The organism is Roseicella frigidaeris (assembly GCF_003258945.1).
GTDB classification, from domain to species: domain Bacteria; phylum Pseudomonadota; class Alphaproteobacteria; order Acetobacterales; family Acetobacteraceae; genus Paracraurococcus; species Paracraurococcus frigidaeris.
The window spans coordinates 279153-334982 of the sequence record NZ_QLIX01000004.1 but is presented as its reverse complement, the minus strand read 5'-3'; the positions used below and the strand labels follow the sequence as shown (position 1 = coordinate 334982).

The 55830-nt window shown below is 71.2% G+C and carries 51 protein-coding genes (1 of these 51 cut by a window edge); 21 read left to right on the top strand and 30 right to left on the bottom strand.

All coding sequences use genetic code 11. The features are described from left to right. Positions 1–545, bottom strand: the 5' portion of a protein-coding gene (locus DOO78_RS08790; protein ID WP_111469361.1) for a thioredoxin domain-containing protein. 454 nt of this gene lie to the left of the window's left edge; 545 of the gene's 999 nt are visible here — the first part of the coding sequence; the start codon lies at positions 543–545; the stop codon falls past the left edge of the window. 95 nt (positions 546–640) lie between these two features. Here DOO78_RS08790 and DOO78_RS08785 point away from each other — a divergent pair, with 95 nt between their 5' ends. The 7 genes from DOO78_RS08785 to DOO78_RS08755 all read left to right on the top strand — a co-directional run bounded on the left by DOO78_RS08785 (position 641) and on the right by DOO78_RS08755 (position 7207). Continuing rightward, positions 641–1003, top strand: a complete 363-nt coding sequence (locus tag DOO78_RS08785; RefSeq protein WP_111469360.1) for a (2Fe-2S) ferredoxin domain-containing protein — start codon at positions 641–643, stop codon at positions 1001–1003. A 91-nt stretch (positions 1004–1094) separates the two neighbouring features. Continuing rightward, entirely contained in the window at positions 1095–2411 is a 1317-nt protein-coding gene (mnmE, locus tag DOO78_RS08780; RefSeq protein WP_111469359.1) for a tRNA uridine-5-carboxymethylaminomethyl(34) synthesis GTPase MnmE, read from the top strand. A 4-nt stretch (positions 2412–2415) separates the two neighbouring features. Further along, on the top strand, positions 2416–3039 hold the full coding sequence (locus DOO78_RS08775) for a hypothetical protein (protein WP_111469358.1): 624 nt from the start codon (positions 2416–2418) through the stop codon (positions 3037–3039). A 38-nt stretch (positions 3040–3077) separates the two neighbouring features. After that, positions 3078–4949: a tRNA uridine-5-carboxymethylaminomethyl(34) synthesis enzyme MnmG gene (gene mnmG / locus DOO78_RS08770; protein WP_111469357.1), complete on the top strand. Its 1872-nt coding sequence runs from the start codon at positions 3078–3080 to the stop codon at positions 4947–4949. After that, positions 4946–5554, top strand: coding sequence for a 16S rRNA (guanine(527)-N(7))-methyltransferase RsmG (rsmG, locus tag DOO78_RS08765; RefSeq protein WP_111469356.1), 609 nt, complete (start codon positions 4946–4948; stop codon positions 5552–5554). Before mnmG ends, rsmG begins: the two co-directional genes overlap by 4 nt. Beyond that, positions 5535–6338: a ParA family protein gene (locus tag DOO78_RS08760; protein WP_111469355.1), complete on the top strand. Its 804-nt coding sequence runs from the start codon at positions 5535–5537 to the stop codon at positions 6336–6338. Before rsmG ends, DOO78_RS08760 begins: the two co-directional genes overlap by 20 nt. Next, complete coding sequence (locus DOO78_RS08755) at positions 6335–7207, top strand: ParB/RepB/Spo0J family partition protein (RefSeq protein WP_111469354.1); 873 nt, start codon at positions 6335–6337, stop codon at positions 7205–7207. The genes DOO78_RS08760 and DOO78_RS08755 overlap by 4 nt, the downstream gene beginning before the upstream one ends. 4 nt (positions 7208–7211) lie before the next feature. Here DOO78_RS08755 and holA read toward each other — a convergent pair whose 3' ends face one another. The 4 genes from holA to DOO78_RS08735 form a co-directional block, all read right to left on the bottom strand. After that, the gene (gene holA, locus DOO78_RS08750) at positions 7212–8231 is read right to left on the bottom strand and encodes a DNA polymerase III subunit delta (protein ID WP_111469353.1); all 1020 of its coding nucleotides are present in this window, start codon (positions 8229–8231) and stop codon (positions 7212–7214) included. Between the two features lie 2 nt (positions 8232–8233). Then, positions 8234–8794, bottom strand: coding sequence for an LPS assembly lipoprotein LptE (lptE, locus tag DOO78_RS08745; protein WP_165838797.1), 561 nt, complete (start codon positions 8792–8794; stop codon positions 8234–8236). Further along, positions 8787–11435 carry a leucine--tRNA ligase gene (gene leuS, locus DOO78_RS08740; RefSeq protein ID WP_111469351.1) on the bottom strand — a complete coding sequence of 883 codons (2649 nt, stop codon included), beginning with the start codon at positions 11433–11435 and terminating at the stop codon, positions 8787–8789. Before leuS ends, lptE begins: the two co-directional genes overlap by 8 nt. Before the next feature lie 98 nt (positions 11436–11533). After that, the gene (locus DOO78_RS08735) at positions 11534–12283 is read right to left on the bottom strand and encodes a carbonic anhydrase (RefSeq protein WP_111469350.1); all 750 of its coding nucleotides are present in this window, start codon (positions 12281–12283) and stop codon (positions 11534–11536) included. A 306-nt stretch (positions 12284–12589) separates the two neighbouring features. Here DOO78_RS08735 and DOO78_RS08730 point away from each other — a divergent pair, with 306 nt between their 5' ends. The 4 genes from DOO78_RS08730 to DOO78_RS08715 all read left to right on the top strand — a co-directional run bounded on the left by DOO78_RS08730 (position 12590) and on the right by DOO78_RS08715 (position 15533). Further along, positions 12590–13165: a hypothetical protein gene (locus DOO78_RS08730; protein WP_111469349.1), complete on the top strand. Its 576-nt coding sequence runs from the start codon at positions 12590–12592 to the stop codon at positions 13163–13165. Further along, positions 13158–14267: an AAA family ATPase gene (locus DOO78_RS08725; RefSeq protein ID WP_243634464.1), complete on the top strand. Its 1110-nt coding sequence runs from the start codon at positions 13158–13160 to the stop codon at positions 14265–14267. Before DOO78_RS08730 ends, DOO78_RS08725 begins: the two co-directional genes overlap by 8 nt. After that, positions 14264–14977 (top strand): hypothetical protein, encoded by a 714-nt coding sequence (locus DOO78_RS08720; protein WP_111469348.1) that lies wholly within the window; start codon positions 14264–14266, stop codon positions 14975–14977. Before DOO78_RS08725 ends, DOO78_RS08720 begins: the two co-directional genes overlap by 4 nt. Positions 14978–15110: 133 nt before the next feature. Beyond that, positions 15111–15533, top strand: coding sequence for a DUF1489 family protein (locus DOO78_RS08715; RefSeq protein WP_111469347.1), 423 nt, complete (start codon positions 15111–15113; stop codon positions 15531–15533). 152 nt (positions 15534–15685) lie between these two features. Here the strand turns inward: DOO78_RS08715 and DOO78_RS08710 are convergent, their stop codons facing one another. Together DOO78_RS08710 and DOO78_RS08705 are read right to left on the bottom strand one after the other, a co-directional pair. Next, positions 15686–16021 carry an AzlD domain-containing protein gene (locus DOO78_RS08710; RefSeq protein WP_128080025.1) on the bottom strand — a complete coding sequence of 112 codons (336 nt, stop codon included), beginning with the start codon at positions 16019–16021 and terminating at the stop codon, positions 15686–15688. Between the two features lie 10 nt (positions 16022–16031). Further along, positions 16032–16736 (bottom strand): AzlC family ABC transporter permease, encoded by a 705-nt coding sequence (locus tag DOO78_RS08705; protein WP_111469345.1) that lies wholly within the window; start codon positions 16734–16736, stop codon positions 16032–16034. A gap of 254 nt (positions 16737–16990) precedes the next feature. Between DOO78_RS08705 and DOO78_RS08700 the strand changes: the two genes are divergently transcribed. Further along, on the top strand, positions 16991–20137 hold the full coding sequence (locus DOO78_RS08700) for an efflux RND transporter permease subunit (protein ID WP_111469344.1): 3147 nt from the start codon (positions 16991–16993) through the stop codon (positions 20135–20137). A 342-nt stretch (positions 20138–20479) separates the two neighbouring features. On the opposite strand, the gene DOO78_RS08695 is transcribed toward DOO78_RS08700, so the two are convergent. From DOO78_RS08695 to DOO78_RS08685, 3 genes are all read right to left on the bottom strand, one after another. Beyond that, positions 20480–21010: a DUF3576 domain-containing protein gene (locus DOO78_RS08695; RefSeq protein ID WP_111469343.1), complete on the bottom strand. Its 531-nt coding sequence runs from the start codon at positions 21008–21010 to the stop codon at positions 20480–20482. 129 nt (positions 21011–21139) lie between these two features. Then, entirely contained in the window at positions 21140–22579 is a 1440-nt protein-coding gene (locus DOO78_RS08690) for a porin family protein (RefSeq protein ID WP_111469342.1), read from the bottom strand. A 227-nt stretch (positions 22580–22806) separates the two neighbouring features. Beyond that, positions 22807–23445 (bottom strand): thiamine phosphate synthase, encoded by a 639-nt coding sequence (locus tag DOO78_RS08685; RefSeq protein WP_243634463.1) that lies wholly within the window; start codon positions 23443–23445, stop codon positions 22807–22809. Between the two features lie 3 nt (positions 23446–23448). Between DOO78_RS08685 and DOO78_RS08680 the strand changes: the two genes are divergently transcribed. Beyond that, complete coding sequence (locus DOO78_RS08680; RefSeq protein ID WP_111469341.1) at positions 23449–24123, top strand: YggS family pyridoxal phosphate-dependent enzyme; 675 nt, start codon at positions 23449–23451, stop codon at positions 24121–24123. A gap of 41 nt (positions 24124–24164) precedes the next feature. Here the strand turns inward: DOO78_RS08680 and DOO78_RS08675 are convergent, their stop codons facing one another. From DOO78_RS08675 to ribA, 3 genes are all read right to left on the bottom strand, one after another. Further along, positions 24165–24344: a hypothetical protein gene (locus tag DOO78_RS08675; protein WP_111469340.1), complete on the bottom strand. Its 180-nt coding sequence runs from the start codon at positions 24342–24344 to the stop codon at positions 24165–24167. 176 nt (positions 24345–24520) lie between these two features. Next, on the bottom strand, positions 24521–25006 hold the full coding sequence (locus tag DOO78_RS08670) for a L,D-transpeptidase family protein (protein WP_243634471.1): 486 nt from the start codon (positions 25004–25006) through the stop codon (positions 24521–24523). A gap of 76 nt (positions 25007–25082) precedes the next feature. Beyond that, entirely contained in the window at positions 25083–26234 is a 1152-nt protein-coding gene (gene ribA, locus DOO78_RS08665) for a GTP cyclohydrolase II (protein ID WP_207802839.1), read from the bottom strand. A gap of 248 nt (positions 26235–26482) precedes the next feature. Between ribA and DOO78_RS08660 the strand changes: the two genes are divergently transcribed. Together DOO78_RS08660 and DOO78_RS08655 are read left to right on the top strand one after the other, a co-directional pair. Further along, positions 26483–27199 (top strand): response regulator transcription factor, encoded by a 717-nt coding sequence (locus DOO78_RS08660; RefSeq protein ID WP_111469338.1) that lies wholly within the window; start codon positions 26483–26485, stop codon positions 27197–27199. A gap of 371 nt (positions 27200–27570) precedes the next feature. Further along, complete coding sequence (locus tag DOO78_RS08655; protein ID WP_128080024.1) at positions 27571–28305, top strand: response regulator transcription factor; 735 nt, start codon at positions 27571–27573, stop codon at positions 28303–28305. A gap of 27 nt (positions 28306–28332) precedes the next feature. Here DOO78_RS08655 and DOO78_RS08650 read toward each other — a convergent pair whose 3' ends face one another. The 4 genes from DOO78_RS08650 to DOO78_RS08635 all read right to left on the bottom strand — a co-directional run bounded on the left by DOO78_RS08650 (position 28333) and on the right by DOO78_RS08635 (position 32905). Further along, entirely contained in the window at positions 28333–28932 is a 600-nt protein-coding gene (locus DOO78_RS08650) for a malonic semialdehyde reductase (protein WP_207802838.1), read from the bottom strand. A gap of 169 nt (positions 28933–29101) precedes the next feature. Further along, positions 29102–29950 carry a glycosyltransferase gene (locus DOO78_RS08645; RefSeq protein ID WP_111469336.1) on the bottom strand — a complete coding sequence of 283 codons (849 nt, stop codon included), beginning with the start codon at positions 29948–29950 and terminating at the stop codon, positions 29102–29104. Beyond that, positions 29947–32274, bottom strand: coding sequence for a GumC family protein (locus tag DOO78_RS08640; RefSeq protein ID WP_165838796.1), 2328 nt, complete (start codon positions 32272–32274; stop codon positions 29947–29949). The genes DOO78_RS08645 and DOO78_RS08640 overlap by 4 nt, the downstream gene beginning before the upstream one ends. Before the next feature lie 13 nt (positions 32275–32287). Then, complete coding sequence (locus tag DOO78_RS08635; protein WP_243634461.1) at positions 32288–32905, bottom strand: sugar transferase; 618 nt, start codon at positions 32903–32905, stop codon at positions 32288–32290. Between the two features lie 648 nt (positions 32906–33553). On the opposite strand from DOO78_RS08635, the gene DOO78_RS08630 reads away from it, so the two are divergent. Continuing rightward, positions 33554–35728, top strand: a complete 2175-nt coding sequence (locus tag DOO78_RS08630) for a GNAT family N-acetyltransferase (protein ID WP_111469333.1) — start codon at positions 33554–33556, stop codon at positions 35726–35728. 103 nt (positions 35729–35831) lie between these two features. Here DOO78_RS08630 and DOO78_RS08625 read toward each other — a convergent pair whose 3' ends face one another. From DOO78_RS08625 to hpnI, 5 genes are read right to left on the bottom strand one after another with little or no spacing between them, the layout of a single operon-like run. Continuing rightward, entirely contained in the window at positions 35832–36806 is a 975-nt protein-coding gene (locus DOO78_RS08625) for a lysylphosphatidylglycerol synthase domain-containing protein (RefSeq protein WP_111469332.1), read from the bottom strand. Next, positions 36803–37621: a hopanoid biosynthesis-associated protein HpnK gene (hpnK, locus tag DOO78_RS08620; protein WP_111469331.1), complete on the bottom strand. Its 819-nt coding sequence runs from the start codon at positions 37619–37621 to the stop codon at positions 36803–36805. The genes DOO78_RS08625 and hpnK overlap by 4 nt, the downstream gene beginning before the upstream one ends. Before the next feature lie 40 nt (positions 37622–37661). Next, positions 37662–38210 (bottom strand): pyridoxamine 5'-phosphate oxidase family protein, encoded by a 549-nt coding sequence (locus DOO78_RS08615; RefSeq protein WP_111469330.1) that lies wholly within the window; start codon positions 38208–38210, stop codon positions 37662–37664. Positions 38211–38220: 10 nt separating this feature from the next. Beyond that, positions 38221–39675, bottom strand: coding sequence for a hopanoid biosynthesis associated radical SAM protein HpnJ (gene hpnJ / locus DOO78_RS08610; RefSeq protein ID WP_111469329.1), 1455 nt, complete (start codon positions 39673–39675; stop codon positions 38221–38223). 2 nt (positions 39676–39677) lie between these two features. Further along, a complete protein-coding gene (gene hpnI, locus DOO78_RS08605; protein WP_111469328.1) occupies positions 39678–40883 on the bottom strand; it encodes a bacteriohopanetetrol glucosamine biosynthesis glycosyltransferase HpnI in 1206 nt (401 codons plus the stop codon). Between the two features lie 81 nt (positions 40884–40964). Between hpnI and DOO78_RS08600 the strand changes: the two genes are divergently transcribed. Beyond that, a complete protein-coding gene (locus tag DOO78_RS08600; RefSeq protein WP_111469327.1) occupies positions 40965–41966 on the top strand; it encodes an MlaA family lipoprotein in 1002 nt (333 codons plus the stop codon). A gap of 79 nt (positions 41967–42045) precedes the next feature. Here DOO78_RS08600 and DOO78_RS08595 read toward each other — a convergent pair whose 3' ends face one another. Beyond that, entirely contained in the window at positions 42046–42306 is a 261-nt protein-coding gene (locus DOO78_RS08595) for a hypothetical protein (protein WP_111469326.1), read from the bottom strand. Positions 42307–42490: 184 nt separating this feature from the next. Then, complete coding sequence (locus DOO78_RS08590; protein WP_243634460.1) at positions 42491–43405, bottom strand: hypothetical protein; 915 nt, start codon at positions 43403–43405, stop codon at positions 42491–42493. 202 nt (positions 43406–43607) lie between these two features. Here DOO78_RS08590 and DOO78_RS08585 point away from each other — a divergent pair, with 202 nt between their 5' ends. From DOO78_RS08585 to DOO78_RS08570, 4 genes are all read left to right on the top strand, one after another. Further along, positions 43608–44516, top strand: a complete 909-nt coding sequence (locus DOO78_RS08585; protein WP_111469325.1) for a sulfite exporter TauE/SafE family protein — start codon at positions 43608–43610, stop codon at positions 44514–44516. Then, positions 44513–45259, top strand: coding sequence for a TIGR02186 family protein (locus tag DOO78_RS08580; RefSeq protein WP_165838795.1), 747 nt, complete (start codon positions 44513–44515; stop codon positions 45257–45259). The genes DOO78_RS08585 and DOO78_RS08580 overlap by 4 nt, the downstream gene beginning before the upstream one ends. Further along, positions 45259–45759 (top strand): universal stress protein, encoded by a 501-nt coding sequence (locus DOO78_RS08575; RefSeq protein ID WP_111469324.1) that lies wholly within the window; start codon positions 45259–45261, stop codon positions 45757–45759. Before DOO78_RS08580 ends, DOO78_RS08575 begins: the two co-directional genes overlap by 1 nt. A 125-nt stretch (positions 45760–45884) precedes the next feature. Next, positions 45885–46445, top strand: coding sequence for a NifU family protein (locus DOO78_RS08570; RefSeq protein WP_111469323.1), 561 nt, complete (start codon positions 45885–45887; stop codon positions 46443–46445). A 46-nt stretch (positions 46446–46491) separates the two neighbouring features. Here DOO78_RS08570 and DOO78_RS08565 read toward each other — a convergent pair whose 3' ends face one another. The 6 genes from DOO78_RS08565 to DOO78_RS08540 form a co-directional block, all read right to left on the bottom strand. Next, the gene (locus DOO78_RS08565; RefSeq protein WP_111469322.1) at positions 46492–48069 is read right to left on the bottom strand and encodes a glucosamine inositolphosphorylceramide transferase family protein; all 1578 of its coding nucleotides are present in this window, start codon (positions 48067–48069) and stop codon (positions 46492–46494) included. Between the two features lie 130 nt (positions 48070–48199). After that, positions 48200–48937, bottom strand: coding sequence for a glycosyltransferase family 32 protein (locus DOO78_RS08560; RefSeq protein WP_111469321.1), 738 nt, complete (start codon positions 48935–48937; stop codon positions 48200–48202). 398 nt (positions 48938–49335) lie between these two features. Next, on the bottom strand, positions 49336–50064 hold the full coding sequence (locus DOO78_RS08555; protein WP_111469320.1) for a glycosyltransferase family 32 protein: 729 nt from the start codon (positions 50062–50064) through the stop codon (positions 49336–49338). An 89-nt stretch (positions 50065–50153) separates the two neighbouring features. Beyond that, positions 50154–51617: an oligosaccharide flippase family protein gene (locus DOO78_RS08550; RefSeq protein WP_111469319.1), complete on the bottom strand. Its 1464-nt coding sequence runs from the start codon at positions 51615–51617 to the stop codon at positions 50154–50156. Between the two features lie 445 nt (positions 51618–52062). Next, positions 52063–53202, bottom strand: a complete 1140-nt coding sequence (locus tag DOO78_RS08545) for a glycosyltransferase (RefSeq protein ID WP_165838794.1) — start codon at positions 53200–53202, stop codon at positions 52063–52065. A 1047-nt stretch (positions 53203–54249) separates the two neighbouring features. Beyond that, entirely contained in the window at positions 54250–55686 is a 1437-nt protein-coding gene (locus tag DOO78_RS08540; protein ID WP_165838793.1) for an O-antigen ligase family protein, read from the bottom strand. Between the last annotated feature and the right edge of the window lie 144 nt (positions 55687–55830).

The window sequence follows — 55830 nt, the reverse complement described above, 5'->3', positions numbered from 1 at the left end:
CCCGAGGGCAGCGGGCCCGGCCTCGCCGCCGCCAGGCGGCCCAGCGCCTGCCGCAGCGCGGCGACGTTCTGCCGCACCTTGTCGCCCTCGGTCCGATAGGCCTCGGCGACGCCCCGCAGCACCTGGCGGAAGGAGGGGCGGCCCTGGCGCGGCTCGGGCGGGAAATAGGTGCCGCCCCAGAAGGGCTCGCCCGCGGGCGTGAGCATCATGGTGAGCGGCCAGCCGCCCGGCTCGCCCATGAGCTGCAAGGCGTTCATGTAGAGCGCATCGATCTCCGGCCGCTCCTCCCGGTCCACCTTGATGCAGACATAGAGCGCGTTCATCAGCGCCGCGGTCTCGGGGTCCTCGAAGGATTCACGGGCCATGACATGGCACCAGTGGCAGGCGGCATAGCCGATGCTGAGCAGGATCGGCCGGTCGGTCGCCGCCGCCTCCTCCAGCGCCGGCCGGCCCCAGGGGCGCCAGTGCACGGGGTTGCCGGCGTGCTGCAGCAGATAGGGCGAGAGGGCGTCGCGCAGCAGGTTTTCGGGCGGGAGGATCGGCATCTGGGGCACCCTGGCCGCAGCGGGAGGGGATGGCTACATGAAGAGGGCGGCGCCGGCTTCCAGCAGCCTCGCACCGGCCCCTGCGGAGAGACGCCTTGCCCGACAGTCCCGTTCCCCCCGATCCGCCGCCCTATTTCCGCGCCCATGTCTTCGTCTGCTGCAACCGGCGGCCCGATGGGCACCGGCGCGGCTCCTGCGCCGCGCGGGGCTCGGAGAAGCTGCGTGACTACATGAAGGTGCGGGCGAAGGAGCTCGGCCTGGCCGGGGTGCGGATCAACCAGGCGGGCTGCCTGGACCGCTGCGAGTTCGGCCCGGCCCTGGTGATCTATCCCGAGGGCATCTGGTACCGGCCGGAGACGCCAGCCGATATCGACGAGATCCTGGAGACGCATCTGCGCGGTGGCGGCCGGGTGCGGCGGCTGATGCTGACCGAGACGGATGTCGTGCCGAAGGGCTAGGCCATGCGCATGCTCTATCGTGTCGTGGTGTGGGCATCGTCACGCGTTCGGATGATCCCGTCTGACCGCGATCGGCTTTAGGGCAGGCGTCATGACCGGCGGGACCATCTTCGCCCTTGCCTCCGGGGCCGGGCGGGCGGCGGTCGCCGTGCTGCGCCTTTCCGGGCCAGGCACGGCGGCGGCGGTGACGGCCCTGGCGGGCCGGCTGCCGGCGCCGCGCCTGGCCTCGCTGCGCCGCCTGCGGCATCCGGAAACCGGCGAGGTGCTGGACCGGGCGCTGGTGCTCTGGTTCCCGGGGCCGGCCAGCTATACCGGCGAGGACAGCGCCGAGCTGCATCTGCATGGCGGGCCAGCCGTCATCGCCGGGGTGGCGGAGGCGCTCGTCGCCGCCGGGGCCCGCCCGGCCGAGCCCGGCGAGTTCACCCGCCGCGCCTTCGTGCACGGCAAGCTGGACCTCACCGCTGCCGAGGGCATCGCCGACCTCATCGCCGCCGAGACGGCGGGCCAGCGGCGCCAGGCGCTGCGCCAGGCCGAGGGCGCCCTGGCCGGGTTGTATGACGGCTGGACGCGACGCCTGACGGGGCTGCTCGCCCGGCAGGAGGCCTTCATCGAGTTCGAGGAGGAGGACCTGCCGGCGGGGCTGGACGATGCCGTGGCCGGCGCGGCGGCGGCGTTGCGGGGCGAGATCCTGGCGCATCTGGCGGATGCCCGGCGCGGCGAGCGGCTGCGGGAGGGGGTGCTGGTTGCCATCCTCGGCGCGCCGAATGCCGGGAAATCCTCGCTGCTGAACGCGCTCGCCGGGCGGGAGGCGGCCATCGTCTCGGCCCGCGCCGGCACGACGCGCGACGTGGTGGAGGTGCGGCTCGACCTCGGTGGGGTGCCGGTGACCCTGGCCGATACGGCCGGGCTGCGGGAGGCGGTGGACGAGATCGAGGCCGAGGGCATCCGTCGCGCCCGCCGCCGGGCCGAGGAGGCCGATCTGGTGCTCGTTCTATTCGCCGCCGATGAGAGGCCGGATGCTGGGACCCTGGGCTGGCTGGGGCCGGATGCGCTGGTGGTGGCGAACAAGGTCGATCTGGCACCGGCCCCCGCGGTGATCGGGGATCGCGCGCCGCTCCCCCTCTCGCTCCGCACGGGCGAGGGATTGGAGGCGCTGCGCAGCCGCCTCATTGAGGAGGCCGTCGCCCGGGCCGGGCTTGCCGCCGAGACCAGCCTCACCCGGCCGCGGCATCGCGCCGCCCTGACGGAGGCGGTGGACTGGCTGGCCGAGCTGGAGGCCGCGCCGCTGCCGGAGCTGCGGGCCGAGGCGCTGCGGGCGGCGCTGCGGGCCATCGGCCGCATCACGGGCCGGGTTGGCGTCGAGGCCGTGCTCGACGTGGTCTTCGGCGAATTCTGCATCGGGAAATGACGTCATGGCGATGACCGGCGACGAGATCCGCGATTTCTATGCCCGCTGCGCCGCGGCGCGGCAGCGCTTCCAGGACATGGCCCTGCAATCCCTGCCGAGGCAGAAGGTGCTGGACCAGATGGAGCGGCTGGGCCTCGCCCTGGATCCCGAGATGAGCCAGGTCTCGGACGCCGAACTGGCCTATGCCTTCGACCTCGCCATCTATACCGCGCCGCCGGGGCGCTCGCGCGCCATCGATCGGGTGGTCCGCCGCCATGCCGGCTTGCCGGGCGAGGCAGCGCTGGTCCTGAATGCGCTCAGCCAGGCTTGGCTCTCCATCTTCCGCGTGCTGGACCGGCACCCGGAGGAGGGGCTGATCCTGAAGGACGAACTGCGTGGCGGCGAGGTCTGGCTGGTGGACCAGGCGATTACCGAGACGGCGCCGCCGGGGACGGTGATTGCCAGCCGCATCGGCCGCGTGCTCGGCTTCTGCATCTCCACGGGCGTGGTGGCGGAACTCGACGAGGACCGTCTGGCCGGCATCAAAGCCATCACCTCCACCAGCGGGGTTGCCGCCGAAGCCCTGCTCGACGATCCACGCTTCGCCACCATGATGTGGCAGGACGGGCTCGGCTTCCGCATCGGGTGAGGCTTCGTGCCGGGGCGCGGCTTCGCTATATCCCCGCCATGTTTGATGCAGTCTTCGATGTGGTGGTGATCGGCGGCGGCCATGCCGGCTGTGAGGCCGCCGCGGCCGCGGCACGCTGCGGCGCCCGCACCCTGTTGCTGACCCACCGGATCGAGACGCTAGGCGAGATGTCCTGCAACCCGGCGATCGGCGGGGTGGGCAAGGGACATCTGGTGCGCGAGGTGGATGCGCTGGACGGGCTCATGGGCCGCGCGGCCGATGCCGCCGGGCTCCATTTCAAGCTGCTGAATCGCAGCAAGGGTCCGGCCGTGCGGGGGCCGCGGGCCCAGGCCGACCGCAAGCTGTACCGGCAGGCGATCCAGGCCCTGTTGCGCGCGACCGAGGGGCTGACCATCGCGGCGGAGGCGGCCGAGGATCTGGTGATCGGGGCGGGTGGCGAGGTTGCAGGTGTCGTTACGGCCACCGGTCGGCAGATCGGCGCCGGCGCAGTCGTCATCACCACCGGCACCTTCCTGCGCGGCATGATCCATATCGGCGAGATGCGCATCCCGGCAGGCCGGGTCGGCGAGGCACCCTCGATCGGCCTTGCGGACACGCTGCGCCGGCTGGGTCTGCCGCTCGCCCGGCTGAAGACCGGCACGCCGCCCCGCCTCGATGGCCGCAGCATCGACTGGGCGGCGCTGGAGCCGCAGCCGGGAGACGACCCGCCCGAGCCGCTCTCCTGGATGACCGAGCGGATCACCAATCCGCAACGGCCCTGCGCCATCACGGCGACGACGCCGGCCACGCATGATCTCATTCGTGCCAATCTGCACCGCACGGCCGTCTATGGCGGCCGGATCGAGGGCGTTGGGCCGCGCTATTGTCCCTCGATCGAGGACAAGGTGGTGCGCTTCGCCGACCGGCAGCGGCATCAGATCTTCCTCGAACCCGAGGGGCTGGATGACGACACCGTCTATCCGAACGGCATCTCCACCAGTCTGCCGGAGGCGATTCAGGCGGCGTTGATTGCCTCGATCCCTGGGTTGGAGCGGGCCCGCATCCTGCGACCGGGCTATGCCATCGAGTACGACTATGTCGATCCGCGTGCGTTGACGCCGGCGCTGGAGCTGCGCGCCACGCCGCGCCTGTTCCTGGCAGGGCAGATCAACGGCACCACCGGCTATGAAGAGGCGGCGGCGCAGGGCGTGATGGCCGGGCTGAACGCCGCATGCCGATCCTCCGGCCGCCTGCCAGACCGGATTCTCAGCCGGAGCGAGGCCTACACCGGCGTGCTGGTGGATGACCTGATCCTGCAGGGCGTGACGGAACCCTATCGGATGCTGACCGCGCGCTCGGAATTCCGTCTCGCGTTGCGGGCCGACAATGCCGGGCTGCGCCTGACGGAGAAAGGCATCGCCTGGGGCGTGGTAGGCAGCGAGCGAGCTCGGGCGCATCGCAGCTTCGTCGCAGCGCTGGAGGTGGCGCTGGCACGGGCGCGTGCGGAAGGCGGCTCGCCCTCGTGGTACGCAGCGGCCGGCGTCGCGGTCAACCAGGATGGACGCTGGCGCAATGCGCTGGAGGCACTGGCCCTGCCGGCCATGACGGCAGAGGCAGCAGATCGCATCTTCCCTTGGTTGCAGGGCTTGCCACCGCGGCTGCGAGCCGAGTTGGAGGCTCAGGCCCTCTACGCCCCCTATCTGGAGCGGCAGGCCGTGGAATTGCGGGCGCTGGCGCGGGAGGAGCAGATGGCGATTCCGGCCGGGATCGATTTCGCACTCATTCCCGGCCTTTCGGCGGAAATGCGGCAGCGGCTCTCACGGGCCCGGCCAGCAACCCTTGGCAGCGCCGGCCGCCTGCCAGGCATCACGCCGGCGGCGCTGGCGGCCCTGGCCGTGCATCTGCGTCGCACGGAGGCGCGTTTCACGTGAAACACCTCGGCCTCAATGTTCCACGTGAAACAGAGGACAGGCTTCATGAGTTCGTCGCACTGCTGCAGCGCTGGAATACGCGCATCAACCTGACCGCCGAGCGCGATCAGGCAGGCCTCTGGCAGCGCCATGTCCAGGATTCGCTACAGCTCTGGCCCCTGCTGCCCGAGGCCGAAGGCGTCCTGGTCGATCTCGGCTCTGGCGCCGGCTTCCCGGGCCTCATCCTGGCAGCCGTCACCGGGTGGGAAACGCATCTGGTGGAAGCCGACCGGCGAAAATCCGCCTTCCTGATTGAGGCCAGTCGCACCCTGGCCCTCCCTCGGGTCCAAGTACACGCCCAGCGGATCGAAGCGGCGCATTTGCCCAAAGCCGCCATCCTGACCGCCCGGGCGCTGGCGCCCCTGACCACCCTGCTCGCCTATGCCGCATCCATCCTGAGGCCGGATGGGATTGCGCTCTTCCCCAAGGGCAGGACCGCGGCGCAGGAATTGACGGAGGCCTCGCGCGCCTGGATCATGCGCACCGAACGCTTTCCGAGCCGCACCGACCCGGCCGCCACCATCTTCCGTATCAGCGAGATTCGTCCTGCCGGCTCCCCGACCTGACCGGGCCCATCCCCGCGTCATCGCCTTCGCCAACCAAAAAGGTGGCGTCGGCAAAACCACGACCGCGATCAACCTCGCCACTGTCCTGGCGGCGCAACACAAGGTTCTGCTCCTCGATCTCGATCCGCAGGGCAATGCCTCGACCGGCCTTGGCATCGAACGGGCGGACCGCGGGGCCGGCACCTATGCTCTGCTGGTCGATGGCCGCCCACTGGCCGAGTTGCTGCGGCCTACCCCGGTGCCGACGCTGCAGCTTGTCCCGGCTGATGCCGATCTGGCCGGGGCGGAAGTCGAGCTGGTGGCGATGGAGGACCGCGAGCGCCGGCTGACGCAGGCGCTCGCGGCCGATCCCGCCCTGAGGGATAGCTTCGACTATATCCTGCTGGACTGCCCGCCTTCGCTGGGGCTGTTGACCCTGAACGCCCTGGTTGCCGCGCATAGTGTTCTGGTGCCGCTGCAAACCGAGTTCTTCGCCTTGGAAGGCGTCAGCCAGATCACCCAGACCATTGAGCGGGTGAAGCGGGCGCTCAACCCGGGCCTGGCGCTCGAGGGTATCCTGCTGACCATGTATGATCGCCGGAACAACCTCTCCGAGCTGGTGGCGCAGGATGTGCGCGGCTTCTTCAAGGACAAGGTATTCGAGACCGTGATTCCGCGGAATATCCGGATCAGCGAGGCTCCCTCGCATGGGCTGCCGGTCAGCCTCTATGATGCGCGCTCGCCCGGGGCACAGGCCTATGCCGCGCTCGGGGCCGAGATGTTGCGGCGGGAGAAGCGGGCATGAGCGGCGCCAAGAAGCCGATGCGCCTGGGCCGTGGCCTTTCGGCCCTGCTCGGCGATGCGCCTCCCGCGCCGATCCCGTCCACGGGGACCGCGCCCGCCGGCGAGGGCGGCATCCGCACCCTGCCGGTCGAGATGCTCGAGCCCGGCCCCTTCCAGCCACGCGGCCCAATCGATCAGGGCCCCTTGCAGGAACTGGCTGACAGCATCAAGGAACATGGCGTGCTGCAGCCGATCCTGGTGCGGGACAAGCCGGGCAGTCCCGGCCAGTACCAGATCATCGGCGGCGAGCGCCGCTGGCGCGCTGCCCAGCTCGCGCAGCTGCATGAGGTGCCGGTCCTGCTGCGGAACCTCGATGACCGGGCCGCCATGGCCGCTGCCCTGGTCGAGAATCTGCAGCGCCAGGATCTCAACGCATTGGAGGAGGCGGAAGGCTTCCGTCGGCTGATCGACGAATTCGGCCTCACCCAGGACCAGCTCGGCCAAGCCGTGGGCAAGAGCCGCAGCCATGTGGCGAACACGCTGCGCCTGCTGGCCCTGCCCGAGCGGGTGCGGGAGCTGCTGCGCGACGGGGCCTTGACCGCGGGCCATGCCCGCGCCCTGCTGACCGCGCCGGATGCCGAGGCGCTGGCCCTCCAGGTGGTGGATCGCGGGCTGAATGTGCGCCAGACCGAGGCGCTCGTCGCCGCCAAGCCGCGCGAGCCCAGCGCCAAGCCGGCCGCAGCGCCAGAGACGCTGGCGCTGGAGCAGGACCTGTCGACCCGCCTCGGTCTCAAGGTCAGCATCCGCCATGGGGGCCGCGGCGGCCAGGTGATGATCCAGTACCGGGACCTGGATCAGCTCGACGGTCTCATCCGCCTACTGAACCCCTGACGCCTCAACGCCGGCTGGCGGCCTGACGGGCCAGGCCGGTCACGGCGTTGCGGGCGATGGTCATGGCCGGCAGGCCGGTGGTCTTCGTCCGCCGCTCCGCCTCCAGCAGGGCCGCTCCGGCCGCCTGCAGCGCATCGGGCCGCCAAAGCCGGAGGGCTCGTTCCATCGCCGGCCGATGGCGGAAGAAGACCGGCGGCCGCAATGTCTCCAGCGCCCCGGCCGGCGCCGCCCCCGCCGCCACGGCCAGGGCCGCCTGATGCAGGCGCTGCATGTGCCGCAGCGCGGCCCTCACCACCTGCACGGCATTCGCACCCTCGGCGAAGGCGGTGTCGAGCGCCTTGTCGGCGGTCGCCACCTCGCCCGCCATCGCCGCCATCAGCGCCTCCTCGAGGTCGAGCGCCGAACCCTCGGCAACGCAGGCGATGGCGGCTTCCGGCGTCACCTTGCCGCCCTCGCCGACGAAGAGGGCCAGCTTCTCCAGCTCCCGCCGCAGCAGCATCCGGTCCTCGCCCAGGCGCTGCGCCAGCCACTCGGTGGCAGCCGGCTCGGCCGAGACGCCCAGCTCCTGCAGGATGCGCGCGATGGAGGCGGCGAGCTCCGCCCCCCGTTCCCGGTAGCAGGCGATCACCGCGCCGGCGGCCGAAGCCTCCACTAGCTTGAAGAGGGCGGCGCTGGTCCGCAGCTCCGGCGCCTCGATCACCACCAGCCCCGGCCCCGGCCCCGCCAGCGCCGCCCGCGCGGCCTCGACCACCGGCTTGCCGTCGCCGGCATCGCGCAGCCGCACCAGGCAGCGTCCGCCGGTCAGGGGCGCGCTCGCCGCCTCATTGGCCAGGGAGTGCGGCGCCCGCAGCATCTCCCTCGCCGCCTCGACCAGGCGCAGCGCATCGCCCCCGGTCACGCTGCGGATCAGCGCCTCGCAACGCTCGCGGATCAGGCCGGGATCATCGCCATGCAGCAGCACGACGCGGCAGGCGCCAGGATCGGCGAGGAAGGCGCCAAGGCGCCGCGCATCCAGCTTCGCCACGGTCAGCCCGTGGCCCTGGACCGGCTCTCCCCCCGCCGGCGCAGGGCCAGCGCCACTTGGCGGGTGATCTCCTCCGCCATCTCCTCCATCGCGCGGCCCTCCATGGCGTCGCGGGCGCTGTCGGCGGAGAAGAATTGCAGGTCGGGGATGTTGAAGGAGTCGATCGCCCGATAGGGAATGTCGGAGCGGGCCACCGGCACCGGTGGGACGGAGAGCGTCGCCAGGTCCCAGGTGCCGGTGAAGGTGTAGCGCACCCGGGTGATGGTGCCGTCGCGCCGGTAGCCCAGCACCTCGACGCCGGGGGTGTAGGAGACGTTGAGCTGGTAGCGCGCCGGCGTGCCCGGCGCCGCGTCTTCCAGGCGCCGTTGCAGGTTCCGCCGCAGCAACTGGCCGGTCCGCTCATGGATCGGTCCGACGCGCACCGCGGCCAGCTCGGTGACGATGTCGGCATTGCCGCCATCGGCCGCCGTGTCCGGCGCGTAGAGGGGCCGGAAGCCGCAGGCCGAGAGGCCGAGCAGCCCGGCCGCGCCGAGCAAGCGGCGGCGCGTCGCCGCCTCAGACAACGAAATTGACGACCCGGCCAGGGACATGGATGCGCTTCCGGATGGGCTTCCCAGCGATGCTCCGCTGCACATTCTCCTCCGCCTCGGCGAGCGCGAAGATCGTAGCCTCGTCCGCATCCACCGCCACCTCGATCGTGCCGCGCAGCTTGCCGAGCACCTGCACGGCGAGCGTCACCGTCTCGGCCCGCAGCAGCGCCGGATCGGGCTCCAGCCAGGGCAGCTCGGCGACCAGGGCGGTCTCGTCGGGCCGCAGCAGCGACCACAGCTCCTCGGCCAGATGCGGCATCATCGGCGCGACGAGGCGCGTGATCGCCTCCAGCGCCTCCCGCTTCGCCGCGCCCGTGCCCTCGCCCGCCTCGCCGATGGCATTGGCGAATTCGTGGATGCGGGCGACGGCGACGTTGAAGGCGAAGCTGTCCAGCGCCTCGGTCACCGCGGCGATGGTCCGGTGCGTCGCCTGGCGGAGCTTCTTCGCCTCGCCCGTCGCGCCCTCCGCGCCGGTGCCGGCCGGCGGCAGACCGTCCAGCGCCGCCGCCACAAGGCGATAGAGGCGCTGGCTGAAGCGATAGGCGCCGGCGACGCCCGCCTCGGTCCACTCCATGTCCCGCTCCGGCGGGTTGTCGGAGAGGATGAACCAGCGCGCGGTGTCGGCGCCGTAGCGGTCGATGATGGCGCCCGGATCCACCGTGTTGCGCTTCGACTTCGACATCGCCTCGACCCGGCCGATGGTGACCGGCGCGTTGCCGCCCTTCAGCGTTGCGGTGCGCGAGCCGTCGGCGGCCGTGCCGAACTCCACCTCCTCCGGGTAGAGCCAGCGGCCATCGGCCGACTTGTAGCTCTCATGCGTCACCATGCCCTGGGTGAAGAGGCCGGCGAAGGGCTCGGCGATCGCCAGATGCCCGGTGTCGCGCATGCCGCGGGTGAAGAAGCGGCTGTAGAGCAGGTGCAGGATCGCATGCTCGATGCCGCCGATATACTGGTCGACCGGCAGCCAGGCATCGACCGCCTCCCGGGTCACCGGCACCGCGGCCCGCGGCGAGCAGAAGCGGGCGAAATACCAGGAGCTGTCGACGAAGGTGTCGCAGGTATCGGTCTCGCGCCGCGCCGGCTGGCCGCAGGACGGGCAGGCGACGTGCTTCCAGGTCGGGTGCGTGTCCAGCGGGTTGCCGGGCTTGGAGAAATCCACGTCCTCGGGCAGCCGCACCGGCAGCTGGTCGTCCGGCACCGGCACCACGCCGCAGGCCGCGCAATGGATGAAGGGGATCGGGCAGCCCCAGTAGCGCTGGCGGGAGACGCCCCAGTCGCGCAGGCGCCAATTCACCAGGCCGGTGCCCTGCCCCTTCGCCTCCAGCGCCTCGATCGCCCGCCGCTTGGCCGCCGTCACCTCCAGCCCATCGAGGAAGCCGGAGTTGAAGATGGTGCCCTCGCCCGTATAGGCGGCGCCCTCCAGCGCGAAGCCCTGCGGGTCGGCGCCCGGCGGCAGCACCACGGGGGTGATCGGCAACCCGTATTTGGCGGCGAATTCGTAGTCCCGCTCGTCATGCCCGGGGCAGCCGAAGATCGCGCCGGTGCCGTATTCCATGAGCACGAAATTGGCGATCCAGACCGGAAAGCTGGCGCCCTCGATGAAGGGATGCGCGACGCGGAAGCCGGTGTCGTGGCCGCGCTTCTCCGCCTGCTCGATCGTCGCCTCGCTGGTCCCCATGCGCCGGCACTCGGCGACGAAGGCCGCCGCCTGCGGATCCCGCGCCGCGGCGGCCGCGGCCAGCGGATGCTCGGCGGCGACGGCGAGGAAGCTCATGCCGAACAGCGTGTCCGGCCGCGTGGTGAAGACCTCGATGTCGTCGATGGGCGGCTGCGGCGCCGCGGCCTCGACCGGCGCGGTCAGCCGGAAGCGCACCCGCGCCCCCTCGCTGCGGCCGATCCAGTTGGCCTGCATCAGCTTCACCCGCTCCGGCCAGCGGTCGAGGCCCTCCAGCGCCCGCAGCAGGTCGTCGGCATATTTGGTGATGCTGAAGAACCACTGGCTGAGCTGCTTCTTCTCGACCAGCGCGCCGCTGCGCCAGCCGCGGCCATCGATCACCTGCTCGTTCGCCAGCACCGTGCCGTCCACCGGGTCCCAGTTGACCCAGCTCTCCTTCCGCTCGACCAGGCCGGCGCGATGGAAATCGAGGAAGAGCTTCTGCTGCTGGCCGTAATATTCGGCGTCGCAGGTGGCGAATTCCCGGGCCCATTCGATGGAGAGCCCCATGCGCTTCAGCTCGGCGCGCATGTTGGCGATGTTCTGGTAGGTCCAGGTGCCGGGATGGATGCCGCGCTCCCGCGCCGCATTCTCCGCCGGCAGGCCGAAGGCGTCCCAGCCCATCGGGTGCATGACCATATGGCCGCGCGCCCGCTTGTAGCGCGCGACGACATCGCCCAGCGTGTAGTTGCGGACATGGCCCATATGGATCTTCCCGCTCGGGTACGGGAACATCTCCAGAACATAGTATTTCTTCGCATCGGCCGGCGGCACGTCCGGCACGGCGAAGCAGGCGCGCCGCTCCCATTCCGCCTGCCAGCGCGGCTCGGCGGAGCGGAAATCGTGCCGGAGCTCCTGCTGGTGGCTGTCCCGGCGGGTGGTGGTGCTGGCGTCGTTCATCGACCGTCGATATGGCTGCTCGGACAAGGGAATAAGCCGTGCTCCGGCGCCTGGGAAGGGCGCGCTTGCGCCCCGTCGCGGCGCCGGTCCCGCCCGGCTCAGCTCGCCTCGAGCCAGTGCACCTCGCCGTCATCCAGGTCGTAATGCGCCGGCACGATCCGCAGCCGGCCGCGGTCCAGCGCCTCCTGCAGCACCGGGCTCTGCGTGCGCAGCCGCAGGGCGACGCGCCGCGCATTGGCGCGGACCGCGGCGCCGAGCGTGGTGTCGCCCGCGCGCCGCGCCGAGAGCACGGCCGGCAGGATGGGCTGCACCATCTCGCCGATCACGCCGGGGAAGGTGGTGTTGCGGTCTACCACATCGACCGCCGCGGCGACGGCGCCGCAGCTTTCATGCCCGAGCACCACGATCAGCGGGCAGCCCAGCACGCCGACGCCGTATTCGATGCTGCCGAGCGCCGCGGTATCGACCGTGTTGCCGGCATTGCGGACGATGAAAAGCTCGCCGAGGCCGCGGCCGAAGAGCAGCTCGGGCGGCACCCGGCTGTCCGAGCAGCCGACCAGGACGCAGAAGGGCGCCTGGCCGCGCGCCAGTTCCAGCCGCCTCTCCCGCCCCTGGACCGCGCGGAAGGGGGCATCGGTCTGGAAGCGCTGATTGCCGTCGCGCAGCAGGGCGAGCGCCTGGTCAGGCGTGAGGTTGGTCCGCGGCACCGGGTCGGCGGCGCGCAGCGGCCGGGGCAGGCCGGCGAGGGCCGCCCCGACGGCGAGCCCGGCGAGGCCGCGCCGGCCTGGCGCGACCGGCAGGCGGCTGCCGGTTCGGCAGCAGGGGCAGGCGGGATCGGGGTGATGCATCGTCTGGACAGTCCCGGCGGGACGCGGCTGCGTCGGGCGGGCCCGGTTGCGCCGCTCTCCTCGTTGCAGCCGCCGGCGGATGGGTCGGCAGCCGAGCCGCGCACCGGCATCGGCCGGTAGTCGAACGCGGCGCGGGGCGGCCGGTGCCCGCCGCTCGCCTGCGATGGGCCCGGGCGGTGGCGGCGCGATGCCGGCTTGCGGCCGGATTTTCAATTCAGAAGGACAACGCCCGGGTCTATAACGCAAAAGACGATATTCTGGCGTGCCATGCGCGCCCCTGTCGGGTTTGCGGATTTCGGTTGTCGCATGGACCAATATGATCTGCCGCCAGCCTCACGGGCGGCGGCCAAGCCCGGCGAGGGCGTGCCCGGGCTCTGGCCGGCGGCACTGGTTGCCCTGCTCGCCGGCATCGCCGGCTGGGCCTGGCTCGATGCCGTGGCGAAGGGCCCGGATGGCGCATGGGCCCTCGGCGATGCCCGGGCCGTGCTGGCACAGGTCACGGAGGAGGAGCGGGAGGCCGCCCTTGGCACCATGGCCGGGCCCGAGACGGTCCTCGCCGCCTTCCGCGGGCAAGAGGCCGGTTGCCCGGTCCCGCTCGCTTGGGTCACGCTCGCAGCCGCGCCGGGCCAGCCCGCCAGCGCGCTCCGCCTGCGTTCCGCCGGCTATGTCTCGCCGCTCTACCGCCTCTCCGAGCTGCCGGTCCGGGTCGCCATCCCCTATCCCGGACCCTATGCGGCCGGCCATGGCGCGCTGACGGTCGTGCCGGCCGGGCAGCCGGCCGTGATTGCCTTGCAGCCCGCCTGGCATGTTGCCGGCGCCGTTGCCCAGACGAGGGAGGTCCGCTGGCGGCCGATCGAGACCTGTCGGCGCGCGCATGGCTGAGATCGGCGCCTGGCTGCGGGCCGTTCTAGGGCCGCAGCCGCTCATGGCGGTCTGCATGCTGCTGCTGACCGGCCTCGCCCTGCTTTCGGCCTTCCGGATCACGCCGAGCCTGCCGCCCTGGCTCGGCATCCTCTGCCTGCTGGCGCTGATGGGGGCGGCGACGCTGTTCTGCGGCCTGCGCATCCTCCGGCTCTGGCCCCGCATCGGCTATGCCCGCACCGGTCGGCATTTCCTCCGCCCGGCGCCCCGCCGGCGGCCGGATCGCAACGGGGGCGACGCCGCCCTCGACCCGCAGGCGGCGCTGGCCGGCATGGTCGGGCTCGAACGGGTCAAGGCGGAGATCACCACCCTCGTCCAGCGCCTGAAGGTCGAGGCGGCGCGGCGCGAGCAGGGGCTGCCGGTCACCCCCCTCTCGCTGCACATGGTCTTCACCGGGCCGCCCGGCGTCGGCAAGACGGTGGTGGCCCGGCTCTACGGCGCCGTCCTCCGCGATCTCGGCGTGCTGGAGAAGGGCCATCTGGTCGAGACCGACCGGGCCGGCCTGGTGGCCGGCTTCGTCGGCCAGACGGCGTTGAAAACGCAGCAGCGCCTGTCCGAGGCGATGGACGGCGTCCTGTTCATCGACGAGGCCTATACGCTGGCCGCGGGCCAGGGCGATCACGGGGATTCCTTCGGCCAGGAGGCCATCGACACGCTGCTGAAGGCGATGGAGGACCACCGCGACCGGCTGGTGGTCATCGTGGCCGGCTATCCGGAACCCATGGAACGGTTCCTCGGCAGCAATCCGGGGCTGCGGTCGCGCTTCGCCAAGACCCTTCATTTCGAGGGCTACGGGCCGGATGCGCTGCTGGCGATCACCCATGATATGGTGCAGCAGGCCGGGATGCACCTGTCCCGGTCGGCGGATGGCATGATCCGGGACTATTTCGCCGCACAGCTCGGCCAGCGGGGCTTCGGCCATGCGCGCGCCGCCCGCACGCTGGTCGAGCGCGCCCGCGAGGCGCAGGCCCTGCGGCTCGCCCCGCATCTGGACGATGGCCGCCTGGATCTGAGCGAGCTGCGGCCCGAGGATGTCTCGGCCGCCATCGCCGGTGACGCATGAGGCGGTTCCTCGGCCGGCTCGGCTTCATCCATCGCCATCTCTGGCGGCGCGATGGCCTCTACCGGGTGGCTCTCCTGGCCGGACCGGCGCCCCTGCTGGGCGTCCTGCTGGCCTTGGCCGCCTGGGCCGGCCTCCAGGCGCTGGTGGCGCCGCGCACCGTGCCCCCGCCGCCGGCCTGGGCGGCCCGGCCGGAGCCCGGCCCAGGGGCCGCCGCGCCGCTGGTGATCGCGCCGGACCTGCCCCTGCCGCCAGGGATGGGCGAGGGCGCGCTGGCCGACCAGGCGAGCGGCTGGGCAGCCACGATCAAAGCCCTGCTGCTCCAGCTGGGGTCGCAATTCGAGATCCCGGACCCGCCCTTGCGGCGCTTCGCCCTGCAGGGGCCCGTCATCGAGGCGGCGCAACTCCAGGCGATGCTGCCGACACCGGTCGGTCTCCATGCCATGACGGGCACCGCCTTCCTCGCCATCCGCCAGGCCGGCCGCCATGCGCTGACGCTGCGGGTCGAGCGCCAGGCGGGCGAGCGGGCGACCTGCCTGGGGCGGCTGGACTTTGGGGGACAGCGGATCATGGAGGTTCTCAACCTCAACATGCAGGGCGGGCAGGGCCGCACCTTCCCGCCGCGCGGCCTCGAATTGCAGCGGGCCTCTATCGGATCGAGTTCGCCTTCAGCTGCTGGCGCGACCAGACGGTGGCGGGGCCGGCCAGGATGACCCTGCTGCTCGCCCGCCCCGGCGATGCGGCGCCGCTGCCGCTGCGCGCCGAGGACATCCTGCGGCGGAATTGAGCATTCCGGAGGGGCGGCCGGGCCTTGCGGCCGCCGGCGCAGGCGGTACACCCGCAAGCGTGCTGCATCTCATCAAGCTTTCCGTCGGCCCAAAGGATGTCGGCCAGCTCCGTGCGCTGCAGGCGGGCCGCGCGGTCGCCGATCCGCCGCTGCGGCATCAGACGCGCATGGTCCCGAAGCGGGCGGCCGAGATCACGGCCGGCGGCTCCATCTACTGGGTGGTCGCGGGCTTCGTGCAGGTGCGCCAGCGCATCCTCGAGATTCGCGACGAGGCCTGGGAGGACGGCACGAGCTGCGCCGGGCTGGTGCTCGACCCGGCGCTGGTGCCCGTGGCGGCCCGACCGGTGAAGCCCTTCCAGGGCTGGCGCTATCTCGAGCCGGCGGCGGCGCCGCCGGATGTCGCCGATGGCGCCACGGCCGAGGGGCTGGAGTCGCTGCCGGCCCGGCTGCGGCAGGAATTGCGCTTGCTCGGCCTGCTCTAGGACCGCCCCACGAAGCCACCGCGCGGCTTTGCGGGCACCCGTGCGTCGCCTCCCGCCCTGAGGAGCGGGTCACGGCCTGCCGTGGCAGGGCCATGGGCAGCGATGGGTCCGGCTGGCGTTCCAATGCCGCTGGCCTGGTGCCGGCGGCGCGCTCAGCCGCCGAGCAACGCACGGACCGCGACCAGCGCCGCCAGCCCGGCCAGCAGCGCCGGCAGCAGCCGCCCGCCTCCCCACCACCAGGCAAGCAGCCCGGCCGCCAGGCCGACGAGGCGCGCCGCCAGCGGCAGGCTGGCCGCGGCGCCGCCCGGCAGGACCACGGCGAGGGCGACGAAGGCCGAGAGCGTCGCCTGGCTGACCGCCGAGGCCCAGGCGATGAGCGGATGATCCGGCCGCAGCCGCCCCGCCACCAGCAATCCGAGGGCCCGCAGCCCCAGCATCGCCGCGATGCTCAGCGCCAGGGCCAAGCTCCGGCCATCCAATCCCGCCATGCCTCCGCCCTCAACCGCCGCCGCGGCGCCAGGGCCGGCGGGCGAGGAAGGCCAGCGTCCCGCCGAGCAGCCCCGCCGCGAGCAGCCCCCAGGCCGCCGGCAGCAGCACCGCCAGCGGCGCCGCGGCGATGCCGGCCAGGATCGGCAGGCGCGAGGCCGGGAGGCGGCCCTCGGCGGCCAGCAGCAGGGCGAAATACAGCGGGTTGGCGAAGAGCAGCGCCGCCAGCAGCGGCGGCCGCAGCCAGGGCGCGGCCAGCAGGCCGAGCCAGGTCGCCAGCCCCGCCACCAGCCAGGAGACCAGGGCGAAGCCGAGGAACCAGCGCAGCCGCGCCGCCTCCGGCAGGCCGGGCAGGACCCGCATCGCCGCCGCCCAGGGCGTGATGGCGATGAAGGGCAGTGCCAGCCAGCGCCGCCGCGGCCCGGCCCCGAGCCAGGGCGCGAGCGCCATCGCCATCGGCAGGAAGCGGGCATTGGCCGCCGTCGCGCCGAGGGTGGCGCCCGTCGGGTCGCCCGTGCCGGCGGCCTGCAGCAGCACGAGCTGCCCGGCCATGCCATAGACCCCAAGCGAGGCGCCGAGCGCCCAGCCGGTGCCGAGCCCGGCGGCGGCGACCGCCGCGCCGAAGGCGAGGAAGCTCACCCCCATGGCGAGGGCCGGGGCGCCGAGGGCCGCGCCGGCACCGGCGCGGAAGGGAGAGCGGGGGGCGTGGGAGGACATGACCGGCGCTGCATCCTGCCATGCCGGGGCGGCGGCGCCACCACCTGGGCGACAAGGCGCGCCGCCGCCGGCCTCGGCATGGCATCGCCGTAACCTGCTTGCCTCGCGGGATGGCGAAGCCTTAAGCCCCGCCCAATGGCGGCGGCAAGCCGCCACATGCGAGAACGACGCGCCGGGCAAGGCATGGCCGCGCCCAAAGCAGTGCCCACGCCCCTTGCCCCTGCCGCATCGCGGCCGTCTGGACTGGAACCCGCATGCGCCACCTGGTCGCCTTCGCCCTGCAGAAGCGGGCGCTCGTGATCCTGCTCTACGTCGCCTTCCTCGGCATCGGCTTCGCGGGCTTCCGGCAGCTCAACATCGAGGCCTATCCCGATCCGGTGCCGCCGACCGTGGTGGTGATCACCCAGAACCAGGGGCAGAGCGCCGAGGAGATCGAGCGCTACATCACCGTCCCGATCGAGGTCGGGCTCTCGGGCATGCCGAACCTGGCCAAGGTCCGCTCGACCTCCCTCTTCGGCCTCTCGGTGGTCTCGGCGCAGTTCACCTTCGCCTTCAACTACGAGCAGTCCCTTCAGCAGGTGCTGAACCGGCTCGGCCAGATCAGCGGGCTGCCGAACGGCGTGCAGCCGCAGATCAGCCCCTGGAGCCCGATCGGCGAGATCCTGCGCTACCGCGTGGTCGGCCCGCCCGGCTTCGCCGTCACCGATCTCCGCGTGCTGCAGGACTGGGTGCTGCAACGCCGCTTCAAGCGCGTGCCGGGGGTGATCGACGTCACCGCCTATGGCGGCCCGACCAAGGCCTACAACGTCATCGTCGACCTGCCGAAGCTCACCGCCTACGGGCTCTCCCTGCCGCAGGTGGTGCAGGCGATCGGCAATGGCGACGCGACGACGGGCGCGGGCATCATCGATGTCGGGCCGCAATCCGCCGTGGTGCAGGGCGTCGGCCTGATCCGCTCGATGGACGATGTCCGCAACGTCGTGCTCGGGGTGAACAACAACGTCCCCGTCCTGCTCTCCGACATCGCGCGGGTGGAGGTGGGCAACCTGCCGCGGCTCGGCATCGCCGGGCAGGAGGCGGATGACGACGTGGTCATGGGCGTGGTGCTGATGCGCCGCGGCGAGCAGACCCTGCCGACCATCCGCGCGGTGGAGCAGGAGGTGAAGGCGATCAATGCCGGCGGCGTGCTGCCGCCCGGCGTGCACATCGTGCCGATCTACGACCGCAAGGACCTGGTGGAGGTGACCACCCACCACGTGGTCAAGAACATCATCATGGGCATCGCCCTGGTGGTCTTCATCCAGTGGCTGTTCCTCGGCGACCTGAAGGGCGCCATCGTGGTGGGCGCGACCATCCCCTTCGCCTTCTTCACCGCCGTCATCGTCATGCTGCTGCGGGGCGAGAGCGCCAACCTGCTCTCCCTCGGCAGCCTGGATTTCGGCCTGCTGGTCGATGCCACGGTCATCATGGTGGAGAATGTCTACCGGCACCTGCACCTGACCCATGGCTCGCATGGCCACCGGATCGCGCACCCGACGGCCTCCCGCGGCCTCTCCGGCGTGCCGCTGATCGTGCTGCGGGCGGCGGGCGAGGTGAGTACGGCGATCTTCTTCTCGGCGCTCATCATCGTCGCCGCCTTCATCCCGCTCTTCACCATGGGCGGCATCGAGGGGCGCATCTTCGGCCCGATGGCCAAGACCTATGCCTATGCCATCGGCGGCGCGCTCTTCGCCACCTTCACCGTCGCCCCGGCGCTGGCCGGCACGCTCTTCAGCGACGAAACCAAGGAGAAGGTGATGCCGATCGTGCGCTGGCTCGGCCGGGCGCACGAATACCTGCACCACATCGCCATGCGGCGGCGGATCACCACCATCGCCGTCTCCGGCGTCCTGCTGCTCGGCGCGGTGGTGCAGTTCAGCCGCATGGGCGGCGAGTTCCTGCCGACGCTCGAGGAGGGCAGCATCTGGATGCGGGCCACCATGCCCGCCACCATCTCGCTCGAGGAGGGCAACCGCTACGTCAACCGCATGCGGATGGTGCTGAAGGAATTCCCCGAGGTCATCACCATCACCTCGCAGCAGGGACGGCCGGATGACGGCACGGACAGCGCCGGCTTCTTCAATGCCGAGTTCTTCGTTCCGCTGAAGCCCATGGACCAGTGGACCACGGCGAAGACCAAGGATGCGCTGGTCGAGAAGATCCAGGGCCGTCTGGCGCAGGAGTTCATCGGCGTCGACTTCAATTTCTCCCAGTACATCTCCGACAACGTGCAGGAGGCGGCCTCGGGGGTGAAGGGCGCCAATGCGCTGAAGGTGATCGGCCCCGAGCTCGACGTGCTGGCGCGGGTGGCGGAGCAGATCCGCCAGCAGATGGAGAAGGTGGACGGCATCGCCGACCTCGCCGCCTTCCGCACCCTCGGCCAGCCGACCGTCTCCATCCGCATCGATCGCGCCAAGGCGGCGCGGTACGGGCTCGCCGTCGACGACATCAACCAGGTGATCCAGGCGGCCATCGGCGGGCAGGAGGCGGCGCGCCTCTATGAGGAGGGCGGCGACCGCAATTTCCCGCTCGTCGTCCGCTTCGACGCCCCCTTCCGCACCAGCCTGGATGCCATCCGCCGCATCCCGATCAGCCCGCAATCCGGCGCGACGCTCGGCGACGTGGCGAAGGTCGGCCTGGTCTCCGGCGCCAGCTATATCTACCGCGAGGATGCCTCGCGCTACGTGCCGGTGAAATTCTCGGTGCGTGGCCGCGACCCGCAATCGGCCGTCGAGGAGGCGCAGGCGCTGGTGGAGCAGAACGTGGTGCTGCCGCCGGGCTACAAGCTGGAATGGGTGGGCGAATTCCGCAACCTGCAGGAGGCGATCGCCCGGCTGAAGATCGTGGTGCCGATCGCCCTCGCCCTCATCGCCATGCTGCTCTACGTGCAGTTCAGCAGCCTGCGCGACACGTTGCTGATCTTCGGCCTGCTGCCGCTCTCCTGCATCGGCGGCGTCACCGCGCTCGAGCTCATGGGGCTGCATTTCAGCGTGCCGGCCGCCATCGGCTTCCTCGCGCTCTTCGGCATCACGGTGATGGAGGGCATCATCCTGCTCTCGCATTTCCACGGGCTGCGCGATGCCGGCATGCCCTGGCGGCAGGCGCTCGACCAGGCCGGCGTCGACCGGATGCGGCCGGTGATGATGACCTGCCTCGCCGCCATGGTGGGGCTGCTGCCGGCGGCGGTGGCCACCGGCATCGGCTCGGACCTGCAGAAGCCGCTGGCGGTGGTGGTGGTGGGCGGCACGACGCTGTTGCCGGTCTTCATCCTGGTGGTCTTCCCGACGATGATCGACCTCTTCGGCAAGCCGGCCGCGATGCGTCGGCGCCAGCCGCGGGGGGCCGGCGCGGTGGTGCGCTGATCGCCCGTCCCGCCCCGCGACGCCGCGGGGCGGGTGCCACGCCGGCGCCGCTATCCGCGCTGCGTCCGGCCGGGTGGCGATCGCCCGTGGAGAGGGTCAGGGCCGTCGTGCCCCGGCAGACGGAGCCCAGGCGCCCCTGCCCGTGCGCTCACCGGCTTGGGCGAGGATGCTCTGGAAAACAATGGCCTGGGGCGTGATCGCTTGAGGCGGACGTACCGAAAAGCGTGACTCACGCGATCGAACCGCAGCCCAGAGCAGGCCGCGGTCGTGCAGCACGCTCCACCTTATTGTCCTGCGGGCATCTTCACCCGATCGGGTGGGTCTACTTGGTCAGGAACCGCTCTAGCGCGCGGCCGACTGGCTCCGCAGCTCGCGGGCCCGGGCGAGGACCTTGTCCTCCATCTCGGAATTGGTCGCGGTGGAGACCGGGCTGTCGATCCACTGCCCGCGCTCCATGGTCTGGCGGAAGACCTGCACGCGCACGCCATCCGAGCGGAGCTGCCGGCCGAGCACATAGGCCTGGGCGCGGAAGCGCTCGCTGCCGGCGCCGGGGGGCGTGTACCAGTCGGTGATGATGGTGCCGCCGAAGGGATCGGCCGAGGCCAGCGGCATGAAGGAGAGGGTGTCGAGCGTCGCGCGCCAGAGATAGGCGTTCACCGAAAGCCCGGTGCCGGCCGCTGCCGCCTCGCGCGCCTCGCGGTCCTTGTCGACACCGAAGACGACCAGCCCGGCGCTCGCGCCCTGCGGGCGGTTGCGCGCCCGGCCATTGCGGTAGTCGCCATACTCGTCGTTGTTGACCAGGCGCTGATTCGCGTCGCCGCAGGCCGCGAGCAGCGGCAGGAGAATGGCGACGGCGGCGAGATGGCGTTTCATGGCGGCCGCACTATGGCGCTATCCCCGGCCGGATCAAGGGCGAAAAAGCAGGGGGAAATCTTCTGTAAATAAAGATGAAAAAGGGCGGCGGATCGCTCCGCCGCCCCCTTCGAAGGTCCGGTCCGCCGATCAGAAGGCGAGGCGGGTGCCGAGGATGAAGACCTTCGCGGTGCTGCGGTCCTGCACGCCCGGGTTGGACGGGTCGAGGTCGCGGCCGCGCTCGGCGATGGTGTAGCTGCTGTACTCAGCCACGATGTCGAGGCCCGGGGCCAGGCGGTAGTTGCCGCCGATGCCGTAGCCGAGGCGGCGCATCAGGCCCGCGCCGGCCGGGTTCGGGGTCGCCGTCAGCACGCCGCCCGTGTAGCCATAGGCCGTGCGGCTCGCGCCCTCGACCGTCTGCATCACGTAGTTGCCGCCGACGGTGATGGGCCCGACGGTGTAGCTGGCACCGGCGAAGAACTGATCCATCGGCCGGTCGCCCTTCATCGGGTTGCCCCAGAAGAAGTTCGAGGTGCCGTGCTCATACTGCGCGCCGACCGTCAGGCCGTAGGCGGTGGCCTGCGCGCCCACCTGCCAGACGCCGAGCGGCTGGAAGATCGAGCGCTGGACGTTGAGCGGGCTGAGTTCCTTCGCCGCGCCCGAGCCGACATAGCCGCCGGTGACCGAGAGGCCGACGCCGGCCAGGCTGCCGCGCCAACGCAGCGCGCCCTGGTACTCGTTCCGGCGGACCGACATCTCCGGGCCCGCCGCGGCGATGCCGAAGTTGGAGGCGCCGGTGAAGGCGTAGGAGCTGTCGCACCAGCCGCTCGACTGGTTGGAGGAGCAGCCCGTGTCCTCGCCGACGCCGTAGTTGAAGGCGAAGGAGGCGCCGAAATCGAAGCCGAAGAACTGCGGCGAGAGGTAGATGATCTTGGTGTTGTCGCCGAGGCCGCCCGGCGAGGTGGTGGTGCGGTCGTTGCCCTGGCGGGTGACGAAGGATTCGCGGTCGCCGTAGACGCCGCCGGTGCCGAAATTGGTGATGACGCCCGAGTTCATCAGGCCGCCGACCGGGCCGTCCTCGTCGCCGAAGCGGATCTGGCCGAAGGTGGGCGAGGCGATGAAGGCGTAGTACTCGTCGATCGAGGCGGTCGTCTTGCCCGTGCTGGCACGCTGCTGGACGATGTTGCGGCCTTCCTGCTGGTTGAAGGCGATCTCGATCACCGCACCGTAGGACAGGCCGTTCGCCGTCTTGCCGTTGACGAAGACATGCACCTCGGCATCGGTCGAGAAGTCGTTCTTCGACAGCCGGGCCACCTCACCCGCGCCGGCGCCGACATTCGACTCCGTGGTGGGAACGGTCGTGCCGCCGACGGTCAGGCTCGACTGCGCCAGGTTCGCCGTGGCGCCCGCGGTGTTGTTGGCCAGGCCGGACGGCGTCGTCGAGTTACGCGCACTCTGCTGCGTATAGCCGTAATAGGCCCGGAAGAAGCCACCGATGCGGACCGTCGGGGCTTCCTGCGCCGCCGCGAAGGACGGAGCCAGGAGCGCCGCGCCGACCACCGCGGTCGTGCCCAGCAGAATCTTACGCATCTCAATCCCTCCTCACGCGCCGGCGGCGCCCGGCTGTTCCCTGCGACCCCTGCCCTGCCCCCTGACAGGACGCGACCCCCGCAAAAGCCTGCGCCAAGCACGGATGCGCCCGGGTCCCGCCAAACTATGATCCACGGCGACAATGACCGGCAACCGGTCGGAGACGGTGACCGCGACTTCCCCGAGACACTGTGGCGGACCCGCCACATGCGTATGATGCACTGCAGTTACGCGTGATGCGGGAGGCCGAGGGCGCCGATGGCGGCGAGCCCGCCGGCCCAGCGCGGCAGCCTGCCGGCATTGTCCCCGGCGATGCCGCCAAGCGCGACCGCCGGCCGGCCCGCCCGCCGGGCGAGCGCCGCCCAGCGGCAGGGACCGAGGCCGGCGGCGCCGGGATGGCTCGCCGTCGGGAAGACGGGCGAGAGCAGCACCGCATCGGCGCCGAGGCGGCGCGCCCGGGCGAGGCCGGCGCGGCCATGCGCCGCGACGGTCAACAGCCGCCGGCGGCGGCGGCGGGCGAGCAGGAAGGGCAGCAGCCCGGTCGTGCCGCGCCGCTCCGGCAGGTGCAGCCCGGCGCCGAGCGCCAGCGCCGCGCGCCCCTCCGCCGCCACCAGCAGGTGCAGGCCTCGCCGCCGCGCGACCGCCGCGAGGCCGGCGGTCACGGCGGGGGCGAGGCCGCGGGCGATGACCGCCGCGCCGGGCGGCAGGCCAGCGGCAGCCGCGCGCGGGTCCGGCAGCCGCACCGGGTCGCCGAGCAGCCAGAGGCGCGGCAGCCGCGCCCCGCCGCGCGGCGGATGCAGCCGCCGCGCGGCGGCCAGCAGCCCCCGCCGCTTCCAGCCCCCGACGCCAGGGGCTAGCCTCGGCACCGCATGAGCCTTTCCGATGACATCGCCCATAACCTCGCCCGCATCGCGGCGAGGATCGCCGAGGCCACCGCCCGCGCCAACCGGCCGGACGGCGCGGTCAGCCTCGTCGCCGTTTCCAAGACCCATCCAGCCGCGGCGGTCGAGGCCGCGCTCGCCGCCGGCCAGCGCGTCTTCGGCGAGAACCGGGTGCAGGAGGCGCAGGGGAAATTCCCCCCGCTGCGCCCGGCCTGGCCCGGGCTGCGGCTGCACGTCATCGGCGCCCTGCAGACCAACAAGGCGCGGGACGCCGTCCGCCTGGCCGATGTGATCGAGAGCCTCGACCGGCCGCGCCTGGCGGCGGCGCTGGCCGAGGCCATGGCGAAGGAAGGGCGGCGGCCCGACTGCCTTATTCAGGTGAATGTCGGGGAGGAGCCGCAGAAGGCCGGCATCCCGCCCGGCGCGTGCGACGCCTTCCTGCGCGAGTGCCGCGAGGAGCACGGGCTGCCGGTGCGCGGCCTGATGTGCATCCCGCCGGCCGAGGGCGATCCGCGCCGGCATTTCGACTGGCTGGCCGAGCGCGCGGCGCGGCACGGGCTGCCCGTGGTCTCGATGGGCATGAGCGCCGATTTCGAGCAGGCGATCGCCTGCGGCGCCACCCATGTGCGCGTCGGCTCGGCCATCTTCGGGGCGCGGGGCTGAGCCGCCGCCCCGCCGCGGGGCGCGCCTCGGGCCCTTGGGATTCAGGCCCTGGGATTCTCCGGCGCCAGGGCGGCGCGGAACATCAGCAGCATGCCGCAGCCGAGAATGGCGATGACCGCCGGCTCGTCGAGGCCGAGGCTGCCGAGGCCGAGGCCGACCAGGAAGAGTATCGGTGCAACGATGAAGGCATGCGTGAGCGCAGCCTGCAGCAGGGCCTGCATGGTTCAGCCTCCTCCCTTGTCCGGGTCTTGCCCGTTTCTGTCTTCTGAATGAACGGACCGTAATCCATCCGGGCGCAAAATGCCCTGCGCCGAGGCGCCCTGTCCAGCCAATTGCGCCGAGTCGCAGCCCGTGCGGGGGCTGCACCGCCGCAGCCTCCTACCGACGGCATGTCGTATCAGCCCGGCCGCACCTCGATCGCCGTCAGCCCCGCCGCCAGCGCCGCCCGCAGGTCGCGCTCGGCCAGGGCGACGCAGCCTTCGGTCGGTGCCAGGTCGGGCCGGGCCAGGTGCAGGAAGATGGCGCTGCCGCGGCCGCGCACGACCGGGGCATCGTTCCAGCCCAACACCCCGATCAGGTCGTAGAGCGCATCCTCCCGCCACAGCGCCTCGTGCCGCGCCGGGTGCGGCAGCCGGACCCGCTGGTTGTAGGCGGCATCGCCGGGGTCGTCGCACCAGCCATCCTGGGACGAGAGCGGCTCCACCGGCACGCGGCAGGCGGGCGGCGCCACCCGGTCGGCCCGGTAGAGCAGGCGGCGGAGCGGCAGCAGCCCGACCGGCGTGGCGCCGTCCCCCTCCCGCTTGTCGACGCGGATGCCGCCGCGTCCGAGGGCGCAGCGCCAGGCCAGCCGGCCGAGTCGCAGCACGCCCTCCGGCCCCAGCATGGCGAGGCCGGGATCAGGCGCGGCCATGGTGGCGAGCAGGCTCATGCGGGGCGGGATGCAGGGTCATGGGGGTGGCTCAGGCAAGCAGGTGGCCGAAGCGGCGGGCCTTGGTGGCGAGGTAGTCGTCGTTCACGCCGTTGGGCGGATAGGCATGCGCCACCCGCCCCTCCACCGCGATGCCGCAGGCGGTCAGCGCCGCCAGCTTCTGCGGGTTGTTGGTCAGCAGCCGCACCCGCTCGATCCCGAGCTGCTGCAGCATGGTGGCGGCGACGAGGAAGCTGCGTTCGTCGGCGCCCCAGCCGAGGGCGCGGTTGGCGTCCAGCGTGTCCAGCCCGGAATCCTGCAGCGCATAGGCGCGGAGCTTGTTGACCAGCCCGATGCCGCGCCCTTCCTGCGCCAGATAGAGCAACACGCCCGCCCCCTCGGCCGCCATGCGCCGGATCGCGCCCTGCAATTGCGGCCCGCAATCGCAGCGGAGCGAGCCGAGCAGGTCGCCGGTGAAGCATTCCGAATGCATCCGCACCAGGGGCGCGGCGCCGGTGGCCGCTTCCGGCTGGCCGATCAGGATCGCCAGGTGCTCGATCCCGCCATCGGCGGCGCGGAAGGCGACGATGCGGGCATCGGCGGCCGCTTCGAGCGGCACCACGGCCTCGGCCACCTTGCGCAGCGTGGTGGCGGCGCTGGCGGGATAGGCCAGCACTGCGGTGGCCTCGACCTCGAGCAGATGGTGTCGCGGCGGCTCGGCGGCCGGGGCGAGGGGCAGGGCGACCAGGGCGGGCAGCAGGCGGCCGAGCTTGGCCAGGGCGATCGCTGCGGCGGCGAGGGGCGGCGGCGGCAGGCGCTCGGGGCGAGGGCCGTCCGGCAGGAGCCGTTCGGCCGTGGGATCGGCGAGGCTGCGCAGGGCCTCGGGCGCGAGCAGCCTCGCCGGCAGGCGGAGGGCGACCGCCTCCTCGGGGGCGGCCGCCTGGGGCCGGGGGGAAGGCTGGGCCACCGCCGCGGCCCGGGCGGGGGCGAGCAGCAGCACCGGCGGCGCGCCGGAGAGGGCGGCGAGCTCGGCCAGGCCGGTCGCGCCGACGGTCTCGGCCGCGGCGACGGCCAGCCAATCCGCCGGCGCGTCCGGGGCGCCCCGCAGCAGGACCGGCGTGCCGCGGCGCAGCTCGGCGGCGGCGCGATGGACGGCACGCAGGGCGAGGGCCTCGGCATCCGGCAGCACCGGGCGGTCATTCATGCTATGATGCGAGGCCACTGGGATTGTCATGGTCAAGACTGTAGGTCCAACCTCGGTGCATAACGCAGGGGGAATGTGGCGACGAAACGATGGCTGACAGTGGGAGAGGCGAAATAATCCGCTTGCCGCCCGGCTTGCGCGGGGCGGGAGGGCGCTCCCATCTAAACTTGACAACGGCGCCATAGCTTCGCCATCGAGCTGGAGGAAGAGAGCGTCGTATCGAAACGCTGAACGAACTGGGAGAAGGTATGGCCGGTCCACGCCCCGTGCTGATTGTGGATGACGACGCGGCGCTGCGGGCGACGCTGGCCGAGCAGCTCTCCCTGGAGGGGGAGTTCGCGCCGGAAGAGGCTGGCACGGCCTCGGAGGCCGAACAGATCCTCACCGGCTCGAGCAGCCGCTTCGACGCCGTGCTGCTCGATATTGGCCTGCCGGACGGGGATGGCCGGGAGCTTTGCATCCGCCTGCGGCGGCAGGGGCTGAAGATCCCGATCATCATGTTGACCGGCGCGGATGCCGAGCAGGATGTGGTGCGCGGGCTCGATGCCGGGGCCAACGACTACATCGCCAAGCCCTTCCGGCTGAACGAGCTGCTGGCCCGGCTGCGGGCGCAGTTGCGCGTCTTCGACAATTCGGAGGACGCGACCTTCATCATCGGCCCCTATTCCTTCCGGCCCTCGGCGAAGCTGCTGATGGAGGCGGCGCGCAACCGCAAGATCCGGCTGACGGAGAAGGAGAGCGCGATCCTCAAATACCTCTACCGCGCCGGCGGCCGGCCGGTCGGGCGGCAGGTGCTGCTGAACGAGGTATGGGGCTACAACAGCGCCGTCACCACCCATACGCTCGAGACGCATATCTACCGGCTGCGCCAGAAGATCGAGCCGGACCCGAGCAATGCGCAACTGCTGCTGACCGAGGGCGGCGGCTACCGGCTCGACCCGGCGGCGGGCCAGGCCGCGGCCTGAGCGCCCACCGGGCCCGATCCGGGCAGGGTGCCGGATAGGACCGGCATCCAGGGGGTGAGGGCCGTGCCGGCCTTCCATGCCCTAGACCATTGGTTTCAGAGCCTCTTCACCCGATCAGGTGCGTGCACCTGATCGGGATCTGCTCTAGCCGGTGTGCCCCCATGCAGGGCGCCGCCCGCCGGCATGGGTGATCCTGCCGCTGATTTAAGCAGCTATTGCCTGATTCCCGCGCAGATGCGCCCGTATCTGAGGATTGTGGCAATTGTGCCACGGCCTGTGGCGGAAACTTTTTCGCGCACGCTCCGGCGGATATCTACTATAAGTTGCGAATGATCCATAGGCCCACCGCTCTATAGGAGCTTGTTCAGGGCGTGAGCATGAATATCTTCTCCTTGCCGAACCACCATCGCCGCGGCGGCACCACCGCCCAGGATGTACGGATCGCCGCCCGCTTTGTCTTCGCCCGGCCGGGCTGGAGCGCGACCGAGCGGCAGGATGTGTTGAACGACCCCTATCTCGAAATCACCGTCAGCCGTGCCCCAGGCCGCAAGATGCTGGCCTGGAGCCTGGTGCGCCGCGACTCCGGCCTCCTCGTCCAGTTTGTCGAGGAGGCCCGGCCGATGGGCCCCTATGCCAGCATGAACGAGGCGCTGCTGGCGGTCTGGGAGGATGCCGAGCAACGCTCCTCCCAGCTCGAGGCGCGGCCCTGCCTGCTGCTCTTCGGACTAGACCCGACCTCGGCGGCCGAGATCCAGGATCTGGCCACCATCACGGGCTTCGACCCGTTGCTCGCCCCCTCGGCCGATCCGGAGACGGTGCTGACGCCGGGACTCGACCTGGCGGGCGTCGTCATCGACCTGCAACTGCCCGAGTTCGGCGGCGATGGCCGCGCGGTCATCAAGCGGATCCGCCAGAGTTGGGCGCGGGTGCCCGTATTGGCCCTGACGGTCCATCCGCACCATGCGCCGGAGGCCGATCTGCACGGCCTCGGCGGTCCCACCCAGCGGGAGAGGCGGCCCTGCAACCAGGATCGCGTGCTGCAATGGCTGCACGGGGTCTACGACCTGCATGGCGGCGAGCGGGTGGGCGGCACGGGCAGGGATTAGGGTGGCCGCCCGGGCTGGGCGAGCCCGCTACTCCAGCCGGCAGGCCTCGTCGAAGCCGAGGCGGGGGGCGCGGGGCGGCAGGGCGGATGGCTCGCCATGGCCGAGATTGACCAGGAAGTTGGATTTCCAGCTCTCGCCCGGGAAGAAGGTGGCATCGACGAGGGCATTGTCGAAGCCGCTCATCGGCCCGGCATCCAGCCCCACGGCGCGGGCCGCGAGGATGAGATAGGCGCCCTGCAAGGTGCCGTTGCGAAAGCTCGTCTCGCTCGCCAGCCGGTCGTTGCCGGCGAACCAGCCGGCGGCATCGACGCCCGGCAGCAGCCGCGGCAGGGCCTCGAAGAAGCGCTCGTCATGGGCAACGATGCAGGTGACCGGCGCGCGCATCGTCGTCTCGACATTGCCCGCGGACAGGGCGGGCCGCAGCTTCTCCTTGCCCTCATGGGTGCGGAGGAAGACGAAGCGGGCGGGGCAGGTATTGGCGCTGGTCGGGCCCCATTTCAGCAGGTCGTAGAGTTCCTGCAGCTGGGTGTCGGGGACGGGCCGGTCGGTCCAGACGTGATGCGTCCGCGCGGCGCGGAAAAGCAGCTCGCGCCCGGCCTCGTCGAGCGTCGTGGAATCAGGGATCATGCGCCTCTCCTGGCGATTGGCGGGGCGGGCCATGGCGTCGGCCCGTGATCCGCCGGCGATCGGCTCCATCGCCCTGCAGCAGCCGGGAGTCCAGGGCTGCCGCCCGTCGCTCAGGACCTCGGGAGAGAGTCCGCCCACCCGGCCAAGGCTGGGAGGGCGGGGTGCGGCCTCAGCGCCAGAGCAGGCGCTTGGCCGCCGTCAGGGCGCTGAAGGGGATGGCCATGAAGGCCAGCGTCCGCGCCACGCCGAGATAGGCATGCGGATCGATCCAGGAGAAGTCGCGCAGCTGGATCTGGAGCCGCGAGACCAGGGTCCGCTTGCGCTTGGAAGCAGTGATGCCCTGGTTGCTGACGATGTAGGTGGTCAGCACCTCCGGCAGGTTGGCGAGCTTGTAGCGCCGCCCGACGCGCACGAAGAGGTCGTAATCCTCGGCCGCCTTGTAGCGGTCGGAATAGAGGCCGACCTCGCGCAGCGCCGCCGCCCGCAGCATGATGGCGGGGTGCAGGAGCGCCGGCACGTAGCGCTGCTTGCGCAGGATGGCGGCGTGTTCGGTTGGGAAGCGCAGGGTGTAGAGATACTCGCCCGCATCGTCGACGCATTGCACCCAGCTGCCGAGGATGCCGATCTCGGGATGCGCGTCGAGATAGGCCGCCTGCGCGCCGAAGCGGCCCTGGATGGGCGTGTCGCCGGCATCGAGGCGGGCGATGTAGTCATAGCCGCGCTCGAGGATCGCCTCGAGCCCGGCATTCAGCGCGTGCTCGATGCCCCGGTTCGGGGTGAGCCGGAGGAGGGTGACGGCATGGCCGCCGCACCGCTCCGGCGCCCGGATCGGCGTGCGGCTGCCGTCATCCACCACGACGATGTCGAAGGGATGCGGATCGGCCGCCAGCACCTCGAGGCTGCGGTCGAGCCCCGCCTGGTCGTTGTAGACCGGCATGAGGACGCAGACCCCGGGGACCGCGGGCGTCTGCGCGCCCCTCTGGTCCCCGGCCGCGGAGGGGATGGTCTGCGTGCTCACGCGCGCTCGGTCTCCGCCGCGGAGCTGTGGTCGAGCGGGATCGCCCGCGGCGGGTAGCGATAGGCCGAGGCATCGGCGCTCGCCGCGCCGCGAAGCAGCGGACGGTTCAGCCCGGTCGTATCGGTCATCTCGGCCTGGTTGACGATGAGGCCGGAGACCCGGATGCCGCGCGCCCGCAGATCGGCGACGCCGGCGCGGACCGTGCTGAGCGGCGTCGAGCGCCACTTGGTCACCATCAGGCACTCATCGGCGTTGTAGCCGACGAAGAGGCTGTCCGAGGCGACCGAGAGCGGCGGCGTGTCGAGGATGACGTAGTCGAAATTCGCCGCCAGCGAGTTGATCAGGGCCCGGAACTTCGGCGAGGAGAGGATGACGTGCGGGTGCGCCACGGCGGCGCTGAACCGCACCATGTTCGGGTGCTCCGCCCCCGCCCAGTACATCCGCACCTCGAGGTCGCTGTCCTCCTCCGGCAGGTCGCGCCACTCGGTGAGATGGCTCGACTGCTGCGGCAGGGCCGCCGGCTGCGGCTTGCGCAGGTCGCAGTCGACGACGACGGCGGTCTGCTTGGTCAGGGTCAGCGCGGCGGCGAGCGCCATGCAGAAGGAGCTCTTGCCCTCGCCCGGCTGCGAGGAAGTGACCATGATCACCCGCCGGCTCATGCCCTCGAGCCGCACCTGCAGCGAGGCGCGGGCCCAGTGCAGCGCCTCGGCATAAGGAGAGTAGGGATTCTCCGAGACGAAGCGCGAGATCGAGCCGCGGTGATGCGGGATCTTCGGCAGGTAGGTGACGTCGAGCGCATCGCTCAGCGCCTGCTGGCCGAGGATCACCGGATCGTTCTGCCGCTGCCGGCGGCCGCGATAGACCGCGATGGACGAGCCGATCAGCAACCCGCCGAGCCCGCCGAGGCCGGTCAGGGTCGAGGCGGTGGCGCCATTCGGCTTCAGCGGCACGGTGGCGGCCGAGAGCAGCCGGGTGCTGAGCTCGGGCAGGTCGCGCCGGCCGTTCAGCTCGCGCTGGCGCAGCAGGAAGTGGTCATAGACCTGGGCCAGCGCCGTGGCCTGCCGCTCCGCCTGGCGCAGCGCGGCATGCGCATCGGCATTGGCGGCGATCGCCTTCTCCTGCTGGCGCAGGGTCTCGACGATGTTGACCTCCTGCCGCCGGGCCGCGTTCACCTCGGTCTGCAGGCTGCGGGTGACGCGCGAGACCTCCTCCGCGATCAGGCGGCGGGTCTGCGACAGCTCCTGCCGGACCGAGCGCACATTCGGGTGCGACGGGCCGAGGGTGGAGGAGAGCTGTGCCTCCTGCCGGTCGAGCTCGGCTTCCTGCTTGCGGAGCTGCTGGATGGTCGGCGAGCTCAGCACCTCGGTGGCGGCGGCGCCGCCGGCCGAGCCGGAGCCCTTGGAGGCGGCGTCGAGCCGCGCCTCGGCATTGGTGAGCTTCATGCGGACCGTGAGCAGCCCGGTCATGAGCTCCGTCGCCTGCTGCTGCGTCAGCGCGCCCGAGCGCAGCTCCTGCAGCCGCACCTGCTCGCGCATCTGCTGCGTGTTGCGCTCGGCCGCGCGCAGCTCCTCGGAGAGAGAGGCGAGCTTGGCCTCGAGCGTCGCCGCGGTCTCCTCGTTGTTCTGGCTCGTCAGCTCGGTGCGGTAGGCGAGGTACTGGTTCACCACGGCATTCGCCATCGCCGCCGCGACCTGCGGGTCGGAGGCGGTGTAGGCGACGCGCACGGTGTAGGACCGGCCGGTGTTGTCCACCTGCAGCTTCTTCGCGACATAGGCCGCGAGGCGGCGGCGCTCCTGCACCTCGGCCGGCTCGTTCGAGGCCGGCTCGGCCGGCGGGGTGAAGAAGTCGCAGACCGTCTGCGCGGGCTGCTGCAGCACCGCCGGGAGATGCCCGACCAGGCCGGCGGCGCCGGGCGCGCAGGGCGACCAGGACGGCTTGCCGTTGCTGTCGCCGAGCGCCTCGCGCGTCAGGGTCGCCTGGATCGCGGGCGGCAGCGAGCGCAGGGCACGGTCGATGATCAGCGGCGAGCTGACCGTCTCGACCGTCGTCCGGGTGATGGCCGGGTCGGGCGGCATCTGCACGCCGTCCGGCGCCAGCTCCGACACCGTGCGGGTGCGCACGCTGGGCGGCTCGGCGACCATGGTCGCCTCGGCGAAGTAGGATGGCGTCAGGACGCGCGAGAAGGCCAGGCCGCCGAGCGCGCCAATCCCGCACATCGCCAGAAGCAGCAGCTTCCGCTGACGGAGAGACTTGGTCAGATCGGAAAGACTAAAGGCTTCGCGATTCGTGAAGCGATCAAAGTTGGCATCGGCTGCGAAGAACATCGCCTCTGGGCCCTCAATACGCGCCACGGCGACGTACCACGACCGCGCCGGTACATGCCAGGATCGCAAGATCTTTTCGCAAGGATGGGAACTGCACATAAGCAACATCGAGGGCGATGCGCTGCGCGAAGCTGGTGTCGCTCCGCCCGCTCACCTGCCACGCCCCCGTGAGGCCCGGCCGGACCGACATGTAGTCCTCGGCGGCACCGGCCGGCACGTAGTACTGGTCGAGCTCCTCGCGCAGGACGGGACGCGGTCCGACCAGGCTCATCTCGCCGCGCACCACGTTGATGAGCTGCGGCAGCTCATCGAGGCTGGTGGCGCGCAGGATGCGACCGATGCGCGTCACCCGCGGATCGGCCCGCAGCTTCCGCCGCTCGTTCCATTCGGCCCGCGCCTCCGGATCCCGCTCGAGCAGTTCCCGCAGGGCCTCCGCGGCATCCACGCGCATGCTCCTGAACTTCAGGCAGCCGAATTCGCGGCCGCCGCGGCCGACCCGCCGGTGGCTGAAGAATACCGGACCGCCGTCCGCCGCCACGCAGACGGCGAGCAACAGGAGAGCGGGCGCCAGAACCAACAGCAGTCCGGCGGCACCCACCATGTCCATTCCGCGCTTCACGGTCGGGCGCATGGCCTTCCGGAGTCTGTAGTGCCACCGGAAATCTTGTTCTTGCGCCGTGTCGGAGGAGAAAGATGAATCGTGCGTCCAAGAGACTTGCGTCATTTCTTCCTCAGATCGGCAGGTTTGCTGCGACGCCATATAGCACCGTATGGCCCCTCGATCAGCAACACACGAAATCCCCAGCCCAATAACAACCTGCTCATATACCACCTAAAAGTTGAGTGACAGGGCCGTTCTATCATTCCTCGGTGATCAGAACGATCCACCGCGCAATCCGTCTCGACATCATACTGTTCGTCGTGATCCGCCGCCAAACCACTGAAAAAGCCAAGTTCCCACTCAATCAAAAGGTAGGTTGTTGCCGCTATGATCTCACGATTACCGGCGGTGTGCGCTGCGAAATTCTCACCGGCTTGTCAATCCGTCCAGGGAGGGTCGCATGTCATGTCTCACCGGGTGAATGGGCATGCCGACAGGCCGGCCGGCGGCCCTGGCCGTCACACGACCGTGGAGTCATAACCACGGGTGACGGCCGCACAGGTTACGTAATCTTTTCACCAGCACTATCCCGGCCCTGATAGAGTGTTTTCCGGGCCGCAGACGATCATCCAGTGGTGCCCGGCCCCGCCCCGCGCCGCCTGCCACGAGAAGGACCTCATGACGCAACTTGCAGGTCTGGCTGAGACCATCGCCAGCAAGCTGACCGGCCCCAACGCCCTCGCCTTCGCGGCGGTGCTGGTGACCAGTCTGATCGCCTCGGTCGCGATGTATCTCTGGTCGCACCCAGGGCCGCGCGACCTGCGGACCTGGCTGCGCTACGCCTTCCCGCGCGAGATCCTGACGCATCCTTCGGCCCGGGCGGATCTCTTTTTCTGGGTGACCCGCAAGCTGGTCATGCGGGTCATGTTCATCCCCGCCTCCGCCAGCGTCATCTTCGTGGTCGGCTATGCAACCTCCGCGCTGCTGACCCAGGTGCTGGGCGTCAACCAGACGGCGGCGCCGGCAGGCCCTTGGACCATCATCTTCTTCACGCTCACCGGCCTGCTCGCCTACGACCTGTCCTATTACCTCTATCACCTCGCCCAGCACAAAATTCCCATCCTGTGGGAACTGCACAAGGTGCATCACTCGGCCGAGGTCATGGTCGGCATCACCAAGGACCGGATCCATCCGGTCGACGAGCTGATGAACCGCGTCTGGGACGGGCTCTTCGTCGGTGTCGTCTACGGCATCTGGTACTACTTCGCAGTCGACCTCGTCGAGGCGACCATCCTCGGCGTCAGCGTCTACGTGGTCCGGAACATCCTGATGATGGATTTCATCCGGCACACGCATCTGCGCGTCTCCTTCGGGCCCCTCAACGGCGTGATCCTGTGCCCGCACTGGCACCAGCTGCACCACAGCGTCGACCCGAAGCATTACGACCGCAATTTCGGCCTGCTGCTGTCGGTCTGGGACCGCATGTTCGGGACCGCCTGCGTGCCGGAGCCGGGGGAGCGCTTCGAATTCGGGATCGGCCCGCGCGAGGGCCGCGAGTACCAGTCGCTCTACGGCCTCTACATCCTGCCGCTGCGGCGCATGGGGGAGACCGCGCTCTCCTGGTTCCGGCCGGCGGCGCCGGCCCGCCAGGACGGGCTGTCGCTCGAGATCGTCCATGACGCGGCGCGCCTCGAGGAGGTGCGGGAGGCCTGGGAGGCGCTCGAGGCCCGCGCCCATGCCGGCGTCTTCCAGTCGCATCGCTGGATCACGGCCTGGTGGCAGGGCGGCGGCGAGGTGCAGAAATTCCACCTCCACATCGCCCTTGCCTGGCGGGGCCAGGACCTGGTCGGCGTGCTGCCGCTCGTGGTGCAGCGCCGGCGCGGCCTGCGGATGCTGGGCTGGGCCGCCAATGACTGCACGGATTATTGCGATGCCCTGCTGGCGCCCGGCCTGGCCGCCCCGGCGGTGCTCGCGGCGCTCTGGCAGGAGGTCGAGCGCGAGGGCGGCTTCGACATCGCCAGCATCAACCACCTGCGCGCGGATGCCGCGGCCCGGGCGCTGCCGGAGCTCAGCCGGCGCGTGCGGCTGCTGCCGGACCGGCGCACCGTGCTGGCCACGGGCGTGCGCCTGGATGCCTGGCGGGATGCCGCGGCCTTCTTCCAGGATCTGGGCAAGAAGGGCCGGAACAACGACCTGCGCGGCCGCCGCATCCTCGCCCAGACCGGGCCGGTGCGCTTCCGCGTGGTCGAGGACGCGGCGGAGGCGGAGCGGCTCATCGAGCAGATGCGGCTGCTCAAGACCGACTGGCTGAAGCGCGAGAACCTCACCTCGCCGCTGCTGCAGGACGACGGCACGCTGCTGCGGGCGCTGATCGAGGCGCTGGCCGCGAAGGGCTGCCTCCGCCTGATGGTGCTCGAGGCCGGGGACAGGCTGACGGCCGGCCTCATCAGCATGGTCGAGGGGCGGCGCCTGAGCGGCTTCCTCTCCGCCTTCGATCCCGAGTTCTATCGCGCCTCGCCCGGCACGCTGATCCTCGTGGACTATATCCGCTGGGGGATCGAGAACGGCTTCACCGAGGTCGATTTCCTGCGCGGCGACGAGAGCTACAAGGGGCGGCTCGCCAACCGGCAGGAGGTGCTCGCCTCCTGCATCGGCGCCGGCACGCTGCTCGGGCGGCTGGCGATCGCCTATGACCGGGCCGGCAGCGACTGGCGCCGGTTCCGGGACTGGCTGCGGGCGAAGCGCCGGCAGGCGCCGCAGCCCAGCGGCGAGGCCGGCCTGGAGACGAGCATGGCGCTCGGCGTCGGCGCTCCGGGCGCCCCCATGTCGGAAGGGACGCACGCGACGCCCTGACGCGACGGGCCGCTGGTGGGCAACCATCAGCGGCCTCCCCGCCCCTGCCTGCTCGCAGAGGCCCCCTGCTCGCAGAGGCTCGGAAAGCGCCGCGGCCGAAGGTTCAGCCGAGACCCGGCAGCGCGGTGGCGATGCGCCGTTCCGCCCAGACCCAGGCCAGCAGCCCCGGCAGGAAGATGACGAGATCGCGCAGCCGGCGCGCGATGGCGAGCGCCGCGGCCATCTCCGCCGGCAGGCCGAGCAGCAGGCCGAGGCCGAGGAAGCCCGCCTCCTGCAGCCCGAGCGCCCCCGGCACCAGGAAGGCCGCCGAGGAGACGGCCTGGATCAGCGCCTCGATCGCCAGCGCCTCGGCCAGGTCGACGGGATGGCCGAGGAAGTACAGCGCCAGCCAGATCTCGAGCGCCCCGGCCGCCCAGCCGGCAAGCTGCCAGAGGAAACAGCCGAGGATGGCGCCGCGCACCTGCCAGAGCCGGCGCGTCATGCGGTCGATCCGGGCCGAATGCGATTCCAGGGCCGGGAAGCGTCCTGCCGCCACCCCGTTCAGCAGCCGCGCCAGGCGCGAGAGGATGTCGGCCCGCTGTGCCAGGATGAAGCCCGCGGCGAGCGCCAGGCCGCACAGCATGGCCAGCGCGATCCCGCCCCAGCCGATGCCGGCCCCGGCCCAGGCCAGCAGCGCCAGGCCGAGCAGCGCGAAGACGAGCTGGCTGAGGATGGAAATCGCCATGTCCACCATCAGGCTGGCGGCGGCCGGAGCGACGGCGACGCCCTCGCCGCGCAGCAGGCGGTAGGAGGCGATCTCGCCGCCGACCCGCGCCACCGGCAGCAGCCCGTTCACCGATTCCCGGATCCAGACATTCGCCGTCATGGCCGCGAGGGAAGGCCGGCGCCGATGCGGCAGCAGCAGCCGCCAGGCATGGCCGTTCAGCGCCATCGAGGGGATGTGCGCCAGCGCCGCCAGTACCAGGCCGAAGCCGGCGCTGGCCAGCAGCGCGCCGATCTCGGTGAAGTCCTGCTGCGCCAGCAGCAGCAGCGCCAGGACGAGGCCGCCGAGCGCGAGCAGCAGGCCGAGGCGGCTCATGCGGCGAGCATCGCGGTGTAGCCGCCGGTCGGCAGGGGCGCGGCGGCGGCGCGGACGCGCGGATCGGTCAGGGCGGCCAGCTCCTCGGCATAGCGGTAGCCCGGCGCCGCGCCGGGGAAGCCGCCCGCGGTCGCCGGGTGCAGGTAGATCTCGGTCACGCCCGCCGGCAGCCGGGGCAGGGTGGCGGCCAGCCGCTCGGCGGTGAAGGCGCCGGTCCAGCGCAGCCCGACCACGCGGTCCGGCGCCCGCAGCCCATGCCGCGCGGCGAGCCGGCGCAGCCAAAGCAGCATCGGCAGCAGCGCCCGCCCGGCGCCGGGGACGAGGGTGGGCGGCTCCCAGGGGATGCGCACGGCGCGGATGCCCTGCCGCGCCGCCTCGGCGAAGGCGATGCCGGCGATCACCGGGTGCAGGTGGTAGTGCTTGTGGGCATTCAGGTGGTCACAGGCGAGGCCGGTGGCGCGGAAGGCGGCGAATTGCGCGGCGATCTCGGCCCGAAGCTGCGCCCGTGCCGCGCCGGAGACGGCGAGCGCGAGGCCGAGCCCGGCCATGTCGTCGCGGAAGCGGCCATCGGGCCGGACCAGCGCTGGGATGCGCTCCGGCGGCAGGGTCGGGGTGCCGTCGGTGAGCGTCAGGTGCAGCCCGACCGCGAGGCCCGGGTTGCGCCGGGCCAGCGCCACGCCCGCGGCGGCGACCGGCTCGCCGACCATCAGGCTCGCCGATGTCAGCACGCCCTCGCGGTGCGCCTGCTCGATGGCGTCGTTCACCTCGGGCGCGAGGCCGAGATCGTCGGCATTGAGGATGACGCGCGCGGTCATGGCGCGGCAGGCCGCGCCGGCGGCCGGGAGCGGCAGGCGCTCACGCCAGCCCTGTCGGCAGGCCGTCCAGGCTGCGGGCGTTCTTCTCCGCGCGATAGGCGGCGAGCCCCTGCTCCCCCTTGCGCCGCGCCCAGTCCTCGAGGGTGCGGCGCTCGCCGACATGCTCGAAGAGCGGCACGCCATAGCCGCAGGAGGTCTGCACGAGGTCGACCGCCAGCCGCACGATCTGCCGTGCCCCCGGCACCTCCTCGCTGCCAAAGGCCTCGGCGAGGAGCGCCGCATAGGCCGCGCTGCCCCGCTTCAGGCTCTCGCCGCGGCCATAGAGGCGGAGGATCATGGGCGGCCCGGCGAAGGCGCAGAACATCAGGGTGAGGCGGCCATCAGCGGCCAGATGCGCCGCGGTCTCGGCGCCGCTGCCGGTGCGGTCGAGCCAGCAGACGGCATCGGGGCCGAGCACGCGCAGCGCCGCCGCCTCGCGCGGCGAGAGGTTCACCCGCGCGCCCGGCGCCGCGCTGGCGGCGAAGAAGATGTGCTGCCGGGCGATGAAGGCGCGGTGCGCCTCCTCGATGCGGGGAAAGCGGCGGGCCATGGGCGGCGGCTCAGGCCGCCTTCTGCGTCAGCTTCCCCTGGGCGCTCGCCTTCGCCCGCTCGCGCAGGAAGCCGAAGAACTCCACGCCCTCGCGCAGCCGGCGCACCAGCATCTGCCGGTCGCGGATCATCTCGCCGCAGATGGAGGCGATCTTCGGCGCGCGGAAATAGAAGCGGCGATAGAAGGTCTCGACGCTGTCGAAGATCTCCTGATGCGACAGATGCGGATAGGCGAGCGGCGCGATCTGCACGCCATGCGCATCCACGTATTCCGTGTTCGCCGTGTCCAGCCAGCCCTCCCGCGCCGCCTGGTCGAACAGGTGGGTGCCGGGATAGGGCGCGGCGAGGGAGACCTGCAGCGTGTGCGGGTTGGTCTCGATGGCGAAGCGGATCGTCTCCTCGATCGTCTCCTTCGTCTCACCGGGCAGGCCGAGGATGAAGGTGCCGTGGATGGCGATGCCGAGCTCGGCGCAGTCCTTGCTGAACTTCTTGGCGACCTCGATCCGCATGCCCTTCTTGATGTTGTGCAGGATCTGCTGGTTGCCGCTCTCGTAGCCGACGAGCAGCAGGCGCAGCCCGCCATCCTTCAGCACCTTCAGCGTCTCGCGCGGCACGTTGGCCTTAGCGTTGCAGGACCAGGTGACGCCGAGCTTGCCCATCTCGCGCGCGATGGCCTCGGCGCGCGGCAGGTTGTCGGTGAAGGTGTCGTCGTCGAAGAAGATCTCCTTCAGGCCGGGGAAATTGGCCTTGATGTAGCGGATCTCCTCGATGACGTTCTCGACCGAGCGGGTGCGGTAGCGATGCCCGCCGACCGTCTGCGGCCAGAGGCAGAAGGTGCAGCGGCTCTTGCAGCCCCGGCCGGTGTAGATCGAGACATAGGGGTGCTTCAGGTAGCCGATGAAGTAGTTCTCGTAGGTGAGGTCGCGCCGGTAGACGGGCGAGACGAAGGGCAGGCTGTCCATGTCCTCGAGGATCGGCCGGTCCGGGTTGTGGACCACCACCCCTTCGGCGTTGCGGTAGCTGAGGCCCTGGATCGAGGCCCAGCTCCGGTCGTCCGCCACGTCCTTGATGGTGAAGTCGAACTCGTTGCGGGCGACGAAGTCGATCACCGGCGCGTCGCGCAGGCTCTCGGCGGCCTGCACGGCGACCTTGGCGCCGATCATGCCGACCTTCAGCGACGGGTTCACCGCCTTCAGCGCCTCGGCCACCTTCACGTCCGAGGCGAAGGAGGGGGTGGAGGTGTGCAGCACCACGAGGTCGTGCTGCTTCGCCAGCGGCAGCACATCCGCCATGGTCTGGCGGTGCGGCGGCGCATCCACCAGCTTCGAGCCCTCGACCAGCGCCGCGGGCTGCGCCAGCCAGGTCGGGAACCAGAAGCTCTTGATCTCCCGCCGGGCCTGGTAGCGCGAGCCGGCGCCGCCATCGAAGCCGTCGAAGGAAGGCGCCTGGAGGAAGAGGGTCCGCATCGTCACTGGCTGTCGCCCTTCATCATGCCTCGACCACGGGCCGGCCTGTCATCCTGCCGCGTCATTGTCCCGTCGGGGCGCATCCGGTATCGCCGGCCCTGCCACGTCACCGTGCCGCGGGCCAGCCCCAAGGCCCATATAGCGAAAGAGAGGCCGTCGCGCAGGGGCAGCAATGCCAGCCGTGCCGGACTGAGGCGGCGGTGCAACGCCCGGTCCACCCGAAGCGCCAGCGCCAGCCGCGCCCCCAGCGCCAGCGCCAGCGCCGCCCAGCCCAGGGGCGAAAGGGCGGCCGGCAGCAGCAGCACCGCCAGCGCCCCCCAGGCGAGCGGGAAGGTCACCCCCATGCCGGTATAGCCGCCCGGGTCGAGCAGCCGCAGCGTCCGCGCCCAGCGCAGCTCGTGCCGCGCCAGCGCCCCGGGACCGGGCTCGGCCATGACATGCCCCGGCAGCACCGGCGCCACCACCACCCGCAGGCCGAGCCGGCGCACCGCCACGCCCAGAGCATGGTCGTCGGCCAGCAGGTCGGCCAGCACCGCGAAGCCGCCCAATCGCCGCAGCGTCTCCGCCCGCAGTGCCATGGTGGCGCCGTAGCAGCCATTGGCCCGGCCCATCGCCTCGCCGAGCGCGGCATTGGGCAGGAATTGCCAGTCGATCCAGAGGGCGGCGAGGCGCGACCACAGCCCGGCATCCCCCGCCTCGCCGCGGTAGAGGCAGGTCACCAGCCCCACCGCGGGGTCGGCCAGCGGCGCGGTCACCGCGGTCAGCCAATGCGGCGGCACCGCCATGTCGGCATCGGCCACCACCAGCACCGGGTGCCGGGCCAGCCCCTCGAGGTTCACCAGCTGCGAGACCTTGCGGTTGGCGCCGTGCAGCCGCGGGTCGCGCAGCAGCCGCGCCGGCACCGCCGGATGGGCGGCCATCGCCGCCTCCGCCAGCCCGGCCGCCGGGTCCGCCGGGTCGCGCACGGCGAAGAGCACCTCGAAGGGCGCGGCGTGCCGCTGCGCCAGGGTGGAGGCCAGCGCCGCCTCCAGGCCCGGGGCGGTGCCGTGCAGCGGCTTCAGGATGCTGGCAGCGAGGGCCGGGCCGGCATCCGGCGGGGTCGCGGCCAGCCGTCCAAGGGCGCGCCCGGCCAGCAGCGCCGTCGCGCCGCCGGCGAGCGCGGCCAGCGCGGCGAGCAGGCCCGGCGCCGCAAGCAGCAGTTCAGCCATGATATTTCAGCACCACCCCGCATCGCTGCCCGGCCCCGGCCTGCGTTAGCCTGCCGCCCCCGCCTCTGGTAACCCTGCCGCATGACGCCGCCGCCCGCCGCACTCCTCAGCCTCGCCCTCCTGCTCGCCGGCTGCGCGCAGCAGGCCGGGCCGCGACACCAGGCCGACCGGCCGCAGCAGGTGGCGCAGGCGAGCGAGACGCCGCCGGTGATCGTGACCGACCGGCCCATCGACCCGGCCGACCCCTTCGAGGCGACGAACCGCCGGATCCTCGCCTTCAACTTCACCATGGACGACGCGCTGTTCAAGCCGATCGCCGAGGGCTACCGGGCGGTGCTCGGCCCCTGGCCGCGGGCCCGCATCCACAACGTGCTCGAGAACATCAACGAGCCGGTGGTCACCGCCAACCGGCTGTTGCAGGGCAAGCCGATCGAGGCCGGCACCTCCTTCATGCGCTTCGTCATCAACACGACGCTCGGCCTCGGCGGGCTCTTCGACCTCGCGCCCATCGGCGGGCCGCCGAAGCAGCTGGCGGATTTCGGCCAGACCCTGGCGAATTGGGGACTGCCGGACGGCCCCTACCTCATGGTGCCGATGATCGGACCCTCCACGCCGCGCGACTTCGCCGGCATGGTCGCCGACGGCTTCATCAACCCGCTGAGCTACACCATGCCGGTCGGGGCCAATCTCGGCCGCACGGGGATGGAGGGGCTGGACCAGCGCGAGCGCAGCATCGAGGCGCTCGACGAGCTGCGCTCCGGCTCGCTCGATGTCTATGCCCGGCTGCGCAGCCTCTGGCGGCAGAACCGCGATGCCGAGCTCGGCCGCGAGAGCGAGCCCGACCTGCTGGAGGATCCGGGCGCCCCCGCGCCGGGCCCGATCCGCCGCCCGAGCGTCACGCGGCCGGGCGTCACGCCCCAGCCGCGCCAAGGCCTCGCGCCGCAGGCGAAGCGCGCGCCGGCACGGCCCGTGGCGAAGCAGGTGGCGAAAGCGGCAAAGCCGCGGCAGGGCCGGGGCGTCGCCCTGCACAAGGCGGCGAAGCCGACGCGGATGGCCGCGGGACAAGCCCGGCCGGGCGCCTGAGGCCGGGCCAGGGCGCCACCCGCCACCCGGCCGGCCTCGCCCGGGGCCGGTCCGCCGAACCCTGGCTATATGCCGGCGATCAGTGCGCCGGGGCGTCTTGCCGCTGCGACTGCGGATTCGCCGGCTGCTGCGGCGCGGCGTCCTGCTTCTCCGCCTTGTGGCGTTCATGCAGGCCGAGCGCACAGCCCGCCGCGGCGCCGGCGACGCCATGGCCGCTGCCGACCATATGGCCGGCGACGGCGCCCGCAGCGCCGTATTTGAGACAGCCGCCCTGCTTCGCCAGGGCCGGCGAGACGCCCAGGGCCAGGGCGAGGAGGGTGGCGGCGAGGATGCTGCGCAAGGGCCTGTCTCCGAAGCTGCCGCGGAGCAACGCTGCCGCGCGGCCCCGGTTCGGCCCTCTCCGGGGCCCGTATTCCGACGCCCGGGCGGGGCCGGATCGCCGGCCCCGCCCATCGCGCCGCCCAGGCGAGACTGCCCCTTCCGCCGCGGCGCGGGACCGTCCCACGACCGCGGCGGTCAGGCCATCAGGCGTAGCGGCGGACCGCCGCCGCATTGCGGGTGCCGACCCGGGCGCCCAGCACCGCGGCGACGGCGCCGAGCAGCATGGCCGCGAAGATCCAGTAGGCGGCGACCGCGCCGGCCGTGGCGGCCGCATCCGCCGCCTCGCGGGCGCGGGTCTCGGCCTCCTGCAGGGCCTGGTTGGCCTGGGTCTCCACCTGCTGCAGGCGGCGCGAGGCCTCCTCGGGCGGGATGTTGTACTCGGTGGCCACCAGCCGGCTGAGGCGGTCGCGGTCGCCCTGGTCGAGATTGCCGTTGCTCACCCGGCGGGTCAGCAGCTGCGCGATCTCGGCGTTGCGCTGGTCGCTGGTCATCTGCGCCGGATCGCCGCCGGTGCGCAGCGCGTTCTGGGCGCGGTCGACGAGCTGCTTCGGATCCACCCGCTGCGCCGCCTGGCTGATCGGGCCGGCCGCCGAGGAGGCGGCATTGCCGGCGCCCTGCATCAGGCCGCCCAGCGCGGAGGAGGCGCCCTGGACCGTGGTGCTCGCCGCGCCGGCGATGACGTTGCCGAGCAGGACCGCCGAGAGCAGGAAGCCGATCGCCCAGACCGAGAGGCCGTGCAGCACGCTGTCCGTCACATCCGCCGAGCCCGAGAGCCGTGCCGCGACATAGCCGCCGGTGGCGAGGCCGATGAGGTTGGCGACCAGCAGCCAGATGCCCGCGCCGATGCCGAAGCTGGAGGCGCCCGGCGTGCTGCCAGCGCTGGCATCCACGGCGCTCGCGCCGATGGCGACGCCGAGGATGTTCAGCATCGTCGCAACGGCGACGGCGACCACGCCGCCGGCGAAGACCGCGCCCCAGGAGATGCGGCTCGGCAGGGGCGGGGTGCCGTCCGGCACGCCAGTGCCGTAGCCGGCGGTGGTAGTTGCTGGGCTGGGCATGCTGGCGACCTCCGGTTGTGATGCCGGCGGAGAACGCAGGTGCCACGCCGGGGTTTGCTGCCGCCGCCCTTGAGTCTTTGCCATGGCCTGCACGCCACGCTGTGGCCGGACTGCACCGGTGGGGCGATTTCGGCCTTGCCCCTGCCGCTGGCCCGGTCCAAACCCCGGCTGAGCCCGCCCCGCTGCTGATCCGGAACATGCGATGCAGGTCTATCTGCCGATCGCCGAGATGTCGGTGGATGCCTTCCTTCTCATGGCCATCGGCTTCGGCGTCGGCTGGCTTTCCGGGCTGTTCGGCGTCGGCGGCGGCTTCCTGCTGACGCCGCTGCTGCTGCTCATCGGCGTGCCCTCGCCGGTCGCCGTCGCCTCCGGCGCCAACCAGACGATCGGCGCCTCGGTCTCCGGCCTCATCGCGCAATGGCGGCGCGGCAATGTCGATGCCAAGATGGGCGGGGTGCTGCTGGCCGGCGGCTTCACCGGCTCGGTGCTGGGTGTCCAGCTCTTCGCCCTGCTGCGCCGCATCGGCCAGGTCGATCTCGCCGTCTCCGTGTTCTATGTGGTGGTGCTGGGCACGGTCGGCGGCCTGATGGTGATGGAGAGCGTGCGGGCGATCCGCCGCCGCCGCAGCGCCACGCGGCGCAAGCTGCACGCCCATACCTGGATGCACGGGCTGCCGCTGAAGACCCGCTTCCGCAAGTCGCGGCTCTACATCTCCGTCATCCCGCCCTTCCTGATCGGCGCCGGCATCGGCCTGCTCTCGGCGGTGATGGGGGTGGGCGGCGGCTTCATGCTGGTGCCGGCGATGATCTACCTGCTCGGCATGCCGACCTCGGTCGTAATCGGCACCTCGCTCTTCCAGGTGGTCTTCGTCGCCGCCAACGTGACCCTGCTGGCGGCGGTGCAACTCGGCACGGTGGATGTGCTGCTGACCCTGCTGCTGCTGGTCGGCGGCGTGGCCGGGGCGCAGTTCGGCGCCTCCATGGGCACGCGGCTGCGGGGCGAGGAGACGCGGGCGCTGCTCGGCCTGCTCGTCCTCGGCGTGGCCATGAGCCTGCTCTGGGGGTTGCTGCGGCCGCCGCAGAACCTGTTCAGCGCGGGCCCGGCGCTGTGATCCGCCGCCTCCTGGCGGTGCTGCTGCCGCTTCTGCTCGGCGTCGCGGCCCGGGCGCAGGACCAGCCGCTGGTGGCGGCCCTCTCGCGCACCGATATCGAGGTGACCACCGGCTTCACCGGCGCCTCCCTCGTCGTCTTCGGCAGCACCGAGCAGCCCATCGGGCCCGGCGGCGACGAGGTGATCATCGTCGCGCGCGGCCCGACGCGGCCGGTGGTGGTGCGGCGGAAGGTCGCGGTCGCCGGCCTGGTCTGGGTCAACGGGCCCTCGGCCCGTTTCGCCGGCGTCCCCGGCTATTACGTGCTCGCCGGCACGCGGCCGGCCTGGCAGATCCTGCCGGAGGAGCAGCGGCAGCGGCACGCCCTCGGGCTGGATGCCCTGCCGCTCGCCAGCACCGGCGCCCGCTCCCCGGCCTTCCGCCGGGCGCTGCTGGAGCTCGAGCGCGATTCCGGCCTCTGGATCGAGGACAGCGCGCCGATCGAGATCGCCGGCAGCCGGCTCTTCTTCGTCCGGCTGCCGCTGCCGGCCGAGGTCCCGACCGGGGATTACCGGGTGGAGGTGCTGCTCGTCCGCTCCCGCCAGATCATCGCGCGGGAGGATCTGCTGTTCCGGGTCGACCGGGTCGGCACGGCGGACCGCATCGCGACCGTCGCGCAGGTCCAGCCCTTGCTCTACGGTCTCGCCTGCATCGCCGTCGCCGCCCTGGCCGGGTGGCTCGGCAGCGTGCTGTTCCGGAGGGGCTGATGGGCGAGACCGCAGCGGAGAAGGCGGCGACCGCCAAGCGGGACCGGGTGTTCCTGGTCGTCGTGGACGACAGCGAGGAACGGGAGGTGGCGCTCCGCTACGCCTGCCTGCGCGCCCGCAACGGCGGCGGGCGGGTGGCGCTGCTGCGGGTGCTGGAGCCGGTCGGCATGATCGAATGGGCCGGGGTCGGCGTGCTGATGGCCGAGGAGCGGCGGGAGGAGGCGGAGAAGCTGCTCTCCGGCCTCGGCGCCCAGGTGCAGGAGATCACCGGCGGCCTGCCCATCGTCCTGATCCGCGAGGGCGACCCGCGCGACGAGCTGATCGCCCTGCTGGAGGAGGACCCGCGCATCTCCATCCTGGTCCTGGCCTCGGCGCCGACCGGCAGCGGGCCGGGGCCGCTGATCTCGGCGCTCATTGGCCGCTATGCCAGCCGGGTGCGGGTGCCGCTGACCATCGTGCCCGGCGGGCTGGACGATAAGGAGCTCGAGCGCGTGACCTGAGGCCGGGCCGCAGCACCGCCGCGGGATCGCATGCGGGCAACGCACCCGTTGCATGCCCGCCGCCTTGCGCCCCGGGGGGAACCCGACCAATTTGCTCTGGAAATACCGACGCCAGGATCCAACGCATGTTCATCGAGACCGAAGGCACCCCGAACCCCGCGACGCTGAAATTCCTGCCGGGCCGTGAGGTGATGGGCGATCGCGGCACCGCCGATTTCGCCTCGGCCGAGGCGGCGCTGCGCAGCCCGCTCGCGGCCCGCCTCTTCGCCCTGCCGGGCGTGGCGCGGGTCTTCCTCGGGACCGATTTCGTCACCGTGACCGAGGATGGCGAACAGGGCTGGGGCGCGCTGAAGGCGCAGGTGCTCGCCGCCCTGGTGGACCATTTCGTCTCCGGCCAGCCGGTGATCGAGGCCGCGGAGGAGGATGGCGAGGGTGACTACGACCCGGTGGATGCCGAGGTCGTGGAGCAGATCAAGGAATTGCTCGACACCCGCGTCCGCCCCGCCGTCGCCGGCGATGGCGGCGACATCGTGTTCCGCGGCTTCCGCGACGGCATCGTGCGCCTGCACCTCCAGGGCGCCTGCTCGGGCTGCCCCTCCTCCCGCGCCACGCTGAAGCATGGCGTGGAGAACATGCTCCGGCACTATGTGCCGGAGGTGGTGGCGGTGGAGCAGGTCGAGGCCTGAGGGCCGCGCCGGGCCGCCTGCTCCTCCGGCGGCGGCCCGGCCGCTTTCAGCCGCGGCGCCGGCGGTTGCGCTTGAAGTCCGCCACCTCGAAGCCGCCGCCGCGGCCATAGGTGTGCACCCCCGTATAGCCGGGCGGCGCCCCATGACGCGCCACCACCCGTTCCCGGAAGCGTTCGCGCGACAACTCCTCGATCTCGCACCAGACCAGGCCGGCGCCATAGGAAGCGGTGCAGTCCTGCGCGGGGCGGAAGAGCCGTCCCTCCCATTCGACCAGCGGCCCGGCGGGCCGGGCGGTGCCGGGGTCGAATTTCACCGGGTTGCCGGGATGCGGCGTCCAGGGCCCCTCCAGCCGCTCGCTGCTGAAGAGCGAGAGGGTGTCGTGCGAGCAGCTGCCGAACTCGGTCACGGCCGCGAACATCCACCACAGCCCGGTGCGCCGATCGAAATGCAGGGTGGTGTCGGCGGCCTCGATATCCTCGAGCAGGACCGTGCGCAGGCGCCAGCGATCGGGGAAGCGCTCCGCCTCCCAGAGCTGGACGGTGCGGTTCTCGCTGGATTCCGGGATCATCAGCACCGTCTCCCCGACCTGGAAGACGAAGGGGTAGGAGAGGTGATAGGGCAGGGTCAGCGTCTCGGCCGGGGCGCTGGGGTTGCCCTCGGCATCGAGCACGACATGGCTGATCCGGCCGCGATGGGTCGCGTAGTCGTAATCCTCGAAGAAGATCGCCGTCACGCCGGCATGGGAGAAGAGCACCGGATCGGCATAGAAGCGGTCCGGGCTGGATTCGAGGATGCGGAAGCTCGCGGCATCGAGCGAGAGGTCGAGCGGCGAGCCCGTGCCCTGCTGGCGGCGATAGCCGAAGCACCAGTCCTCGTAGCGCAACAGCGGCTTGGTGAATTGCCGGCCGATCTTGGGCAGGGTGGCGGAGGCGAGGCGGCGGGGCCAGTAGCCGAGACCCGGCAAGGCCGTGTCCGCGGCCGGCAGCGGCGCCGGCTCGGGCAGCGGGCGGCCGGTCAGCAGATGCTCCGCGGCGAGGCGGAGCAGGGTGACGGCGCGGCCGAGGATGCTGTCCAGCGCGTGCCCCAGCGTGTCGCGTTGCGGCACGGCGAGCCGGGCGCCCTGCAACAGCCGGCTTGCCTCGGCCGTGCCGAGCAGCACGCCGAGATGCGGCGCCTCGCCGGCCAGCAGCGGCGCGGCGAGGCCGCCGATCTCGAAGCGCCCGTGATAGAGCGGCGAGAGGATGCGGGCCGCGCGCAGACCGGCCGGCAGGGTTTTCGGGTCCTGTCCGGTGGCGTTGACGATCAAGGCCGTGGCCGGGTCTATGCCCTCGGCCGAGGGCAGCGCCGCCGAGGGCAGCCAGGCGGCGAGGTCCTGCCCGGTGCTGCCGAAGAGGCGGCGCTCGATGCCTTCGGAGGGCAGGGGCGGCTCGGCCGGCAGCGGTGCCCGCATCAGGCGGACCGGCACCGCGAGCCTGTGCCCGAGGGCCTCGGCGAGACGCGGCAGCCAGGCGCGCATGCGGTCGGATGGGGCGAGGAGGATGAGTTCGGTGGGCGTGGCGGCGAGACCGGGCGCCGGATGGGCGGCCATGGTATCGCCGGCGAGCGGCGCGGTGGGCAGGCTCATGCCGAGCGCGCCATCAGGGGGGCGCCGGCCGGTGGCGTCGTCCAGGACATATCGCTGCCCTTCCTTCAGTGGCCTTCACGATGGGTGCGGGAGATATCGCGATGTGGCGGCTGCGGACGGGCTTCTGCGATCAGGCGCGGTGGGTGCGCGGGCGCGGCAGGGGCGGCCGGCTCAATCGCATCGGCCGCAGCTTCTGCAAGGCCTGCTTCAGCCGGAGGCGCAGCATCATGCGCAGCGACATGTCGCCGAGCCAGGTGCCTTCCCAGTGATGGATGCAGAGGGTCCGTGGCGAGATGTTCGATTGCAACGGCTTCTGCTTCAGCACCGTCGAGCTGTAGGGGTTGTACGGGTAGAAATAATCCTCCGGCAGCACCAGCGCGTCGTCGAACTGCCGCGAGGCAAGCAGGCGCGTCACCATCTCCGGCAAGGGCTCGAAGCTGAGCGTGCCGGAGGCCGCCTCGGCGTCGAGTTGCTCGAGGGCGGCCTTCAGGAAGGGATGGCCCTTCACCGCGCCGATGACGCCGGCCCCGACGCTGTTCGGCAGCTGCAGGCCGATGAAGAAGCGCGAGCCCAGGAGCTGGTCGAACGGCTTCAGCGCCTCGACATCGGTGTCGAGATAGATGCCGCCATGCTCGTACAGCACCTTCAGGCGGACGTAATCCGCCACGAAGGCGAATTTCCGCTGCCGATAGGCCATGTCGACATAGGGGATCGACCGGTCCAGGCGTGCCTCCGTCCAGGCCTCGACTGTGTAGTCGGGCATGACGGCATGCCAAGTCTCGAGGCAATGACGGCTGAGCTCGCTGATCGGCGAGCTGCCGAACCAGCAGTAATGAATGACCTTCGGGATGCCGCTATCGTGTGTCATCCACCCTTTCCTCCCGAAGCATCAGCCAATCGTCCCGCTCTCGCACACATCGATGATATGTCCCGCATATCCACCATTATAGGTTTTGCTGCGACGTGCGCATCTAAACTTGTGCGTACCGATCTCATATGTACGTTACATATTCGGCAAAATATCTTTCCCGAATCTTTCCCACTCAGGACGCTCGATGCGAGGCCCGGCTTACCGTTATGAAGGCATATTGGGTGGGAATCGGTGCCTTTTGCGAAGACACCAGGCGGTGAGCATCGCCTGTCGGGTCTTCATCGCTGCGAGAGGTTTTGAAATCGGACCCAAGGTCCCCGTCAGCCGGTCGACCCGGCTGCGGCCTGACCTGTGCCACCCCTCCTTTTGCGGGGCGGCACGAACCGTGGCCCGTCTCAGGCGCCGAGATGCTGGAACCGCAAGCTGGCTTTCCGCAGGGCATTCTTCAGCCGCAGCCCAACCATCATGCGCAGCGACATGTCGCCGAGCCAGGTGCCTTCCCAGTGATGGACGCAGTAGGTCTGGGCCGAGATGTTGCACTGCAGCGGCTTCTTGCGGAGCGTCACCTCGCTATAGGGGTTGTAGGGGTAGAAATAATCCTCGGGGAATATATTCAGGTCCTGGTGGCCATGTGACGCGACCAGCTCGGTCACCAGCTCCGGCAGGGGCTGGAAGGTGAGCTTCCCGGTCAGCGCTTCCTTGTCCAGCGCATCCATCATCTGGCGGAGGAAGGGATGCCCCTTGGCGCCACCGATCACGCTGACGCCGACGCTGCCCGGCGACTGCAGGCCGAAGAAGAGCGACAGCGGCAGAAGATCGTCCATCGGGCGGACCGCCTCGATGTCGGTGTCGAGATAGATGCCGCCAACGTCGTAGAGGATCCGCAGCCGCATATAGTCCGCGACGAAGGCGAATTTCTTGAGCTTGTAGGCCGCCGTCACATAGGGGCTGCGCAGGTCGAGCGCATTCTCGTCCCAGCGGCGGATCTCGTAGCTGGGCATGACGTCACGCCAAGTCTGCAGGCAGCGCTGGCTGAGGCTGCTGAGCGGCGCGCCGCCATACCAGCAATAATGGATCTGTCGCGGGATCTGCTCAAGCTGTCCGGCCTGGTTTTCAGAGTTCATTCACCATTCCCCTCGAAGCGGACATTGCCGGCCGACCTCTTTGCGGGTCATTTCTTCCCTCGGCGTGCGCCCTGGCCACAAGCGCCTCGTCATTCCACCGGGAAGGCGGTCCTGCCGCCCCGAAGGGTCGTGACCGCCTGGCTGATCTGCTGCCAACGCGTCGCTGACATGATCGCCCCATAGAAGACTGCCCCAAGTGCCACGCCAACAGCAAGCAGGAGCGGCGCGGGCATCGTGGGCACCACCTTGTCGAGGCAGAGCAGCACGAAGCCGCCCATCGCCAGCGACACCAGGAGACATTGCGCGATGGCGCCGACGAAGCTCCGGATGCGGATGCCAAGGCAGGCGCGCAGCAGCACCGCATAGGTCGCCGCCACGAGCGACTCCCGCACCAGCAGGGCAAGGGCGATGCCGAGGATGCCGAAGGTGGCCATGGCCCCCAGCAACACGGCGCCGGCCGCCGCGGCCACCATCTCGATGACGAGATAGAGCTTGGCGCGGCCCGTGGCCGAGATGGCGGTGCCCGCCATGACGTTGAGCGCAAGCGGGATGCCGCCGAGGGAGAGAAGCTGCAGCAGCAACTCGCTCTGGCCCCAGGTCTTGCCGAAGAGCACGTGCACCGCCTGCGGGCCGACGGCGGCCAGGCCGGCGAAAGCCGGGAAGGCGACGAAGGCGAGCCCTTCGAGGCTGCGGAGGAAATTCGTGCGCAGCTGCGCCGCGTTGCCCTGCACCCGCGTGTAGGTGACGAAGAAGAGCTTCGAGGCGGGCGCGAGCAGCGTGGAGCCGACGGATTCGAAGATGCGCGCCGCGAGCTGGTAGGCGCCGAGCACGTCTGGCCCCCAGAGCCAGGCGATCAGCAGCCGGTCCATCTGGTTGCGCAGGAAGAAGGCGATCCGCTGGCCGCCGATCGCGGCGCCATAGCCATAGAGGTCGGCGACATGCCGGCGGGAGAAGCGGGCGACGGGGGCGCGGATGGCGCAGATCAGGGCGCCGGCGCCGTAGACCACCTTCTCGGTGAGGAAATAGGCGACCAGCGACCAGATGCCCCAGCCGAGGAGCATCAGCACCACGCCGATGGCGCAGCCCGAGACCGCGCCCACCACCTGCAGCAGCGAGATCAGGTGGAAGCGCGCCTGCCGCCGCAGCACGCCGACATGCGCCGAGGCGAAGCAGAGCACGGCGACGCTGCCGATCATCCAGGGCAGCACATGCGCCAGCTCCGGCACCGCGAAGGCTCGCGCGAGCGGCTCCGAGGCGAGGATGCCGAGGACGGTGCAGAGGCTCGCCACCACCACGGCCATGCCGATGGCCGCGCCCATATGCCCGTCCTCGAGGGAGGCGCGCTGCACCACCGTCTCGGACACCGCGTCGAAAACGCCGTATTCCAGGATCAGGACCAGGGCGCTGGCGAGCGCGAAGACGCCGATCTCGTCGGGCGCGAGCAGCCGCGCCGCCATGATGTAGAGCACCAGCGTCGAGGCCTGGCGCACCCAGGCGGCGGCCGAGGACGACAACAAGCCCGTCAGCATCTGCCGTGTGGAGATCGCGGTCACGCCGTCACCTGCCACACCATGCGCGCATCCGCCGTCATTACCGGGTCATCCTCTGCAGCATGCCCTGCTTCGCACCACCATCTCGAGACGGCCGGCCTGTGTTCTCGCGCATATCCCGCTGCGGCCGACGCCGCTAGGATGCCGCCCGCTGCTGGTCCTGGCCGCGCTTCGGCAAGGGCGGGCGCGAGGGGCGGCCTTCTGCCGTCTCGACGCGTATGGCAGGCCACACACCGTTCCGCTTGTGGGACTGACAGGCCCATATGCTGTCATGTAAGTCAATTCACCAGACTGCCGTCTCGCCCAAGGGTGAGAATGCCAGGCCCGCCATGCGCGCAACCATCGAGGCTGCCGGGACGGAATGGCCGCATCAGGGCCGGAACGGGCGAGGCTGCGGCCATCGCAAGACGCCCGTCCGGTCGTGCCATCCCGATGCGGCAGCCGGTGGTCACGCCGCGTCGATCGCGGCGGCGCGCCAGGTCGGACGGGAGGGCGTCGCGGCCGCATAGACCGACAGGACGTCCTCCACCATCTGCTGCACGCCCGCCGTCTCGCGCCGCGGTTGGCGCGCCGCTTCCGCCATCGCGCCGCGCAGGGCGCCATCGGTCACCAGGGCCGAGAGGCAGGTGGCGAAGCGGCCGACATCCTCGACCGGCACGCAATAGCCGTTATGCCCGTCGGTGATCAGGTCGCTGGCGCTGCCGGTGGCAGTGGTGATGACCGGCAGCCCGGCCGCCATCGCCTCGAGCAGGCTGTAGCTGGCGGCCTCGTAGCGGCTCGGCATGGCGAAGACGTCGAAGGCGCGCAGCAGCGGCTCCGCCGGGCGGGCGCCGAGCCAGAGCACCCTGGCGGCGATGCCGAGCGTCTCGGCCTGGCGCCGCGCCTGCGCGGCGAGCTCGCCATCGCCGATGATCACCAGCCGCGCCGGCGCCGTGGCGGGCACCTGGGCAAAGCCATCGAGCAGCCGGTCGATCCCCTTCTGCTCGCTGAGGCGCCCGACGAAGCCGATGGCGACCTCCTCCTCGCCGAGGCCGATCTGCTGCCGCGCCACCGCGCGCGGCAGGCAGTTCGGCTCGCCGACGGTGTTCGGCACCAGGGCGAGGCGCGTGTCGCGGATGCCGAGGCGGCGGCACTCCTCGAGCTCCGCCCGGCTGACGGCGATGATCTTGTCGGTCAGCCAGGACAGGCTGACCTCGGCCGTCCGGTAGAGCTGCCGCATCCTCGGCGTGAGGTTCGGCGACATGGTGTAGATCGCATGCGGCGTATAGACCACGCGCGCGCCGAGGCCGTTGGCGGCGAGGCGGGCCAGCAACCCGGCCTTCGAGCTGTGGCAGTGCACGATGTCGAAGGGGCCGTGCAGGCGCATCACCCGGCGCAGTGCGAGCACCGCCTTGGCATCGGTCGGATGCGGCCGGCTGCGCATCGTCATGACCGTCTGGCCGACCTCGGTGAGGCGTGCGAGGCGCTCGGCGAACACCCGGTCGCAGCGGCCGGAGGAATAGGCCACGTGGATCTCGCAGCCCCGCTGCAGCAACCCCTCCGTCAGGTCGAGCACATGCCGCCCGACGCCGGTCGCCGCACACTCCACGACCTGCAGGATGCGCGGCGGACGGCAGGCCTCGGCCGCGCCTGCCTGCGGCCGCCGACCCTCGGCTTGCCCGCTCCGGCCGGCCTGCGACAACCTGGGCAGCCAGGTTGGCGGCAGGCCGCGATCGGCGTGCAAATCCATCATCCTTGCCATCACGATGTCCCCGCGATCACCGAGCGAGCAAGCTCGCCCAAGCCACAATCGCGCCGCATTTGGACCGCTGGACTGTATTCACCACAACAAACAATATCTTTACCGCTTTCAACTAACAGCAACAATAATCAGCGGTTGAGAGAGCCCCATCCTGCACAAGTCGAGCGTAATCACACAAACTGAAGTGAGGCACGTTACGGACCTGTGACCAAGCGTGAAGACCCCTCAATTTAAACCACAAGGGGTTAGTGGTCCGCGTGCATTAAACTACTTCAGGTTGAGTACTGACCTGGATTTCGCTTGTGGCGTGATGGCCCGGAATCGTTGCTGTGGCGAACATCGCCTCCCCACCCGCGGTCCAAGGCGGCGTTCTGAGCCGCTACAACAACCCGCCGGACCATGCAGTTGCCCAGCGAGGATCCGGCGCCGGTGCGGCGCAGCCTTCGGCGACGGCCATGCGCCATTGCCCTGCTTCCAGGGCACCGACGCACCAGCACCGCCACATCGGCAGCAGGCCCCTCACACCAAAGGCGCCTTGCCGTGACGCCTCTCCCTGGCGAGGGCCTGTCGCCCGCCCGCTCTGGCGAGTTGACGCGGCGATCTGCCCTGCTGAGACAAGGTCGCCACCCGCCCTCATGCGCGAGCCTGTTCGACCCGGCGACGATCCTCTCGCCCAACCCGTTGGGTGGGTCAACACAATTGCTGCGGTGCAACCGACTCTGGGGCGCGACCTAGCATAAAGTTGAGTTTTCAGTCTAACATCAGGCCATAAGCAGGTACTTCACACGCGCGATCGCGAGGCCAGTCGCAAGGATGTGGCGGTGCCATGCCGGGAGGCCGGGAGCGTGGTGGCGCTTCCGTCTCCCTGCCGGTGTCGCGTCCTCCCGTGTCGCGTCAGCCTCGCCGCCGGTCCGGTCCCATGGCGGCGAGCGGCGGCCGGCGCAGCGCATCGGGCGCGGGGCGGCGCGGCTGTGTCGGCAGGCCGATCCCGATGCCCATCGCAATCCAGCCGCCGAAGAAGCGGAAGCTGTCGATGCTGAGGCCCAGCAGCAACACGCCGATCAGGGTCATGCCGACCGCGAAATGCATGTCGCGCAGGCTGGCATCCAGCGCCTGGTTGCGCGCGTAGCGGAAGGCGCGCCAGGTCAGGGTGCCGACGAAGCCGAGCCAGACCAGGTAGCCGGCGATTCCGGTTTCCGAGAGCAGGCGGGCGTGAATCGAGTAGCTCGGCGGCCATTTGATGTTGCCGTCATCGATGTACTCGCGCACCTCCCAGCTGCGCAGGTCGTCCGCCCGGACGTAATCGGTGTAATGATAGCCGAACTGACCGAAGCCGACACCGAAGAGCGGCCGTGTCTTGAACATCGAGAGGGCGGCGCGGATGCCGACCGAGCGGGTGATGTTCGAGGTGTTCTCGTCGCTGTCAGCCTCCAGCGGCTTCGGCGTCCCGTACTCGATGACGTTCGTCAGCAGGGTGGCGGTGCTGCGGTAGAGGCCGGTATTGCCGGCCAGCAGCACGACCGCCACGCCGAGAGCGGCGACGGCGTAGACCACCTTGTCCATCCGGGTCCGGGCATGGGCCCAGAAGACGATGACGAATTGGAAGCCGACGACGAGCATCGCCGTGCGCGACTGGGCCAGGATAACCAGCACCAGGGCCAGCGGCGCGTAGAAGCGGGAGGCGCTTTGCTCGCCCGGCAGCCGGACGACAGCGAAGGGCAGGAAGAAGCTCAGCAGCGCGCCGGCCCAGGACACCTCGAAGGCCGTCATGCGAAGCCGCTCGACATAGAGCGGCCCGGAATCCGAGTGCACGACATTCGCGAGCGCGGTGTGGATGTCGGTGAGCCCCGGCACCGAGTACCAGGAGGCGAATTCCAGCACGCCCATGAAGGCCATGACCAGGATGGCCCCGCGCGCCCCCTTCACCACCGCGGCGGTCATGCCGAGCCGCGCCACCCGGTGGTAGACGATGATGACCAGCACCCCGAAGGCCAGGATCATGCTCTGGGTCAGGATGCGCCCCATCCCCGAGCGGCCCTTGAAGAAGGCGTGTGAGATCTCGCCGTAGTTGAGGGCGATGCTGGCCAGCACGACGAAGGTGAAGGCCAGGGTGAAGCGGGCCACGGGCTGCGGCAATTCCAGCCCGCCCTCCGACAGCATCAGGCGCAGCGCCAGGATCGGGAAGATGACGATGAAGGCGTCATGCGCGATCTCGCCGAGCGGCAGGAACTCGACGAGGTCGTTGAAGGCGACCAGCACGATCGAGAGGGCGATCAGCGCCTGCGTCACCTTCGCGCGCGAGGCGGAGGCGCCCGTCGGCTGGGGGCGCACGAGCGGCCGCGGACGCATTGCCCCGAGTTCTATGGCCAAGGCGGATCTCCGACGCTGGACGCGATGTCTCTGTCTGCTGGTGCAATCACGGAACGGGCGGCCGGGCGGCGCGGGCGGGCCGCGCCGCCCGGTGGCGGTGCTCCG

Excerpts from the sequence above, each read along its gene's own strand:
- DOO78_RS08640 (WP_165838796.1), bottom strand. The coding sequence starts at position 32,274 with ATGTTCTTCGCAGCCGATGCCAACTTTGATCGCTTCACGAATCGCGAA.
- DOO78_RS08590 (WP_243634460.1), bottom strand. The coding sequence starts at position 43,405 with ATGCCCAGCCCAGCAACTACCACCGCCGGCTACGGCACTGGCGTGCCG.
- DOO78_RS08755 (WP_111469354.1), top strand. The coding sequence starts at position 6,335 with ATGAGCGGCGCCAAGAAGCCGATGCGCCTGGGCCGTGGCCTTTCGGCC.
- hpnJ (WP_111469329.1), bottom strand. The coding sequence starts at position 39,675 with ATGCGGACCCTCTTCCTCCAGGCGCCTTCCTTCGACGGCTTCGATGGC.
- DOO78_RS08720 (WP_111469348.1), top strand. The coding sequence starts at position 14,264 with ATGAGGCGGTTCCTCGGCCGGCTCGGCTTCATCCATCGCCATCTCTGG.
- leuS (WP_111469351.1), bottom strand. The coding sequence starts at position 11,435 with ATGAACGACGCCAGCACCACCACCCGCCGGGACAGCCACCAGCAGGAG.
- DOO78_RS08700 (WP_111469344.1), top strand. The coding sequence starts at position 16,991 with ATGCGCCACCTGGTCGCCTTCGCCCTGCAGAAGCGGGCGCTCGTGATC.
- hpnI (WP_111469328.1), bottom strand. The coding sequence starts at position 40,883 with ATGGCTGAACTGCTGCTTGCGGCGCCGGGCCTGCTCGCCGCGCTGGCC.
- mnmG (WP_111469357.1), top strand. The coding sequence starts at position 3,078 with ATGTTTGATGCAGTCTTCGATGTGGTGGTGATCGGCGGCGGCCATGCC.
- DOO78_RS08735 (WP_111469350.1), bottom strand. The coding sequence starts at position 12,283 with ATGCATCACCCCGATCCCGCCTGCCCCTGCTGCCGAACCGGCAGCCGC.
- mnmE (WP_111469359.1), top strand. The coding sequence starts at position 1,095 with ATGACCGGCGGGACCATCTTCGCCCTTGCCTCCGGGGCCGGGCGGGCG.
- DOO78_RS08680 (WP_111469341.1), top strand. The coding sequence starts at position 23,449 with ATGAGCCTTTCCGATGACATCGCCCATAACCTCGCCCGCATCGCGGCG.
- DOO78_RS08660 (WP_111469338.1), top strand. The coding sequence starts at position 26,483 with ATGGCCGGTCCACGCCCCGTGCTGATTGTGGATGACGACGCGGCGCTG.
- DOO78_RS08725 (WP_243634464.1), top strand. The coding sequence starts at position 13,158 with ATGGCTGAGATCGGCGCCTGGCTGCGGGCCGTTCTAGGGCCGCAGCCG.
- DOO78_RS08575 (WP_111469324.1), top strand. The coding sequence starts at position 45,259 with ATGGGCGAGACCGCAGCGGAGAAGGCGGCGACCGCCAAGCGGGACCGG.
- DOO78_RS08710 (WP_128080025.1), bottom strand. The coding sequence starts at position 16,021 with ATGGCGGGATTGGATGGCCGGAGCTTGGCCCTGGCGCTGAGCATCGCG.
- DOO78_RS08775 (WP_111469358.1), top strand. The coding sequence starts at position 2,416 with ATGGCGATGACCGGCGACGAGATCCGCGATTTCTATGCCCGCTGCGCC.
- DOO78_RS08625 (WP_111469332.1), bottom strand. The coding sequence starts at position 36,806 with ATGAGCCGCCTCGGCCTGCTGCTCGCGCTCGGCGGCCTCGTCCTGGCG.
- DOO78_RS08670 (WP_243634471.1), bottom strand. The coding sequence starts at position 25,006 with ATGCTGGGGCCGGAGGGCGTGCTGCGACTCGGCCGGCTGGCCTGGCGC.
- DOO78_RS08555 (WP_111469320.1), bottom strand. The coding sequence starts at position 50,064 with ATGAACTCTGAAAACCAGGCCGGACAGCTTGAGCAGATCCCGCGACAG.
- DOO78_RS08570 (WP_111469323.1), top strand. The coding sequence starts at position 45,885 with ATGTTCATCGAGACCGAAGGCACCCCGAACCCCGCGACGCTGAAATTC.
- DOO78_RS08585 (WP_111469325.1), top strand. The coding sequence starts at position 43,608 with ATGCAGGTCTATCTGCCGATCGCCGAGATGTCGGTGGATGCCTTCCTT.
- ribA (WP_207802839.1), bottom strand. The coding sequence starts at position 26,234 with ATGAATGACCGCCCGGTGCTGCCGGATGCCGAGGCCCTCGCCCTGCGT.
- DOO78_RS08560 (WP_111469321.1), bottom strand. The coding sequence starts at position 48,937 with ATGACACACGATAGCGGCATCCCGAAGGTCATTCATTACTGCTGGTTC.
- DOO78_RS08565 (WP_111469322.1), bottom strand. The coding sequence starts at position 48,069 with ATGAGCCTGCCCACCGCGCCGCTCGCCGGCGATACCATGGCCGCCCAT.
- DOO78_RS08635 (WP_243634461.1), bottom strand. The coding sequence starts at position 32,905 with ATGCGCCCGACCGTGAAGCGCGGAATGGACATGGTGGGTGCCGCCGGA.
- DOO78_RS08675 (WP_111469340.1), bottom strand. The coding sequence starts at position 24,344 with ATGCAGGCCCTGCTGCAGGCTGCGCTCACGCATGCCTTCATCGTTGCA.
- DOO78_RS08690 (WP_111469342.1), bottom strand. The coding sequence starts at position 22,579 with ATGCGTAAGATTCTGCTGGGCACGACCGCGGTGGTCGGCGCGGCGCTC.
- hpnK (WP_111469331.1), bottom strand. The coding sequence starts at position 37,621 with ATGACCGCGCGCGTCATCCTCAATGCCGACGATCTCGGCCTCGCGCCC.
- DOO78_RS08630 (WP_111469333.1), top strand. The coding sequence starts at position 33,554 with ATGACGCAACTTGCAGGTCTGGCTGAGACCATCGCCAGCAAGCTGACC.
- DOO78_RS08695 (WP_111469343.1), bottom strand. The coding sequence starts at position 21,010 with ATGAAACGCCATCTCGCCGCCGTCGCCATTCTCCTGCCGCTGCTCGCG.
- DOO78_RS08600 (WP_111469327.1), top strand. The coding sequence starts at position 40,965 with ATGACGCCGCCGCCCGCCGCACTCCTCAGCCTCGCCCTCCTGCTCGCC.
- DOO78_RS08615 (WP_111469330.1), bottom strand. The coding sequence starts at position 38,210 with ATGGCCCGCCGCTTTCCCCGCATCGAGGAGGCGCACCGCGCCTTCATC.
- DOO78_RS08650 (WP_207802838.1), bottom strand. The coding sequence starts at position 28,932 with ATGATCCCTGATTCCACGACGCTCGACGAGGCCGGGCGCGAGCTGCTT.
- DOO78_RS08705 (WP_111469345.1), bottom strand. The coding sequence starts at position 16,736 with ATGTCCTCCCACGCCCCCCGCTCTCCCTTCCGCGCCGGTGCCGGCGCG.
- DOO78_RS08730 (WP_111469349.1), top strand. The coding sequence starts at position 12,590 with ATGGACCAATATGATCTGCCGCCAGCCTCACGGGCGGCGGCCAAGCCC.